This window comes from Aeromonas sp. EU05-FHT14A05, from assembly GCF_058791175.1.
In genome coordinates, this window is sequence record NZ_JBYTDH010000002.1 from 1 (window position 1) to 56,467 (window position 56,467).

Here is a 56,467-nt window from a genome sequence, read left to right on the forward strand (position 1 = left end):
GGGTATCCATGATGGAGGCCCTCAAGGTGATGGCTTGCTTCAAGGTTAGCCTTTCAACACATAACTGGGACAGCGCCATAAAAAACCCCGGCACTGGGCCGGGGTAATGAGAGAGGCATGAACGTCAGGGCTCAGATCAGGCTCAGCCTTCGGCCAGAAGCGCCAGGGCGGGCTGGGCATTGCCCAGCACCAGCCGGTAGGCCTTGTGGTGCTTGACCAGGGTGCTCTTCTTGTCACCCTGGCTCAGCAGCAGCCCCAGCTTGAAGGCCGCCTCGGCCAGCTGTTTTTCATCCCCGCGCACATAGAGGGTAAGAGGCTTCACCAGCTCTCCCCCCTCGATATGGCCCTGATACTCGCTGGCGGAGATGACCAGGCTGGACTGGCCCTGGCTCAGCAGCCGCTGCCTGGCGCTCAGTTCACTGTCGGTAAACACCAGCCAACCCGCGCTCTCCAGCTCGGCGACCAGGGTGGCGAGCCTGGCGCCCAACTGCCCGGGCTCGGCCATGGCCCGGCCATACTGGCAGACGATGCGCGACAGCAGTCCCTTGAGATCGGCCCCGGCCCCCAGGGTACGACCCAGCTGCACCCAGGCTTTCAAGTCCTCCATCACCAGGCGGGAGAAGCGTTTCTCCTTGAGGGAGTCCGCCATCCAGGTGCAGAGGAAGTGGCTCTCTTGCGCCGGGGTGCGCTTGCCCGCCTTCTGCTCTGCGGTGCGGGCCAGCTCGGCCAGGCTCTGGGTGGCCATGTCGAGCAGGGCCTCATTGTAATCTTGCGGGTTCTTGACTGGCGGGGTCATCGCACGTCCTCTGGGTGATCGGTAAACAGCATCAAGGCGCCAACGGCGCCTTGAGTCGGGAGCCAAGGCTCCCCTGCATCATCTTGTCCGCTTACTTCGACTGGCGAGGCTTCTTGGCGGCCGCCAGACGCTTGAGACGCTGGCCCTGCAGCTTGGCCTCGGCCATCACCTGGGCGGCGGCGTTGTCTTCCCGCTGCGGGCGCTTGCCGAAACGGCGGCGCTCCTGCAACTGCTTGATCAGCTCGTCACGGCTGCTCACCTCGTAGCCCGGCACCATGATGCGGCGGATCTTCTGGCCGATCAGCGCCTCGATCTCCAGCAGGGTGCGCTCCTCCTCGCGGCTGACGAAGGAGACGGCCATGCCGCTCTTGCCGGCGCGGCCGGTGCGGCCGATGCGGTGGACGTAGTCTTCCGCCAGGAAGGGCAGATCGTAGTTGACCACGTACTGCAGATCCGGGATGTCCAGACCACGGGCGGCCACTTCGGTGGCCACCAGCACCCGCACCTTGCCTTCCATAAACTCGCGCAGGGCGCGGCGACGGCTGCCCTGGGCCTTCTCGCCATGGACCACGGCGGACTTGATGCCGTCGAGGTTCAGCTCTTCCACCAGCACGTCACAGCTCTCGCGGGTACTGGCGAACACCAGCACCTGTTGCCAGTTCTGCTTGCCGATGAGCTCGGAGAGCAGCTCGCGCTTGCGCTTCTGCTCCACCGGATAGACGGTGTGGCTGACGGTGTCGGCGGTGGAGTTCTGCTTGTTGACGCTGATGATTTGCGGCCTGTCCAGCATCAGGTTGGCCAGCTTCTTCACGGCGTCGGAGAAGGTGGCGGAGAACAGCAGGTTCTGACGGGTCTTGCTCACAGCCTGCAGGATCTGCTGCACATCGGCGCTGAAGCCCATGTCGAGGATGCGATCCGCTTCGTCCAGCACCAGGGTCTCGACACCGGAGAGGCTGAGGTTGCAGGCGGTCAGGTGCTCGAGCAGGCGGCCCGGGGTCGCCACTATGATGTGCGCACCGGCCTTGAGTTTGCGGGCCTGCACATCCTGCTTGCCACCGCCGACCAGGGTCAGCACGCTGATGTCCAGATACTTGGCGAAGTCGTTGATGTTGCTCGCCACCTGGGCGGCCAGCTCGCGGGTCGGGGTCAGGATCAGCACCCGGGCGTTGGAAGGCTGGGCCGGGGCCGGGTTATCCACCAGACGTTGCAGTATGGGCAGCGCAAAGGCCGCCGTCTTGCCGGTCCCGGTCTGGGCGCTGGCCAGCACGTCGCTGCCACGGCGAATGGTCGGGATCGCCTGCTGCTGCACAGGGGTCATCTCCTGATAACCGCACTCTGAGACGGCACGCAAAATCTCGGGGGCAAAATCGAACGATTCAAATCTCATAATGGGTTCCTGTGTTCCAGCTGAGCTGTAGTTGGCTTAAGTGGCCTGGGCCGGCGTGTGGCACGGCCTCGGCGAGGCTTGGGGCCAAGGACGGCTGGGTCTGACATGACGTCAGAAGATGAGCCGGAAAATGGCGGGCGCGAAGTGTAACAGATAGGCATCAGGATTTCCGCCTCAAATGGCCTGTATTTTTACGCCACCGGGGCGAGCCGCCTGACGGCTCGGGGAGAAGGGACGGGCGGCAGGCCCGTCCCCCTCTCAACTCAGCGCGCTCTCTTGGCCGAGCGCCTGAACAGCCGCATGCCGATGGCGGCCACGGCGATGACGAAGAGGGCGAAGGAGGTCACCAGCAGGCACTTCGTCAACAGTTCATGGTGGTCAGCCAGCAGCGGCGTCGCCATCATGAACTTGCCGACCATGCTGAGGGCCAGGGCCCAGAGGAAGGCGCTGGCAAAGCTGCTCATGGCCACCCGCAGCAGGTTCAGGCGGGAGATCCCCATCAGCATGGGCGTCAGCACCCTGACGAAGGGGATGAAACGGGAGACGAACATGGCCCAGAAGCCATAGCGATCGAGCAGCCGGGAGGCCCGGGGCAGGCTGCCTTCCGGGATCACCCGCTCCACCTGTCCCATGAAGCGGGTGCCGTGGAGCGCATGGCCCTGCCAATACGCCATCACGCTGCCGATGCCGGCGGCCAGGGGCAGATAGAGGAACACCACTTCGGGCCCGAGCACTCCCATGCCCACCAGACCGCCGGCCAGCAGCACCAGGCTGTCCCCCGGCAGCGGCAAAAAGACGAAGCTCGATTCCAGAAAGAGGATCACCACCAGACAGGTGACGAGCAGACCGACCGCCTGCAGTTGTATTAATTGCTCAAAGTCCTGATGCCATATGGCAAGCAGCATGTCCTGCATCTGGTATGACTCCCATCATCGTAATGCGCATCCGTCATGACGGCCCAAAGGCCCGGTCTGGCCACCCCTCCCTGGTACCACCCCCATAAGTTCCTGCGGGAGGCCCGTTATACACCCGGGGAACTGAACAATAAATTAATGTCTGCCATTTATGTGGATACGCCGTCATCCGGCACCGGCAACCCGGTGCGCTGGCGGCAAGGTTGTCTCGCCACCAGATCCCCCTCGGGTCTGCGCCGTAAAATGGCAAAGAATATAGTCAGTTGGCACCAAGGCGGGCTGCCATGACGGTAGAAAAACCGTTACAGTGTAAGGACTCCTCAGTGGACGAGGAGGTCCATGGAGCTAGGTATGGCGCATCTCCCCTCTTCTCATCTTCATGCAGGCATGCTTCTGCTGAGCGGGCTCGGACTCTTCAGCCAGACCGCCCAGGCCAATGACGGGGCCCTCGTCCAGCAGCGGGCCAATGCGGTCGTCTCCCTGATGAGCTTCACTGTGGTGCCGGACATCACCGCCAGCAACCTGGACATAGGGGGCGGCACCAACGAAAGCTCGGCCCTGACCATCACCCAGCTCGGCGGCGGCGCCACCATGAGCGAGGGCTTCCCCATCTATCTGGAGGGCACCCTGGGCTACAGCCGCTACGATCCCCAGTTCGTGTTTACCGACGGTAACGAGAGCCGCACCATCCCCACCAAATGGAACAGCCTGAGCGCCACCGGCGGCATCGGCTGGGACTTCAGCCTGCACCGCGACCGCTTTGGCGGCAACCTGGTGCTGCGCCCCATCGCCAACTTCACCCTGGGCACGGTGGCGAGCGATCTGCGCATCGGTGCCGCCTTGCTCCAGTACAGGACGGGCAGGAACCTCGACTTCCTCGACGGCGGCCGGCTCAATGTGTATGGCCTGGGGGGATCCCTGATGCTCGACTACGAGCTCTTCTCCAAGCCACAGGACATCGATGTCGAGCTGCGCTACTCCTATCAGCATCTGCAGAGCTTCACCGGCACCGCCGACAGCATCACGGGGCAGGCCGAGGCGGAGAACCTCGGGCTCTACCTGCGGCGCCGGGCTCCACTCTTCACCTGGACCCTTCTGGATCGCCCGCTGCGCTATGTGCTGGAGGGCGCCAGAACCGAGTACCTGGGAGAGCAGCGCGGCCTGCTCGGCTTCAACAGCCTCAACTCCCTGGGCCTTGGCCTCGAGCTCGACAGCAGCAAGTACGACATCTTTATCACCCGCACCCGGCTGGTGGCCCGCTATATGTTCAGCCACAACACCAGCGGCTACTCCATCGGGCTGGCGATGAGTTTCTAGCGCGGTACGCCGACATGACCCGTCCCCATCACCAAATCTCTGACTGAACGCACATTTGGCTCAATTGCCGCTATCAGGCCCCACCTGTATCTCCTAGCATGGGGATACGGGACGCCGATGAAGTCGTGAAGCAGAACCACGCAGAGGATTGCGGTCAGGCTGACTGCCTACTGTGACCAGAGAACACATGACATTTCCAAGGATAGGGAGCTTGTTATGGCCAAATTTCTGAATACCAGCGCAACTAACTATTTCCTCGAAGAGCTGATAAAGGATGCCAAGGAGCGGTTAATTCTGATCAGCCCCTTTCTCAAGCTCAATGACAGGATCAAGGAGCTGCTGACCGACAAGAACCGGCTCAAGATCGATGTCCGTATCGTCTATGGCAAGAGTGAACTCCAGCCGGAAGAGATCAGCTGGCTCAAGGAGCTCACCTATATCCGCACCAGTTTTTGCAAGAACCTCCATGCCAAGTGCTACCTGAATGAAGAGATGTGCATCATTGCCAGTCTGAATCTCTACGAGTTCAGTCAGGTGAACAACAACGAGATGGGAGTCCTGATCCGGCGCTCGGACGACGGAGAGCTCTACCGCGATGCCTATGATGAAGCCCAGCGGATCATCCGGATCAGTGAAGAGGTTCGCATATCGCTGGAAAGAATCGCCAACAACAGTGACGAAAGCGAAGCCGAGGTGGTCAATGCTGGGCCAGCACCAGCCTGCCCCAAATGCGGTACCACAATGGTATTGCGAACCAGCAAGCGGGGAGATACCAAAGGCAACTCATTTTGGGGTTGTCCGGGATACCCCAAGTGCCGCAGCCTGATTTCTATCGAGGGTTAACCCTCATGAAGGAAGAGTGAAATGGACGTCACTGCCGTTGTTTACCCCTTGCTCGGCCAGCTCTGGTATCTGCTGCCACTGCTGTTGCTGGCGACGCTGGTCAAAAGCCCCTGGTTCAAGGGCATGATCGGGGAGTGGTTTATCAACGTCAGCATCCGGCTCTTTCTCGACCAGCGGGACTATCACCTGCTCAAGGACGTGACCCTGCCCATCCCCCAGGGCAGCACCCAGATCGACCATGTGATCGTCTCCCGCTTCGGGATATTCGTGATTGAGACCAAGAACATGAAAGGCTGGATATTCGGCAACCCGGCCCATAAAAGCTGGACCCAGCAGATCTATCGCCGCAAGCACAGCTTCCAGAATCCCCTGCACCAGAACCATCTGCACATGATCACCCTCAAATCCCTGCTGGGGGTGGCGGATCATCAGCTCCACTCCGTCATCTACTTCATTGGCGACTGCACCTTCAAGACCCCCATGCCGGACAACGTGATGAACCGCGGGCTGATCCGCCATATCAAAGGAAAAACCACCCAGGTATTGACCCCTGCCGAGGTCACGCAAGTGGTCGAGACCATCCAGCAAGGGCGGCTGGCGGCCAACTGGCAGACCCACAGGCAGCATGTGGCCCAGCTGAAGGCGCGTCACGACGAATCGCCCCGCAAGCCGTTATCCGCCCCGACAGTGTCTGCCGAAAAGAGGGCGGCGCCCTCCCCTGTCACCACCCAACCGCTCGGTGACCCGAGTCCGACTTGCCCCAGATGTGGCAATGCCATGGTCTTGCGTACCGCCAAACGGGGGGATAACAAAGGCAATCAGTTTTGGGGATGCAGTAGATACCCAAAGTGCAGGGAAATTAAGACCTTATTGAACACAGTCTCTCAATAGAATTTTGATGTTCACAATAATCAGGCTCATTAAAAGCACTGATAGCATTAACCAATCTCAACGGAGCAGTGATATGCAAGCATTCCTAGACCTACTAATCGAACATATACATGAACGATATGCACACATATTCACCAACTATTACCCAGCTCACGGATCTACTGGTTTCACAGAACGAAACCTCACCAATAACTTTGTATCCGCAATGGAGCGCGTCTACCCCGGCACCAGTTTCTCTTGGTTTGAAGCTCCAATCTGTACAACAGACAATAAACATCTAGATGCTGTAGTTTTTACTGAAACAGATGTGTTTTTTATTGAGGCAAAGCGATTTACCGCCCCGCAGTCAAAAACTCATAGTGTCAGAAATGATCTTGAACGTATGCAATCTGCTGAGTCCCAAAAATTAATTGAACAGGGACTGTTGAAGCCAATCAAACGTCAACGCTATGCCGTGGTGTTGGCTGATGTCTGGACAGAAACAAAAGGTAAACGGGAGATATTTGAAACTTGGCCTGCTTGTCTGGGGAACGAGTCGTTTTTTTATGCCAAAACGATTGAGTTTTCTGAGTTACCCATTGAGGGGGAATGGAAGAATAATTACAAAATCTTAGTCGCCATCAAAGCATTACCTTAAATAATTACTCATCAGCATCAAGGGCGGCCAATTGGCCGCCCTTGATGCTTTTTAGCGAATAGTCGCCATCTGCCGCACACAACGTTGCTCCCTGCCATCCACCCGCTTGGCGAACCAGGCGGTGGTGAGGTTACGGGTGATCTTGGGGCTTTTCAGCTGGATGCCGGGCAGCACGGCGCGGGGTTGGCGCTTGCCCGCCTGCTTGTCGGCCAGGGTGAAGACCCTGTGATAGAGGTCGGTCTGGGCAAAGTCGGCACTGTCCCCCTTGAGCAGGCTCTGGTGGATGGCCTGCTTGCTCATGTTGACGCGGCTGGCGATGCTGTGCACCGCAAGCTCGGTCTTGCCGGGCAGGTCGGAGTCGTAGCGGACCAGATCCCCGTCCAGGGCCAGGGGCTTGCCGCTGACCCGGCTCACCGCGGCCTGGAAGGCGGCGTTGCGGCTCGCATACCAACCCGCATTGAAGTCGGCAAAACGGTAGAGGGTGTCCGGGTAGTCGGCGGGATAACCGAAGATGTGTTTGGTGCCAAACCAGATGCCGCCGCGACGGGTGAACACCTCGTGTCGGATGGACTCCTTGACCGGATAGGGGTAGCTGCGGGCATTGGCCTCGGCGAAGGCGATGCTCACCTGCATGGGGCCGCCGGTGCGCACCGGATTGAGGTTGCCAAAGAGCTGCCTGCCCATGGGCACGGCCCCTATCATGTCCTCGAAGATCTCGCTCATCTCCCGCTCGGTGCGAAGGGCATCGATGCGCGCGGCGTAGGATTTGCCTGTAGGGGACTTGATGGAGAGGGCGGTGCGTACCACGAACTCGGGGATCAGCAGCTTGGCCGCCCGGGCATTGATCTCCTTCCAGGCTATCTTGCCAAGGCCGGGCACCACGGGATCCGCCTGATAGGTGGCCTCCTGCTCCGCCACCGCCAGCACCGAGCAGACATTGTGATCGCTCACCGTCAGACCCTGGATGCTGAGCGCCGTCACCACGTCGTTGGCCCAGCCCGGCTTATCTTGTACCTGGCGCGGCAGGAAGCGCACTATGCGGCTCTTCATGTCCGCAGGCTTGCGCGGCTGCATAGCCTTGGGTTGCTTGGCGATGACGGCGGCCTCCTCGGCTGTAGGAGCGGTCGGTTCACTGGCACAGCCCGCCAGCACGGCGGCAGCCAGCAGTGCACAGAGGCGCCAGGGGGCGAAGGATAAGGGGTGAGAGGGGATCATGAGGGCTTCCGATAAAGTGCGGGGGCGGGCCCCTCATCCCGGATGAGGGGCCCCGAATGCAAACAGGTGGTCATTGTAGTGGATGGCGCGGGCAATCTGAAGGCAGCAGGACGGCCGGGGCCCAGCGCTGCGGCACCCCCTGGCGTCATCACGCCAGCTCGACCCGGTTGCGCCCCAGGTGCTTGGCCCGGTAGAGCGCGAGATCGGTGCGCTTGACCAGTGTCTCGACCGTCTCCCCCGCCTGACCGATACCGACGGCGATGCTCACGGTGAACCTCACCTCCTCGCAGGCGATCAGGGCCTCGGTGGCGGCTCTTATCTGCTCCGCCAGCGCCCGGGCCTTGTCGCTCAGCATGCCGGGCAGCCAGATGGCGAACTCCTCGCCTCCCAGGCGCGCCACCACCCCATCGGGCGGGCAGTGCTGACACAGCAAGGCGCTGAACTCCTGCAGCACATTGTCACCTATGCCGTGACCGTAGCGATCGTTGATCTGCTTGAAGTGATCGAGATCCAGCAGCAGCAGCGGCGTCCCCTGACCCAGATGGGCCTCCAGCACGGCGCGAAACGCGCGGCGATTGGAGAGACCCGTCAGTTCGTCGGACATGGCGAGCGAGGCCAGCCGGGTCTGGACGCCATACATCTGTTGCACCATCAGCAGCACGCCCCAGGCCGTGGCCAGCATGCCGAGGGTGCGCAGGCTGTCCTCGACCGTGGAGAGCCACCAGGTCTGGAAGTAGGCCTCGTCCACCAGATCTATGGTCCCCGACACCAGCCAGCCCCCCAGACCGGCGCAGAGAAACAGGTAGGTGCGGTTCGAGATCTGGGCACACTGCACCACCCAGAACATGAACAGCAGGGTCAGTACGTTGATGGCCTCGGCCAGGGCGCCGATGGTGTAGAGGTTATGCTCGGGCAGGCGCGCGAAGCTCGCGGCATCCAGGCCCCCCGTCAGCAGCAGCAGGCAGGGCAGGATCAGCAGGGCGAGGCGGCGGCCAGGGGAGAGCGAGAAGAACCGGGCGGGGTGTACGGATAACCTGAGGGGAGTCTTCATCATTGTTATGGCTCCAAACCTGCACTTCCTCTGTCCCAGACGGCTGCACCCAGCCGCCAGCTCCCGATGAACCGCAAGGCCAATCCTGGTTGCGCGGCGCTCGTATTGTGAACCGACTTTTCCATAAAAAACAATCCCCTCACCACATTGGTGAAGGGATCAAGATATCAATTTGCGCTGTGCGCCGCTGGCTAACTCCCGGCACAGGCTGCGTGGAGGGCGTCCTTCACGGGGCAGACCTCATCCTAGTCCCGCCCGCCCCTCAGGCACTCTGGCGCAGGGCGCGGATCTGGGCTGCGCCATTGATCACCGCCTGCAAGGAGGCGTTGACCACGTCACGGCCTATGGCCACCCCGCACATCCGGGTACCGTCGACGCTCAGCAGCACATAGGCGGCGGCGCGGGATTCGGTGCCGGCGCTTAAGGCATGTTCGGAGTAGTCCAGCACGTCTATGTGCATGCCGGTCTGGCGCTCCCAGCCGTTGACCAGGGCCGTGATGGCCCCCTCCCCCTCACCGCAGAGCTGCAAGCTGCCGTCCGGGGTCTGCAGCTCGAGGCGCAGGGTCTCCTGGCTGTCGTGGCCGAGCTGGAAGCGGCCGATGCGATAACCGTGCAGCGGCTCGAGGTAGTGCTGCTCGAACAGGGCGCGGATCTGCTCCGGGCTGATTTCGCTGCTGCTCGCCTCTGCCTGGGCCTGAACCCGGCGGCTGAAGTCAATCTGCAACCAGCGCGGCAGTTGCAGGCCGAGGTCGCGCTCCAGCAGATAGGTGACCCCTCCCTTGCCGGACTGGCTGTTGATGCGGATCACCGCCTCGTAGCTGCGGCCAAGATCGGCAGGATCGATCGGCAGATAGGCCACATCCCAGTAGGCATCGGGCTTCTCGGCCGCCAGGGACTTGCGGATGGCGTCCTGGTGGCTGCCGGAGAACGCCGTGTAGACCAGCTCGCCGGCATAGGGGTGGCGCGGGTGCAGGGCAATCTGGGTGCAGGCCCCCACGGTCGCGACGATGGCGTCCATGTCAGAGAGATCCAGCTCGGGATCGATGCCCTGGCTGTAGAGGTTCATGGCCATGGTGACTATGTCCATGTTGCCGGTGCGCTCGCCGTTGCCAAGCAGGGTGCCCTCGATGCGATCGGCCCCCGCCAGCACCGCCAGCTCGGCGGCGGCCACCCCGCAGCCCCGATCGTTGTGGGTGTGGATGGAGATGCTCACCTCGGGGCGCGCCTTGAGGTGGCGGCAGAACCACTCCACCTGATCCGCAAACACGTTGGGGGTGCTCACCTCCACGGTGGCGGGGAGGTTCAGGATCATGGGGCGGCAGGCCGATCGCCACTCGTCGATGACGGCGTCGCACACCTCCACCGCAAACTCCACCTCTGTGCTGCTGAAGCTCTCGGGGGAGTACTGGAAGCTCCACTCGGTGCCGGGGTTGCGGGCCGCATACTCCCGCACCCAGCGAGCCCCCTGCACGGCGATCGCCTTGACCCCTTCCCTTCCTGAGTTGAACACATAGTTGCGCTGGGTCGGGTTGACCGAGTTGTAGACGTGGACGATGGCCCGTTTCGCCCCCTTAAGGGATTCGAAGGTGCGGGCGATGAGATCTTCCCGGGCCTGCACCAGCACCTGGATGGTGACGTCGTCGGGAATGAGATTGCGCTCGATGAGTTCGCGCACGAAGTCGAAGTCCGGCTGGGAGGCGGCGGGGAAGCCCACCTCGATGTGCTTGAAGCCGATGTGCACCATCAGCGCCCACATCTGCAGCTTCTGGGCCACCGTCATGGGCTCGACCAGCGCCTGGTTGCCGTCCCGCAGATCCACGGCGCACCAGAGCGGCGCACGCTCAAGCACCCGGTTGGGCCATTGACGGTCCGTCAACGCGATGATGGGGGCCGGGCGGTATTTGCGATGATCGAAGCTCATATTCAGATTCCCTTGGCAGATATGCTGAGGCGCCAGGCGACCGGGCAGGTAACAGAGGGGGCAAGGAGGGGGGAGCGGGCTGGCGCGATAACGCTGACCCTGACTGGCGGTGCGGCGGTTACCCCACAGCCGGTTTCCATTGATCCCTATCGGTGGAAGGGGCCTGCCAGGCTGGCGCGATAACGCCGGCCCTGATCCTCTCGCAACCCTCTGACACTGAATGCTTGCCGGTGCGGACGACCTTGTTTGCTCACGCATGTGATGAGAAATCAGTATAGGGAGGCGCTCAGGGTGAGTGATTGCGAAGATTGTTGCCAATGGCACAAAATAGGCAATTTATGATTTCATTCAGCCGATTTAAGGGGGTTAATCACCCTTCCTTCTCGCTGTTTACGCCACCCCGTGCATGAGGTGGTGATGCGCCGGGGATCCGCCGCCCCCGCCAAAAGAAACACCCCGCCATCGCTGGCGGGGTGTTGTCAGGCTTGCATCCAGGGCTGGAAGCCGCCCTGGCCGCGCGCACCTTAGCGGTGCTTGACCCTGTGGTGCAGCTCCTGCACCGAGTTCACGTTGGCGGTGGCATCGACGCTGATGGCCATGCAGGTGGCGAAGGCCGCGTGCAGCGTGGTGGTGTAGGCCACCTTGTGCTGCAGGGCGCCGCGGCGCAGCTGCTTGGAGTCCTGAATCGCCTGACGGCCCTCGGCGGTGTTGACGATGTAGGTGTACTCGCCATTCTTGATGCGATCCAGAATGTGCGGACGGCCTTCATGCACCTTGTTCACCAGACGCGGGTTGATGCTCGCTTCACCTAAGGTCACGGCGGTGCCGTGGGTGGCGTCGAGGTCATAACCCAGCTCCAGCAGCTTGGCGGCCAGGTTGACCACCCGCTCCTTGTCGCCGTGGCGCACGGAGAGCAGGGCGCGGCCTTCGCTCGGCACCTGGTGGCCGGCACCCAGCTGCGCCTTGGCATAGGCCTCGGCGAAGCTGCTGCCCACCCCCATCACCTCGCCGGTGGAGCGCATTTCCGGCCCCAGCAGCGGGTCGACACCCGGGAACTTGGCAAAGGGCAGCACCACCTCTTTGACCGAGTAGTAGGGCGGGATGATCTCGGTGGTGAAACCTTGATCCTGCAGGCTCTGACCGGCCATGACCCGGGCGGCGATCTTCGCCAGCGGCGCGCCGGTGGCCTTGGAGACGAAGGGCACGGTCCGGGCGGCACGGGGGTTCACCTCGATGAGGTAGATCTCGTTGTCCTTGACCGCGAACTGCACGTTCATCAGGCCGACCACGCCGAGCTCCAGGGCCAGCTTGCGCACCTGCTCGCGCATCTCGTCCTGGATGGCCTTGGACAGGGTGTAGGGCGGCAGGGAGCAGGCGGAGTCACCGGAGTGGATACCGGCCTGCTCGATGTGCTCCATGATGCCGCCGATGACCACGTCCACGCCGTCACAGATGGCGTCCACGTCCACCTCGGTGGCGTCGTCCAGGAAGCGGTCCAGCAGCACCGGCGACTCGTTGGAGACGCTCACGGCTTCCGCGAAGTAGCGGCGCAGATCCTGCTCGTCATAGACGATTTCCATGGCGCGGCCACCCAGCACGTAGGAGGGGCGAACCACCAGCGGGTAGGTGATGCGGGCGGCGACCTGCACCGCCTGCTCCAGGGCAGTGACGGTGCCATTTTCCGGCTGCTTGAGGCCGAGGCGCTCGACGGCGGACTGGAAGCGCTCGCGGTCTTCGGCACGGTCGATGGCGTCCGGGCTGGTGCCGATGACAGGCACGCCGTTCGCTTCCAGGGCACGGGCAAGCTTGAGCGGGGTCTGGCCGCCGTACTGGACGATGACGCCCTTGGGCTGCTCGACCCGTACGATTTCCAGCACGTCTTCCAGGGTCACCGGCTCGAAGTAGAGACGGTCGGAGGTGTCGTAGTCGGTGGAGACGGTCTCCGGGTTGCAGTTGACCATGATGGTCTCGTAACCGTCTTCGCGCAGGGCCAGGGCCGCGTGCACGCAGCAGTAGTCGAACTCGATGCCCTGACCGATGCGGTTCGGGCCGCCGCCGATGATCATGATCTTGTCGCGATTGGTCGGCGCCGCTTCGCACTCCTCGTCATAGCTGGAGTACATGTAGGCGGTGTTGGTGGCGAACTCGGCGGCGCAGGTATCGACCCGCTTGTAGACCGGGAAGATGTTGTGGCGGGCACGGGCCTTGCGCACCTCGCCCTCGGCCACGCCGAGGATCTTGGCCAGACGGGCGTCGGCGAACCCCTTGCGCTTCAGGGTGCGCAGGAAGTCGGCGTCCAGGCCAGCCATGCCGCGCTCTTTCACCTGCTCTTCCAGCTTCACCAGCTCTTCAATCTGCACCAGGAACCAGGGGTCAATCTTGGTCAGCTTGAAGATGCCGTCCATGGAGAGACCGGCGCGGAACGCATCGGCGATGTACCAGATCCGGTCACAACCGGCATCCTGCAGCTCGTGGCGGATGCGGGTCAGGGAGTCGGGGGTATTGAGATCCACCATGGGGTCGAAGCCGGTCTTGCCGGTCTCGAGGCTGCGCAGCGCCTTGTGCAGGGACTCCTGGAAGTTGCGGCCAATGGCCATCACTTCACCCACGGACTTCATCTGGGTGGTGAGACGGTCGTTTGCACCGGCAAACTTCTCGAAGTTGAAGCGCGGGATCTTGGTAACCACGTAGTCGATGGCCGGCTCGAAGGAGGCCGGGGTACGACCGCCGGTGATGTCGTTCATCAGCTCGTCCAGGGTGTAACCGATGGCGAGCTTGGCGGCGATCTTGGCGATGGGGAAACCGGTCGCCTTGGAGGCCAGCGCGGAGGAGCGGGACACCCGCGGGTTCATCTCGATGATGACCATGCGGCCATCTTTGGGATTGATGCCGAACTGGACGTTGGAGCCGCCGGTCTCGACGCCGATTTCGCGCAGCACCGCCATGGAGGCGTTACGCATCAGCTGGTACTCCTTGTCGGTCAGCGTCTGGGCTGGCGCGACCGTGATGGAGTCACCGGTGTGGATGCCCATGGGGTCGAAGTTTTCGATGGCGCAGACGATGATGCAGTTGTCGTTGCGATCCCGCACCACTTCCATCTCGTACTCTTTCCAGCCGATCAGGGACTCGTCGATGAGCAGCTCCTTGGTCGGGGAGAGATCCAGGCCGCGCTCGCAGATCTCGACGAACTCTTCGGTGTTGTAGGCGATGCCGCCACCTGAGCCACCCATGGTGAAGGAGGGACGGATGATGCAGGGGAAGCCGACCATCTGCTGCACCTTCCACGCCTCTTCCATGTTGTGGGCGATGCCGGCGCGCGGGCACTCCAGGCCGATGCTCTTCATGGCGATGTCGAAGCGACGACGATCTTCCGCCTTGTCGATGGCATCGGCGGTGGCACCTATCATCTCCACACCGAACTCGGCCAGCACGCCGTGCTTCTCCAGATCCAGCGCGCAGTTGAGCGCGGTCTGGCCACCCATGGTGGGCAGCACGGCATCCGGACGCTCTTTCTTGATGATCTCGCGCACCACTTCCCAGGTGATGGGCTCGATGTAGGTGGCGTCCGCCATCTCGGGGTCGGTCATGATGGTGGCCGGGTTGGAGTTCACCAGGATGACGCGGTATCCCTCCTCGCGCAGAGCCTTGCAGGCCTGGGCGCCGGAGTAGTCGAATTCGCAGGCCTGACCGATGACGATGGGGCCGGCGCCGAGGATCAGGATGCTCTGTAGGTCGTTACGTTTTGGCATGGCTCTCTTTATCCTCTTAGGCGCGATACTGCTTAATCAATTCAATAAAGTGGTCGAACAGACCGGCACAATCGTGGGGGCCCGGGCTCGCTTCGGGGTGACCCTGGAAGCTGAAGGCCGGACGATCGGTGCGGTGGATGCCCTGGAGGGACCCGTCGAACAGGGAGACGTGAGTGGCACGCAGGCACTCCGGCAGGCTGTTCTCGTCCACCGCAAACCCGTGGTTCTGGGCGGTGATCATGACGGTGTTGTCGTCCAGGCTCTTAACCGGGTGGTTGGCACCGTGGTGACCGAACTTCATCTTGACCGTCTTGGCGCCGGAGGCCAGACCCAGCAGCTGGTGACCCAGGCAGATGCCGAACACCGGGGTATTGGTGCCGAGGAAGGTCTTGATGGCCTCGATGGCGTAGTCGCACGGCTCGGGGTCACCGGGGCCGTTGGAGAGGAAGATGCCATCCGGGTTCATCGCCAGCACCTCGGCGGCCGGGGTCTTGGCCGGCACCACGGTCAGGCGGCAGCCACGGTCCACCAGCATGCGCAGGATGTTGCGCTTGACGCCGAAGTCGTAGGCCACCACGTGGTACTTGAGCTCGTCGGCCGCCGGGGTGACGTGCCCCTTGCCGAGCTGCCAGCTCCCTTCGGTCCAGTTGTAAGACTCGGAAACGGTCACTTCCTTGGCCAGGTCCATCCCCTTCAGACCGGGGAAGGCGCGGGCCTGGCTCAGGGCATGGGCTTCATCGAGTTGCTTGCCGGCCAGGATGCAACCGGCCTGGGCACCCTTCTCCCGCAGGATGCGGGTCAGTTTGCGGGTGTCGATGTCGGCGATGCCAACGATGTTGTGGGACTTGAGGTAATCGGAGAGGGATTGCTGATTGCGGAAATTGGAGGCAAGTATCGGAAGGTCCCGGATGATCAATCCCTGCGCGTGGATTTGACTGGACTCTTCATCTTCGCTGTTGGTGCCGGTGTTGCCTATATGGGGGTAAGTGAGGGTGACTATCTGACGGGAATAAGAGGGATCGGTGAGGATTTCCTGATAGCCCGTCATCGACGTATTGAAAACCACTTCACCAACGGAACATCCCTCGGCGCCTATCGACACGCCTTTGAACACAGTTCCATCTTCCAGCACTAGCAATGCAGTGTGATTCAAGACAACCTCCAGTTATTTAGCTTTAAATTCAGCAATTTACCTGGGTGTTGCGGGTCCGGACGCTGTTTGAAACAGGGCTCAAACCCGGCAGATTTCTGGCAAATTGGGCGCATTCTACTTAAAAACGATCTCATTTCAACGTCTTTTCTCGTTTGAAATGCATCTAAATTCAATAAAAAAGCAACATTACCCATTATCTATGCACTAAGGCGCTTTGCAACCCCCTCCCCAAAAAGAAAAGCCAAAACCCGAAACAAAAGCACCCACCCATGCCACCTCACAGACAAAAATCGATATTTTATCTTTAATAAACAGACAAATATGAATTTAAAAAACAAACAACGAAAGCCAAAAAGTGCCATTTGGCGATAGAAAACTGACCCAGAAAAATAGAAAACGTTTTTCTTTGATTGCATTTTTAGTCTGTTTGACCTGGTATGAAAAAAGCGGGCTACAGGGAAGATTGAGACCCGTTCCCGTTACCCTCTGATGACATTTTTGTCGCAGGAGTGTGGCGAAGAAATGGGAAGGGGGCGATTTAGGCAGGTTCACCACAAAAGCGATGCTTAACGCTTGTTTTTACAAAAACCATAAACAAAACCCCGGCGAGCCGGGGTCTGACAACCAGATCGGGGAGAGGAGAGCCCTGGTCGGGCTCCCGCTGTGCCCTATTTGAGGTCGAGTACGTCCTGCATGTTGTAGAGACCCGCCCCCTGCTGGCCTAGCCACTTGCCCGCCCGCACGGCGCCATTGGCAAACGTCAGGCGGCTCGAGGCCTTGTGGCTTATCTCCACCCGCTCGCCGATGTCGGCAAACATGACGGTGTGCTCCCCCACCAGATCCCCGGCGCGGATGGTGGCAAAGCCGATGGTGTTGCGATCCCGCTCCCCGGTGATCCCCTCGCGGCCATAGACGGCGCACTCCTTGAGATCCCGGCCCAGGGTTTTCGCCACCACTTCCCCCATGGAGAGCGCGGTACCGGACGGCGCATCCACCTTGTGTCTATGGTGCCCCTCGATGATCTCGATGTCGGTGTACTCCCCCATCACCTTGGCGGCCTGCTCCAGCAGCTTGAACACCAGGTTGACGCCGACCGAGTAGTTGGACGCGAAGACGATGCCGATCTGCTTGCCCGCCTCGTGCAGCGCGGCCTTGCCTGCGTCATCAAAGCCGGTGGTGCCTATCACCATCTGCTTGCCATGGGCCAGGGCGAAGGCCAGGTTGGCCAGGGTCACCTCGGGGCGGGTAAAATCGATGATGAGATCAAACTCGTCCCGCACCTTGTCCAGGCTGTCGCTGATGCTGACCCCAAGCCGGCCCAGGCCATTGAGTTCACCCGCATCCAGGCCTATCACGGCAGAGCCGGGTCGCTCCAGCGCCGCACCGACCACCACGCCCTCGGCGTTGGTAATGGCCTCCAGCAGCACCTTGCCCATACGACCATTACAGCCCATCACGGCCACACGGATCGGATTGTCCATCTCCACCCTCTCATCTCTTTATTATGGAAGGAGACCGTTTTACCAGCCCGCGCCGGCTTTGAAAAGCCCTCCGTGGCCGTCGGCTCGGCGCCGCCATATCAACAACAAATTATGATTAATTCCGAATATTTGACGGATTTAATCAGTGCATCAGAATCACAAAAGAAAAAGGCCTATCCATCTGGACGTCTATCTTGACCAGATGCCCCCGACTCACTACTGTAAGCCCCCCATAGCGGCAGGATGCCTACCCTGTGTCCGAACATATCCGGGCCAACACAGGCTGCGACAGGAGGTCATTGTTCAAGTTTCGAGGAACACATGATCCAGACCCAACCCAGTGCCAGAGCCCTGCTGCCCCTTCTGGTCTTTCTTGCTCTCTTCATCGGTACCGGCACCTGGCTGACCCTGCAGGGGGTCGAGTTCGCCTTCTACCAGCTGCCCGCCCCCGTGGCCGCCCTGCCCGCCGTCATGCTGGCGCTGATGCTGGGCAAGGAGGGCTTCAACAAGAACCTTGAGACCTTCTTCAAGGGGGTGGGTGACAGCAACATCATGGCCATGTGCCTCATCTATCTGCTGGCGGGCGCCTTCGCCACCGTGGCCAAGGCCACCGGCGGGGTGGATGCCACCGTCGCCCTCGGCCTCTCCCTGATCCCGGGCTGGTTCCTGCTGCCGGGGCTGTTCCTCATCTCCGCCTTCATTGCCACCGCCATGGGCACCTCCATGGGCACCATAGGGGCAGTGGCCCCCGTGGCGCTGGGCGTCGCCCAGGCCACCGGCATCGATCCCGTGCTGATGGCGGGCACCATTCTCTCCGGCGCCATGTTCGGCGACAACCTCTCCATCATCTCGGACACCACCATAGCGGCGACCCGCAGCCAGGGCTGCGAGATGAAGGACAAGTTCCGCGAGAACGTCAAGATTGCCGCCCCCGCCGCCGTGCTGGTGATCCTGCTCTACCTGCTGCTGGGCTCCACCGGTGAGGCCCCCGCCGCCAACGCCAGCGCTGATCTGCTCAAGGTGATGCCCTACCTGCTGATCCTGGTGCTGGCACTCGGTGGCATGAACGTCTTCGTGGTGCTCGGTCTTGGCATCCTGGCCGCCGGTGGCGTTGGCATGATCGGAGGCTATCCCCTCGGCCAGTTCAGCAAGGACATCTACCAGGGCTTCACCAGCATGCAGGAGATCTTCCTGCTCTCCATGCTCATCGGCGGCCTCGGCGCCCTGATGGAGCGCCAGGGAGGCCTTGCCTGGATCAGCGCCCGCATCGCCGCCCTCATCGCCCGCTTCACCCGTGCCCACGACGGCGAGCAAAACGAGAAGGCGGCCGAGCTCGGCATCGCCGGCGTGGTGGGGCTGACCAACCTCTGCACCGCCAACAACACGGTCGCCATCATAGTGGCGAGCAAGGTGGCCAGGGATCTGGCGGATCATCACGGGGTCACCCCGCGCCGCGCCGCCTCCATGCTGGACATCTTCTCCTGCGTGGTGCAGGGCCTGATCCCCTGGGGCGCCCAGGCGCTGCTGCTGGGCTCCATCTTCGCCCTCTCGCCGCTGGCCGTGGTGAGCATGAGCTTCTACCCCATGGCGCTGGCCCTGGCCGCCATCGTGGCCGTCTTCCTCAAGCACCAGACGGGCGCTGTGGCCCCCGCCGCCCAGCGCGTCTGACATCTGACCTACGGGGCCGCCTCGCCGGCGGCCCTGCCATCGACTTTTCATCCCGTCAGCCCCTTGCTAAGGTAGCCCCAGCCCATCCTCGCCAAGGAGTCCCCATGCCGGATACCCAACCCGAACGCCAAAGCTTGCGCCAGCTCATACGCCAGCGCAGAAAGAGCCTGAGTCAGGCCGAGCAGCAGGCGGCGGCCCAGCAGCTGGTCCTTCGCTTCCAGCAGCATACCGAGATCCTGGCGGCCAGACGCATCGCCCTCTATCTGGCCAATGACGGCGAGCTCGATCCCCTGCCCGCCATTCACTGGCTCTGGAGCCAGCGCAAGGAGGTCTACCTGCCGGTGCTGCACCCCTTCACCCCGGGTCACCTGCTCTTCTTGCGCTACACCGCCACCAGCCCCATGACCCGCAACCGCTATGGCATCGCCGAGCCCGAACTCGATGTGCAGCAGGTGCTGCCCCACAGCATGCTGGATCTCATCTGCACCCCGCTGGTGGCCTTCGATGCCGAGGGCAACCGGCTCGGCATGGGGGGCGGCTATTACGATCGCACCCTGGCCTGCTGGCACGAACACGGGCTGGGCCCAAGGCCCCTGGGGCTCGCCCACGACTGCCAGCAGGTGGACGCCGTGCCCCAGGCGCAGTGGGACGTGCCGCTGCCCCAGATCATCACCCCCAGCCGCAGCTGGCACTTTGGATGACCCTGACGGGGAGCACAGCCCCCCTCGGTTCAATAAACAGGCAAACGATTTACATCTTGGGGCTTTTTGCCCCGGAACGTGACCGCCATGGTCGCTCTGGGCAGGATGCTTGGATATAATGCGCCCGCTTTTTCCATAAGGATCCATCATGACTCAAGATGAAATGAAGAAGGCGGCCGGTTGGGCTGCGCTCAAATACGTGGTACCCGGCACCATAGTCGGGGTGGGCACCGGCTCTACCGTCAATCACTTCATCGACGCACTGGCGACCATGAAGGACGAGATCAAGGGCGCAGTATCGAGCTCCATCGCCTCCACCGAGCGCCTCAAGGGGTTCGGCATCCCGGTGTTTGATCTCAACGACATCGATGCCCTCTCCGTCTACGTGGATGGCGCCGACGAGATCAACGAGACCCGTGACATGATCAAGGGGGGCGGCGCCGCCCTGACCCGCGAGAAGATAGTCGCGGCCGTGGCCGACCAGTTCATCTGCATCATCGACAACACCAAGACAGTCGAGGTGCTGGGCCAGTTCCCGCTGCCGGTGGAGGTGATCCCCATGGCCCGCGAATACGTGGCCCGCGAGATCAGGAAACTGGGTGGCAACCCGGTGTGGCGTGAGGGTGTGGTGACCGACAACGGCAACATCATTCTGGACGTCAAGGGCATGGCCATCACCGACGCCAAAGGGCTGGAAGTGCAGCTCAACGCCATCGTGGGCGTGGTCACCAACGGCCTGTTCGCCCATCGTGGCGCCGACGTGGTACTGATCGGTACTCCGGATGGGGTCGTCACCCAATAAGGCATCTGCCATGGTCGGCGTGGTATTGATTGGCACGCCAGAGGGCGTGGTCACGCAATAAGGCTGACAGCGGGAGGGCTCGCGGGGTCACCAGACCCCCATTATTGTCCCCACGAATGGACAACGGCGCCTGATGGCGCCGTTTCTATTTATGGCTCAATGGGTTGCACCAGGCAGGCTGCAAAAAACGTTGATAACTTCAAAGAATTTGACTTTCGTCACAAATATTCCCTCTCCCAAACGTTTTTGCTACTTTACGGTTTTCTTCACACCGCAAGCCTGAACGCATTTTTCAAACAATAGAGGGAACGTCATGACAGCCAAGTTTTCGCTGGACAAGGATAAGATCAAAGTACTGCTGCTGGAGGGGGTGCATCCCAACACGGTAGAGACCTTTCGGGCAGCCGGCTACACCAATGTCGAGTATCTGAAGACCTCACTGTCGGAAGAGGATCTGATCGAGCGCATTCGTGACGTGCATTTCGTGGGCCTGCGTTCACGCACCCAGATCACCGAGAAGGTGCTGGATGCCGCCGGCAAGCTGGTCGCCATCGGCTGCTTCTGCATCGGCACCAACCAGGTCTCCCTGGATGCCGCCCACGTGCGCGGCATTCCCGTCTTCAACGCCCCCTTCTCCAACACCCGCTCCGTGGCCGAACTGGTGCTGGGGGAGATACTGCTGCTGCTGCGCGGCATCCCCGAGAAGAACGCCAAGTGCCATCGCGGCGTCTGGGAGAAGCTCGCCAACCGCTCGGTGGAAGCCCGCGGCAAGAAGCTCGGCATCATAGGCTACGGCCACATCGGTACCCAGCTTGGCATCATCGCCGAGATGATCGGCATGAAGGTCTACTACTACGACATCGAGAACAAGCTCTCGCTGGGCAACGCCATCCAGGTGCCAAACCTGGTGGAGCTGCTCAACATGTCTGACGTCATCAGCCTGCACGTACCGGAGACCGCCTCCACCAAGGATCTCATCGGCGCCGAGCAGCTGCGCATGATGAAACCGGGCGCCATCTTCATCAACGCCTCCCGCGGTACTGTGGTGGACATCGATGCCCTGGCCGACGTCATCAAGAGCGGTCACCTCTCCGGCGCCGCCATCGACGTCTTCCCGAGCGAGCCCAAGTCCAACGACGAGGAGTTCCTGACCCCGCTGCGCGGCCTGGACAACGTGATCCTGACCCCCCATATCGGCGGCTCCACCCAGGAGGCCCAGGAGAACATAGGTCTGGAAGTGGCCAACAAGCTGGTCAAGTACTCAGACAACGGCTCCACCCTCTCCGCCGTCAACTTCCCGGAAGTCTCCCTGCCGGGCCACAAGGGCTCCAGCCGCCTGCTGCACATCCACCGCAACCAGCCCGGCGTGATGAACCAGATCAACCAGATCTTCGCCGACGAGGGGATCAACATCGCCGGCCAGTACCTGCAGACCAGCAGCGAGATCGGCTATGTGGTGATCGACGTGGAAACCGAGCACAGCGAGAAGGCGCTCTCCCGTCTCAAGGAGATCAACGGCACCATACGTGCCCGGATCCTGCACTGATGTCCTGAGCCCGGCGCCAGGCCAGCAAAAAGCCCGTCTCGATGACGGGCTTTTTTATGTCAGGAGAAAGGTTGCTCTCGCAAGCTACCACCAGCCCAGCAGATTGCGGCCAATCAAGGCGCCCCACACCAGGGCATTGAGGGCCAGGGCGATGAAGACGGCGGCGGAGCCGAGATCCTTGGCGCGCCCCGACAGCTCGTGATGCTCGGAGCCGATGCGATCCACCACCGCCTCTATGGCGGAGTTGAGCACCTCGACGATCACCACCAGCCAGCTGATGCAGATGAGCAGCAGGATCTCGTTGAGGGAGTTGCCGAGCCAGCCGGCCAGCGGCATCAGCAGCAGAACAAGCACCAGCTCCTGACGGAAGGCCGCCTCGTTAATCCAGGCCGATTTGAGACCCTTCATGCTGTAACCGGTTGCGTTGATGATGCGGGTAACCCCGGTCGCGCCTGGCTTTGCCACGATAACTACCTCATTTGAAATGGCTTTTAGGCTCACATCCTATCAGAGCCTCCCAAGGTTTCCATCGGGGGATTTTTGCTTTATTTTATCCCCTTGCATTTTGGCATCCCGCCCCCCTTATTCACTCGAGAATAGAGTCGTATGTCCATTCACACCGATGAATTGCGCACCCGTCGCCTGGAGTCCCTGATCACTCCGAGCGAGCTGGCGCACGCCTTCCCGTTAAACGACACCGTCGCCCAGAATCTGCTGGATGCCCGCCACGATGTAGAAGCCATTCTGGCCGGTGAGGATCAGCGCCTGCTGGTCATCGTCGGCCCCTGCTCCATCCACGATCCCGCCGCCGCCCGCGAATACGCCCAGCGCCTCAACACCCTGCGCGAGCAATACAAGGAGAGCCTGTGCATAGTGATGCGCACCTACTTCGAGAAGCCGCGCACTATCGTCGGCTGGAAGGGGCTGATCAACGATCCCCGCCTCGACGGCAGCTTCGACGTGAATGAAGGGCTGAAGCTGGCCCGCCAGCTGCTGGTGGACATCAACGAGATGGGCATGCCCACCGCCACCGAATTCCTCGACATGGTGACCGGCCAGTACATCAGCGACCTCATCACCTGGGGCGCCATAGGCGCGCGCACCACCGAATCCCAGGTGCACCGCGAGATGGCCTCCGCCCTCTCCTGCCCGGTGGGCTTCAAGAACGGCACCGACGGCAACACCCGCATCGCCATCGATGCGGTGCGCGCCGCCCGCCACAGCCACATCTTCTACTCCCCGGACAAGGACGGCAAGATGACCATCTACCGCACCGCCGGCAACCCCTATGGCCACGTGATCCTGCGTGGCGGCCACAGGCCCAACTACGACACCGCCAGTATCGACGAGGCCTGTGAAGCCCTGGCCGACGTGGGCCTGCCCGAGCGCCTGGTGGTGGACTTCAGCCACGGCAACAGCATGAAGGATCACCGTCGCCAGCTGCTGGTGGCGCAGGATATCTGCGATCAGCTGCGCCGCGGCCGCACCGGCATCGCCGGCATCATGGCCGAGAGCTTCCTGGTGGAAGGGCGTCAGGACGTGGAGAACGGCTGCGCCGTCACCTTCGGCCAGAGCATCACGGATGCCTGCCTGTCGTGGGAAGACACCGAGACCCTGCTGGCCATGCTGGCCGAAGCGGCGGCTGTGCGTCTGAGCAAACAGCTGGTTTGAACAACTAAACGTTCTGCTCAGCGATACAAAGGGCCAGACATCCCGGATGTCTGGCCCTTTGATTTTCCCGGTAAACGTTGAGTCTCAGGGCTTGTTAGCCGCTTCGCGCTATCCAGCCCGGGCACTCCTTCTCCCTTCTCCCCTCGCGGGAGAAGGGTCGGGGATGAGGGGGCAGCCTCACAGGCTCGGCATAAACCAGGTGCGGCCGGCCGCCTCGACGCGATCCGTCTTGATCTGGAACACCCGCTCCAGCAAGGCTTCGTCGATGACCTCCACGCCCCCCTCGCTCACCACCCGACCCTGTTGCAGGCAGAGGATGCGATCCGCCCAGTCGATGGCCAGGTTGATGTCGTGGATGGCGATCACCACCAGCAACCCCTGCCCGGCCAGCTGCTTGAGCAGCCGCAGCAGGGCCAGCTGATGGTGCAGATCCAGTCCCGCCAGGGGCTCGTCCAGCAGCAGCACCCGCCCATCTGTGTTGAGGCCTGGCCACAGTTGCAGCAGGGTGCGGGCGATCAGCACCCGCTGCTGCTCCCCGCCGGAGAGACGGCTGAAATCCCGCGCCAGCAGGGCATCCAGCTCCAGCGCGGCGCAGATCTCGGCCACCGCCCTGCCCTGTGCCTCGGGCAACCCCTCCTCATCCAGTCCCAGGCTCAGCACCTGGAACACCGGAATATGGAACAGCTGGGGCTGACGCTGGGGCAGCATGGCGCGGCGCCTGGCAAGCTCCGGCCAGCTCAGGTCAGTGAGCACTTCCCCTCCCAGCAGCACGGCCCCTTCGGCGGGCAGAATACCCGCCAGGGCGCCGAGCAGGGTCGACTTGCCGCTGCCGTTGGGGCCAAGCAGGGCCACCAGCTGGCCCCCCGCCCAGGCCAGATCCAGGGGGGCGAGCCGCGCGGGGATCCCGAGGGCCCGCGCCTCCAGCAGCCAGAGGGGATCGGGGGAGGTGTTAACGGGAGACATCGGCATCTTGCCTCAGCAGCAGGTAGATAAAGAGCGGCGCCCCGACCGAGGCGGTGATGACGCCTATGGGCAGCTCACCAGCATGAAGGGCCGAGCGCGCCACCAGATCGGCGCCGAGCAGCAGGGCGCCGCCCCCCAGCGCCGAGGCGGGCAGCAGGAAGCGCTGATCGCTGCCGCCGCACAGCCGCAGCAGGTGAGGCACCACCAGGCCGACGAAGCCGATGACACCGCACAGGGACACCGCCACCCCGGTGAGCAGGCAGACCGCCAGCACCAGCCGCACCCGCATGCGGTCCACGTTCATCCCCATCAGCCTGGCCTGGGTCTCCCCCAGCAGCAGCTGTTGCAGCGCCCGGCCCTGCCAGCAGAGCCAGCCGAGGGTCAGCGGCAGCACCAGCCACCACCAGGCGAGCTGCTGGCTGCCATAGGAGAGGCTGCCCATCATCCAGAACATGAATTCCCGCAGGGAGCCGTCGTCGGCAAAGTACATCAGCCAGGTCATGGCCGCATTGGTGAGGATGCCGATGGCCACCCCGAACAGCAGCAACCGGGTGTGGCCGAGCCGGGCCCGGCGCGCCAGGTGGATGAGCAGCATGGTCACCACCAGGGCGCCGCCGAAGGCCGCGAGGGACAGCCCCCAGCCCGGCAGGTAGACCCCGAGGGACCTGGCCACCGCCATCGCCACCATGGCGGCGAGGCCAGCCCCGCTCGAGACGCCGAGCAGGCCGGGTTCGGCCACAGGGTTGTGCAGCATCACCTGCAGCACGGCGCCGCCACAGGCGAGTGCCGCCCCCGCCAGCAGGGCCAGCAGGGCGCGCGGCAGCCGCAGCTCCAGCAGGATGCGCAGCTCCAGCTCCCCCAGGGGTTGCCAGGGCAGCAGCACGAACTCCCCCAGGGCAAGGGAGAGCAGGAAGAGAGAGAGCACGAGCAGCGACAGGGCGAGCAGCCAGTGGCGCTGCCAGCGCTGCTGGCGGTGGATGAGAGCGAGATACACGCGGGATCCCCGAAATGAGACAGGTGCCGCCCCCGAACCGGGGGCCAGCAGGAAAGCTGCATGATAACAGCGCGTTACCACCCAAGGTCAAGGCTGGTAAGGCTTGGCCAGCGTCGCTATCTCGCCGCTCTCCACCATGGTCTGCAACGCCTGCGCCAGTGCAGGCCCGAGCGCATGGTGGGGTGAGTGCTTGCTCATGCCCAGGTAGAGCACCACGGGGTGGGGCGGGCGGTAGTTCGCCTTGATGAGGCCGGCGTCGTTGCGCTGGCTCAGGGCGTAATCCACCTGGCAGTCGGTGCCTATCATCAGGGGCAGATGACCCCGCTCCACCATGCGCTGCAACTGATCCTCGGTTGGCACCCCGTGCTTGTCGAGCTGGCCGTCGTCGTCGAAGGGGGCGAAATAGGCGGAGTTGAGCACATAGCCTATCTCCCTGCCGCGCAGATCCTCGTAGGTTTTCAGGGTGGCCACCGCCGCCGCCTTGCCGTAGAAGGCAGGCCTGCACTGGTAATAGGCCGGTTGCAGGTAATCGATGAAGGCCGCCCGCTCTTGCGTGTGGGCCAACCCTATCATCAAGTCCGCCTGACCTGTCTGCATCTGCTTGAGTGCCCGTCCCCAGGGCACCCGCTTGAGGGTGAGCACTATGCCGCTGCGAGCCTGCAGCTGGCGCAGAATGTCGATATCCAGACCATGGAACTCGTCGTTCTGCGCGAGCATGCGAAACGGGGGCCAGACATCGGTCACCACCGTCAGAGTTGGCGCTCCGTTCGCCATCGCGGTAACGGGCGTCATACAGGCAAACAACAGACCAAGCACTCCCCAGCTTGTCTTGCCCATCCAGTTTCAACCTTCTGTTGCCACATCCTTGTGGGTTAAAAATACCCTCAAGCCCCACTTATGGAAACCCGTGGAGTCGAGATAAAATGCATTGATTTCAAAGGAGAACCTAATGAACCCTATCATCACCAGTATCGGTCTGCTGATCTGCAGCAACGTCTTCATGACCTTCGCCTGGTATGCCCATCTCAAGAGCATGAACCACAAACCCTGGATCATCGCCGCCCTGGTGAGCTGGGGGATCGCCCTGTTCGAGTACCTGCTGCAGGTGCCCGCCAACCGCATCGGCCACACCGTGCTGACCGTCGGTCAGCTCAAGATCCTGCAGGAGGTGATCACCCTCACCGTGTTCGTCCCCTTCTCCATCTTCTATCTGAAGGAGGACCTGAAGTGGGACTACCTCTGGGCCGGCCTGTGCATCCTGGGCGCGGTGTTTTTTGTGTTTCGCGAGAAACTGACCGGTGCCTGAGGCTGTACACTCAAGCACATTGCTCCCCCTATTTCTTTGAGTGACGAGGCAACACATGGAATTGCGAGACATGCTACAGATCCTGGCCAAGCAGGATGGCTCCGACCTCTATCTCTCCACCGGCGCCCCCCCCTGCGCCAAGTTCAACGGCGCCCTGCGCCCCCTGAACGAGGTGCCGCTCGAGCCGGGCGAGGTGGCCAGGATAGCCGCCGAGCTCATGGACTCGGAGCAGAAGCAGCAGTTCGAGAAGGAGCTGGAGATGAACCTCGCCATCTCCCTGCCCCAGATAGGCCGCTTTCGGGTCAACATCTTCAAGCAGCGCAACGAGGTCTCCCTGGTGGCGCGCAACATCAAGACCGAGATCCCCCGCTTCGAGGACTTGAAGCTCCCCCCCGTGCTGCTCGACACCATCATGGAGAAGCGCGGCCTGGTGCTCTTCGTCGGCGGCACCGGCTCTGGCAAGTCCACCTCGCTCGCGGCCCTCATCGACCATCGCAACCGCAACAGCGGCGGCCACATCATCACCATCGAGGATCCGGTGGAGTTCGTCCATCGCCACCGCAAGAGCATCATCAACCAGCGGGAGGTGGGGGTGGATACCCGCAGCTTCCACGCGGCCCTGAAGAACACCCTGCGCCAGGCGCCGGACGTCATCCTTATCGGTGAAATTCGTGACCGCGAGACCATGGAACATGCCCTGGCCTTCTCCGAGACCGGCCACCTTGCCATCTCCACCCTGCACGCCAACAACGCCAACCAGGCGCTGGACCGCATCATCAACTTCTTCCCCGAGGAGCGCAGGCCCCAGCTGCTCAATGATCTTGGCAACAACCTCAAGGCCTTCGTCTCCCAGCGGCTGGTGAAGACCACGGACGGCGGGCGCCGGGCGGCGGTGGAGGTGATGCTCGGCACCCACACCATTCGCGATCTCATCAAGCGCGGCGAGTTTGGCGGCCTCAAGGAGATCATGGAGAAATCCAGGGCCCTTGGCATGGTCACCTTCGACAGCACCCTGTTCGATCTGGTGGTGGAGGGGGTGATAGACGAAGAAGAGGCGGTCAAGAACGCAGACTCCCAGAACAACCTGCGCCTCAAGATAAAACTCTGGCGCGAGAAGGGGCAGATAGGCAACAGTGCGGCGGCCAGCGGCTGGAGCCTGGAGCCCACCAAGGATGATAACAACGATCTCTTCTAGTCAGGCGCGCCCCCTCCCCCGCCATACCCGGCCGCCGTCGCGGCCGGGTGTTCAACAAGAGCACGGCGGGTCCCTCTCCCTTCGCGCTGCGCTCTGCCCTTTATTCGACCACACCGAGCCCTCCCCTGATGGGCAATGGCGCGCGCTCACATAAATGACAAAAAAATCAGTTTGAATCCCCACCCGGGTTGAAAACCCTTTCAAGAAGGCCTCAAAGGAGGCACCATTGAGGAGGTATATCAATAAAGGGGTATTCAATGTTGTTACAACCAGCCAACACAGCAAGGTCCAGACAGTTATTGAACGAGACCATGGCGTTGGTGTTAGCCGGGGGGCGAGGCAGTCGGCTCCAGCAGTTGACGGACAACAGGGCAAAACCGGCCGTTCATTTTGGCGGCAAGTTCCGCATCATCGACTTCGTCCTCTCCAATTGCATCAACTCCGGGATCCGCCGGATCGGCGTGGTCACCCAGTACAAGTCCCACAGTCTGCTGCGTCACCTGCAATCGGGCTGGTCCTTCCTGCGCTACCAGATGAACGAATTCATCGAGCTGCTGCCGGCCCAGCAGCGCATTGACGAGGTCAGCTGGTATCGCGGCACCGCCGATGCGGTCTACCAGAACATGGACATCATTCGCGAGCACGGCCCCAAATATGTGGTGGTGCTGGCGGGGGATCACATCTACAAGATGGATTACGCCGCCATGCTGCTCGATCACGTCAACCTGGGCAGCCGGGTGACGGTGGCCTGCATCGAAGTGCCGCGCCAGGAGGCCAGCGCCTTCGGCGTGATGGCGGTGGACGAGAGCCGCAGGATCAACGCCTTCGTCGAGAAGCCCGCCGACCCGCCCGCCATGCCGGGCAAACCCGACACAGCGCTGGCCTCCATGGGGGTCTATATCTTCGACGCCGACTACCTCTATCAGCTGCTGGAAGAGGATCTCGCCAACCCGCAGTCCCACCACGATTTTGGCATGGACGTGATCCCGCGGGTGGTCAAGGAGGGCACCGCCTATGCCCATCCGTTCAGCCTCTCCTGCGTCGGCTGCTGCCCGCAGAAACGCCCCTACTGGCGCGATGTGGGCACGGTGGACTCCTTCTGGGAGGCGAACATGGATCTCGCCTCGGTGACCCCCGAGCTCGACATCTACGATCAGGACTGGCCCATCTGGACCAGCCAGAAGATGACGGCCCCCGCCAAGTTCGTGCAGGATCAGAACGGCCAGCACGGCATGACCATCAACTCCCTGTTCGCCGGCGGCACCATAGTCAGCGGCTCCTTCATCGTGAGCTCTGTGCTGTTCAACAACGTGCGGGTCGACTCCTTCTGCACCCTGGATCAGGCGGTGATCTTCCCCGGGGTCGAGATAGGGGCCGGTTGCCGGTTGCGCCGGGTGGTGATCGACAAGGGTTGCCGGTTGCCGGAAGGGCTGGTGGTGGGGGAGAACGCCTGCGAGGATGCCCGCCGCTTCTATCGCTCCGAGCAGGGCATAGTGCTGGTCACCCAGGCGATGCTGGCCAGGCTGTGATGGCCCAGCAACCCTCCCGCCATGTCGGCAACAGACAAAAAAAAGAGACCCGCCAGTGGCGGGTCTCTTGTTGTCAGCCGACACTCTCTGGCGGCAATGCGCTCAGCGCTGCTGTACCAGGCCGATCCGGCCGGGTTCGCACCACTCGAACATCACCTCCTCGCTCTTGCCGCAGCAACTGCCGCCGCACACCCGGGTCTCCCGCTTGGTGACGCGGCCCTTGCGCATCCAGACGCCAAGCATGGCCTCCACCGCATCCTCCGAGGTGTGGAAGTGGCGGGCCAGCTCCCGCCGGCTCACCCTCTGCTGCGCCGCCAGATAATCACCCAGCTCTCGCAATATCATGGCGTGACCTCCTCTTGATGGGAACATCCCCTCGCTTGCGCCCTCACAGAGTCACCACCTTGCGGGCGACTATGTCCCCGTGGCGGCGACCGAACCACCACAGCAGCGCCAGGGAGAGCCCGTAGCTCAGGGTCCAGAGCAGGCTCTGCTCGGGGTGAGCGGCAAAGGTCGCCAGCTGGTAGAAGAGGGTGGCGCACATGAAGGCCATGTAGTTGCACCAGGCGGCGGTGAACAGGGCCCACTGACGACCGGTCTCCCGCACCAGGGCGCCCATGGCGGCGGCACAGGGCATGTAGAGCAGCACGAACAGCAGGTAGGCGAAGGCACCGGCCGCCCCGTCGAAGTGGGTCTGCATGTTGCCATAGGTGGAGGTATCCACCTCCTGGGCCTCGGCGGCCGCCTGCTGATCGGCCAGCTCCCCGACCTTGAGCCCCATGGGATCGGCGGGGTCGATGTCCGCCAGGTTGGCGGGAATGGTGGCCAGCGCCTCCTTCAGGCTGCCGAGCAGGGAGTATTCACTCTCCTCCTCGTCACCGGCGCTACCGGCATAGAGGCTGTTGAGGGTGGCGACCACCGCCTCCTTGGCGAAGATGCCGGTGAGGATGCCGACCGTGGCCTGCCAGTTCTCCTCCCGTATCCCGATGGGGTGCAGTACCGGGGTCACCGACTGGCTGCTCTTGCTCAGCACCGAGTCTTCCTGATCCTGGTTGCCGAAGCTGCCGTCGGTGCCCAGCGAATTGAGCACGCTCAGCACCGCCACCATCAGCACTATGGTCTTGCCCGCGCCGAAGATGAAGCCCTTGAGTTTTTGCCAGGTACGCAGCCCCACGTCCACCGGACGGGGCCACTCGTAGTCCGGCATCTCCATCACCATGGAGTCGCTCTTGCCCGGCAGCAGGGTGCTGCGCAGGAAGAGGCCGGTGAGCACCGCCACCAGTATGCCGAGCAGGTAGAGGCCGAACACCAGGTTCTGGCCCGATGCGGGGAAGAAGGCCACCGCGAACAGGGCATAGACCGGCAGCCGGGCGCCGCAGGACATGAAGGGCGCCATGGCCGAGGTCATCAGCCGCTCGCGCTCCGACCCCAGAGTGCGGGTCGCCATCACCGCGGGCACGGTGCAGCCAAAGCCCATCAGCATGGGGACGAAGGCCTTGCCGGGCAGCCCGAGGCGGCGCATCAGGGCATCCACCACGAAGGCGGCGCGGGCCAGATAGCCCGAGCTCTCCAGCACGGCGAGGAACAGGAAGAGGCAGCCCACCACGGGGATGAAGGTCGCCACCGTCTGCAGACCGGCGCCGACCCCGTCAGCCAGCACGGCCCCCAGCCAGTCGGGGGCCGACGCCAGCCCCAGCAGGTGGTGCACTCCGTCCACGAACAGGGCGCCCCCCAGGATGTCGAAGAAATCGATGAAGGCGCTGCCCACCTTGATGGCGAACATGAACATCAGGTACATCACCAGCAGGAAGAAGGGGATGCCCACCCAGCGGTTGAGCAGCACCCTGTCCAGCCGTTCGCTCTGGGCGACGGTGAGCTTGTCCTGATGGCGGCACGCCTGCTGGCACCAGTGGTGGATGTGGCCGTAGCGCAGATCTGCCAGTTGCAGATCGATGTCCTGGGCGTGGTGGGCGCGGCTCACCACGTTGTCGGCCGCCGCCTGCTGACCCGCCGCCAGCGTCTCCTGCATGGCAAAGTCCTCCTCCAGCAGGCGCAGGGCTCGGCCGCGGTCACTGAGGTGGTGAGGGGCGAGCAGGGTCTCGAGCTCGGCGATGTCGGCTTCCAGCGGCTGACCGTAATCGAGCACCAGGGCGGGCTGGGGCTGGCCGATGAACTGGTGGATCTGCTCCTTGAAGGCCGCCACCTGCTGGCGATTGTGGGCCGAGAGCGACACCACCGGGCAACCGAGCGCCTGGCCGAGCAGCCCCTCGTCTATGGTGATGCGGCGCTTTTGCAGCAGATCCATCTTGTTGAGCACCACCACCATGGGCAGGCCCAGCTCCCGCAGTTGCAGGGTGAGATAGAGGGAGCGCTCCAGGTTGGCGGCATCGATGACGTTGAGCAGCAGATCCGGCTGCTGGCCCTGCACGAAGCGACTGGCGATCTGTTCGTCCAGGCTCGCCTCCTGATTGGCCAGGGAGTAGATACCGGGCAAGTCCATCAGGGTGTAATCCTGCCCCTTGGCGGAAAACTCGCCCATCTTCTTGTCGACGGTGACCCCGCTCCAGTTGCCCACCTGCTGGCGGGCACCGGTCAGGGCATTGAACAGCGAGGTCTTGCCGCTGTTGGGGTTGCCTACGGTTACCAGGGAGTAGTTCATACCGGTTCGACCTCGATTTGCTGGGCCAGGCTCTTTTGCATGGAGAGGCAGATGCCCTGGCACTGGATCTGGAGCGGATCCCCCAGGGGGGCCGCCCGCAGATAGAGGATCTCGGTCTGGGGCAGGAGCCCCATCACCATCAGCTTGCGTCGCAAGGCACGGCCAAGCTGGTTCATGTTCTTGATACGAGCACGCTGCCCCGGCGACAACTCTGTGAGTACCATGACGGGCTCCTGAAGTTAAACAAGAATAATTCGCTTTTAGTGGGGAGGATTATAAGCTGTGCCCTCAACATTTATTTGCGTAAAATCAAACTCCGCTTAGCTAACCGACAAAGTATTGCCATGAGTCACGACAACAACAGCCGCCTGGTCTACAGCACGGACGGCGGCATCATCAAGGAATCCGCCCCCACCCAGAGCGCCTCCCCCTTCCCCGCCGACGGGGTCGTGCGCATCCGCCGCGAGACCAAGGGACGCAAGGGCGCTGGTGTCATCACCATCCACGGCGTGCCGGCCGAACAGCAGAAAACCATCGCCACCCTGCTCAAGAAGAAGTGCGGCACCGGCGGCGGCCTCAAGGAGGGGATCATCGAGATCCAGGGGGACAAACGGGACCTTATCAAGGCCGAGCTGGAGAAGGCCGGCTTTCAGGTCAAGCTGGTGGGCGGCTGATCCCCCTGCCACACGCCTTGCTTCGGAGGACGTTTTTCCCTAGAATGCCGGCTCCCATCGAGGGGGAGTAGTCTCGCCACGGGTGCCAACCCGGTGCGCGATCCTGATCAACATACTTGGTGCCAACTCACCATGGTCAGGGTGATCCGGGCAATGCCGGATTTGACAAGACCTTTGACGGGCCAGTGCCAATACCGGGGACGGATGGCGCAGGCTTGTCTCTGGTTTATAACAATTCCGTCCCCCGGTCATTTTTATGGAAGCCTTGTTAACCTCAACCCTGAGCGTGGCCATCGCCGAGATCGGCGACAAGACCCAGCTCCTGGCGTTGCTGCTCATCTGTCGTTTTCGCAAACCCTGGCCCATCATCGCCGGCATGCTGGTCGCCACCCTGCTCAACCATGCGGGGGCCGCCTGGATAGGGGAGTTCATCAGTCGCTGGATGGATCCCAAGGTGATGACCTGGCTGGTCGCCGGCGCCTTCATCGCCATGGCGGTCTGGATCCTGGTGCCGGACAAGATGGAAGATGAAGAGAGCTCGCTCGACAAATACGGCCCCTTCATGGCCACCTTCGTGCTCTTCTTCATCGCCGAAATCGGCGACAAGACCCAGATAGCCACAGTGCTGCTGGCGGCCAAGTACGACTCCCTGACCCAGGTCATCGCCGGCACCACCCTCGGCATGATGCTGGCCAACGTGCCCGTGGTGCTGCTTGGCAAGCTGGGAGCCGACAAGCTGCCCCTCCAGGGGATCCGCATCGCCTGCGCCATCCTCTTCGTGGGCCTGGGCGCCAGCACCCTGATCTTCGTCTGACCCACCAGCAACGAGGGGACGGGATGGGCGTGAGCACCCATCCATATCCCCGTCTGCCCGTCATCAGAGCCCCCTCCTCCCGGTCGGGGCTTTTTTGTTACTCATGCCCTGCCCCTGTCGCATCAGCGCCACCGGGGTCTGCCCCGGGACGCGGCGCCGTGCCATAATGCCTTATCTCTCAGGCACGACGGCTTCAGGAGCCTCGCCATGCACCTCACCTCAAGACAGACCCTGCTCGACTGGGTCAGACGCGGTCGTCTCCCCCGGGAGTCATTGCCCGCCGCCCTCGCCCTGTGCGATCTCCCCCCGACCTCGGTGCGCTGGCAGTGGCTGTTCGACAGGCTGCTGCTCTGGCTCGGCTGCCTCTGCCTGGGGGCGGGCCTGGTGTTCTTCGTCGCCTTCAACTGGCAGGCCCTGGGCCGTCTCTCCCGCCTCGCCCTGCTGGAGCTGCCCCTGCTCGCCATGCTGCTGGTGCTCTGGCGCAAGCCCCTGGCCGACACCCCGCGCCAGGCCCTGCTGCTGGCCCTGGCCCTCAACATAGGCGCCCTGCTGGCCCTGGTGGGTCAGACCTACCAGACAGGTGCCGATCCCTGGCAGCTCTTCGCCACCTGGGCCCTGTTGCTGCTGCCCCTGGCGGCGCTCGGCAGGAGCCCCCTGCTCTGGACCCTCGCCTGGCTGCTCGGCCAGCTGGCGCTGGTGCTCTACTGGCGCCTCGGCCTCATCGACCTCTTCTTCTCCTTCGATGAGGAGGCCCTCGGCTGGTGCCTGACCCTGCTCAACGCCGCCCTCTGGGGGGCGCTCATCCTGGCCCCCGCCCGGCTCGCGCTCATGCCCTCCTGGCTCCCGGGGCTGGCCGCCGGGCTCGGGGTCACCCTGCTGGCCCTGCTGGCGCTGTTCGATGCCGCCTCCCCCTGGGTCTGGCCCGCCTGGCTCGCCTGGCTGGGCGCCGCCTACCTGCGCTGGCACCACAGATTCATCGCCGGGCTCGCCATGGGGTGCCTGAGCCTTATCGCCGTCACCCTTGCGGCGCTGGGCAAGTGGATGGAGCCGGACATGAACGGCTTTTTGCTGCTATCCCTCATTGCCATAGGTCTCTCCGTGATGGCCAGCCGCTGGCTGCAACAACAACGGAGGCAGCATGTCTGATCTGAGCCCTTGGGAGAGGCTGCGGGCCGCCCATCTGGTGGAGGGCGACGCCCCCCGGGACGAGCAACCGCACTGGTCGAGCCGTTTCCTGCTCGGCATGGTGGGCTGGCTGGCCGCCCTCTTCCTGCTGTTCTTCCTGTTCATGGCCTTCGAGAGCCTGGTCCGCGAGCCAAACCACGCCCTCGTCATGGGCACCCTGCTGATGGCCGCCGCCCTCGGCCTCAACCGTCTGGCCCGGCGCAGCGATCTCTGGGATCAGTTCGTGCTGGCACTCGCGCTCGCGGCCGATGCCTGGCTGCTCTATGGCCTCATCGACCAGATTGACCCCCACTCGGCCCCGCTCTGGCTGGGACTGGCCCTGCTGTCGCTGGCCATCGCCGCCCTGTTCGAGCACTGGCTGGTTCGCCTCTTCCACAGCTTCGCCGCCGCCATCCTGCTGACCATGGGGCTCGCCTGCCTCGGCCTGCAACTGCTGGCCCTGCCGCTGGTGATGGCCGCCCTCACCTTCTGCTGGCTGCAGGCCGAGCGCGACCCAGAACGCCATTCGCTCTATGAATCCCTCACCCTGGGGCTGGCACTCTCCCTGCTGGTGCTGGGGCGACTGCACCACCCCCTCTGGGATGGCGGCACCAGCGCGCTCGACGAGCTCGGGCTCTCCCGCCTGCCACTCTGGCTCAATCCCCTGCTCTGCGCCGCCCTGCTGCTCGCCGTCATGGTGAAACTGAAACTGCCGTTGCTCTACGGCCTGCCCCTGGTGGTGATCAGCGCCATCATCCCCGGCATGGGGGCCGGCGCCCTGGTGCTGGTGCTCGGCTTCTATGCCGGCAGTCTCGGGCTCATGACCCTGGCCGGCCTGCTGCTGCTCGGCTTTGGCTCCCTCTATTACTACGATCTCGGGCTGACCCTGATGACCAAATCCTGGCTGCTGCTGGGCTCGGGGGCCCTGCTGCTCGGCACCCGCCAGCTGTTGAAAATCCTCGGCAAGGAGATCGCCTCATGAGACGCTTTGCCCTATTGCTGACCGGCCTCGCCATCCTGGTGGGCATCAATGTCACCGTCTGGCGCTTCGAGCACGCCATCAGCAGCGGCGAAACCGTGCTGCTGGAGCTGGCCCCGGTCGACCCCCGCTCCCTGATGCAGGGGGATTACATGCGCCTGAGCTATGCCCTCGCCCGCCAGCTGGGGAGCCCGCACCAGGAGGGCGCCGCCACCCAGACCCTGGTCATCCGCCTCGATGAACAGCAGGTGGCGCAGCGCGTTGAGGGGCGCGCCCCCGACGCCCTGGCACCGGACCAGCGCCTGCTGCAGGCCCGCTGGCAGCAGGGCCAGTGGTGGATAGGGCCGGATGCCTTCTTCTTCGAGGAGGGGACGGCCGCCCAGTACGAGCAGGCGCGCTATGGCGAATTCAGGCTACAACCGGACGGCGCAACCCTGCTGGTCGGCCTGTGCGATCAGGCCCTCAAGCCCATAGGCCATACCCGTCCGGCCTGGTGATGGCGCGCGCTGTCGCCCCCCCCCTGTTGCGCCACGCCCTGGCACGACAACGGCGATGGCTCGCCCCTTCGGGTGGCGAAACCCCGTGGCTTGGCAACACTTGAAGCTGGGCACTCGGCAGCAGGACGGTCAGGATGAGAACAGGGATAGGAAGGATCAAGGGCAGGAGAGCCCTCTTGGCCACACTTTTAGCCACACTCTGGGGCGGGCCGGGGGAGATGGGGCAGGCCAGCGCCAGCCCGGCCCTTGGCAAGCTTCACTACCTCACCGAAGAGTACAAACCCTATAACTTCACCGGGGAAGATGGCACCCCCAGCGGCTTTGCCATCGAGCTGCTGCACCAGGTGTGGCAGAAGACCGGCACCCCGCCCCAGGCGATCAGCATCCTCCCCTGGGCCCGGGGCTACTACCTGCTGACCCAGAAGCCCAACGTGGTGCTCTTCACCACCGCCCGCACCGAGGCGCGGGACCCCCTGTTCAAGTGGGCCTGCCCCATCGGCTATGCCGAAATCGTGCTGATGGGGCTGGCCAGCCATCCCCTCAAGCTCACCCGGCTGGAGGATGCCCAGCAGCACACCATAGGGGCCGTACGCGCCGACGTAGGGGAGCAGCTGCTGCTCAACAGCGGCTTCGACGAGCAGAAGATAATGACCGCCAACCGCCTCTCCCAGGCGCTGCGGATGCTTACCTCGGGCCGGGTCGACCTCATCTCCAGCAACAAGGCCACCCTGATGGATCTCATCCAGGCCCAGCAGCTGGATCCCGCCCTGTTCGAGGTGCGCTGGGTGCTGAGTTCGGAGCAGTTCTGCTTCGCCTTCAGCCATCCAGTGGACGATGCCCTGGTCAAGGAGTTCCAGCACGGCCTGACCCAGGTGCTGGCCAGCAGCGAGTTCCAGCGGATCCAGCACAAGTACTTCCCGGCGCCCTAGTGCCCTTCGATGCCAGCAGAGAGGCCCGCATGGGCCTCTCGCTTACTGGGCCGGGCTCCCCTTGCTCAGCCCCTCCCTTGCCCGCCAGCCGCTTGAACTCCCTCACAAACACCATTGAATATCAGGTACTTGTCACCACAAGGGGTGACGTGGAGCGCCCCGGGCCCGTAAAATGGCGCCGGGAGTCTGTTGGCCCTCTTGTCGGGCAAGGGGCTCTCTCCCAACGCCCCGGCGCCCATGGCACCGGCATCTCGTTTGAACAGCTCAGGATTAAACATGCAAGGCACAGCGAAGTGGTTGATGAGTATCTCGGTTTGCGCCCTGCTGATGGCGTGCGGCGGCGACAAGACCACGGGCAAGGCCTGTCTTGGCGCCAACAATGACTCTCTGGTGGAGGGGATGCAGGACAAATGCAAGGCGGGTGACACGGTTGCCACCAAGCACCCGGCCTATTTCTGCGACTTCAACTACGCCGTCGCCTACAACAGTTACAACTCCGCCATCTGCGTCTACTCGGGGGCATTGAAACCGGAGCGCACCACCGAGAAGTCATGACCCGGGCAACCCCGCCTGGGGTTGCCATTAGGCAGCGGGGTGAGTGGCCCGAATCTTGTGGCTCTGACCATTCGGGCCAAAATCGGGACTTTGGCCCGCTATTTGACCCGCATCAGACGGTGGCGCTGCCCACCGAGCTCCAGCTGGACCACCTGGGAGCGGGCCATGGCATCGACCCGGGCCATCTATTTGACCCGCATCAGGCGGTGACACTGCCCACCGAGCTCCAGCTGGACCACCTGGGAGCGGGCCATGGCATCGACCCGGGCCAGCATCTCGGCGCTGTAGCCCTTGCGGTGCATCCACTGCATGGGCTCCTCGAAACTGCCTTCGTTGACGATGAAGGTGTCGGTGTAGGCATCCTTGATGATGCTGACCACCCAGATGCGCTGCTGAAACTCACAGATCTCCGCAAAGAGGGTGGCCACTTTCGCCGCCAGGGCGCGGTAATGGCCGATAACAGGGTTTGCCATGGTAGAGAGTGCCTGTGTTGAGGGAGACGCATCCTAGCATCCCCGGCGCGGGGGCAACAATGCGCGGCATCAAGGGCGCGGCGCCTGGCCTCACTCCCATGGGTCGGGGCGCCCGGGATGCCAGGTGCCCCTCACCCCAGCGCGCGGCGCTGGCGCTTGACTTCATACATGCGCGCATCGGCCTGGCGCAGGGCCTCGTCGACGCTGGTGTGCGCAGGGTCGACCGCCACCACTCCCACGCTGGCCCCTGGGTAGTGCAGCACCCGGGACTGGATCGGCAACTGCAGCACGCTCTGCTCGAACAGCCGACGCCCGAAGCGCCGCACCGCCCCCTCGACCGTCTCCTCCCCCGGGATAGGGCCCATGCCCACGGCGACGAACTCATCGCCCCCCATCCGCGCCAGCATGTCGCCACTGCGCAGGGCCGAGCCCAGCTGACGCGCCATGGTGGTGAGCAGCCGATCCCCCGCCTCGTGACCGTGGATGTCGTTGATCTGCTTGAAGCCATCGAGATCGATAAAGGCGATGAGCACAGGGTGCCCGGCCCGATCCGAGAGGGAGAACAACCGGGTCAGCTCCTGCATCAGGGCCCGGCGGTTCGGCAACCCGGTCAGGGGGTCGCAGAGGGCCTGGCGCGACAGCTCGTCGTTGGCCCGCTGCAACTGCTGTAGCAACTGCTCCCGCTCCACATGCTCGGCGATCAGCCGGGCGAAGAAGCCGATGAGCTGCTCAGAGCCCGCCACCATGGGCTTGCGCTCGGCGCTGGCGGCACACAGGGTGCCATAGAGGGAGCCGGACGAGGTGCGCACCGGGCTGCTCAGATAGGTGCGAATGCCCATGATCCTGGCCGCATCCGAATCGCCCCAGCACTCGGCCACGTTGTCGGTAAACAGGCGTCCCTCGTCGATGGCCCGCCGGCACAGGGTATCGCTCCAGTCCACCGCCGCCCCCTCCGGGATCTGCAGCCCGGCCACGTTGCGGGCATAGCGAATATGCTGGGTGCTCTGCCCCTCATCGATCTCGGTGAGATAGGTCGACTCCAGCCCGGTCACCGCCTCCAGCATCTCCAGCAGGGGCCGGGTCAGGCTCTCCAGATCCCGCGCCTGGGTGACCCGCTCCGACAGGGTCTGCAATATCTTGTCCATGCCGCTCTCCACTACCTGCATGTGATGGGCGACCACCTTAGCCAACTCGGGGCACGCCAGACAAGTGCGAGAAAGGGGTAGGCCGGGGAAATACCACCCCGTTCACACTTTGGCGCGCCCCCCGCCAGGGCCTGTGGCCCCGCCCCACCCCGGGCGTGGGGCCATAACTTTGAACCAGCGCAAAAAACCTGTCGATTCTGACACTTGAGTCAGCAATATCCATGGATCGGGCCCCCTCGGCTCCGTAGGATGGGGGTGGGTGCCCGTTGGCCCCTTTTTATATGCCAGGGTCAGCGGCGCATTGTGGTAGCGACAGCCAGGGGCGGCAGCGACGGAATTTGGCCGGCTTCCCGGGTCTCGGCGGATGCCAGACCGGCATCCCGCGCCTCGGCAAGGGGCGAGGATTCCATCCTCGACGGGGTTTCCGACGGCCCCGGGACAAACAGGGTCGAGTAGCGAAGCGTAATCGTCCGCGGTAACAGTTCCCCTCTCCCCATGCGGGAGAGGCGTAGGGTGCAATAAGCGGAGCGCATTGCACCACGGTAACAATCCCCTCCCCCCAACGGGAGAGGCGTAGGGTGCAATAAGCAGAGCGCATTGCACCACGGTAACCGTTCCCTCGCCCCTTGGGGGAGAGGGCTAGGGTGAGGGGTCGAGTAACGTCATTACCTTGAGGGATGTCGTTGGCCGTAGCATCGGCAAGGCTTCGCCATGCAGGACGCGAGGACTCCGTCCTCGACGGGGTTTCGCCGCCGCTGCGCGGCTTGGCGAGTGACTTTTCTTTGCGTGGCCAAAGAAAAGTCACCAAAAGAAAGGCCACCCCCACTTGTTCGCCCTCCTGCGTCGGGTTCCCTCGGTTCACCCGCTTGTCCCACTGCACACGCCGATGGGCTTTGACCTCCACCATCCCTGGCGTCGGTCAAAGTCCGCTGCGGACATCCTTGTCCTTGCGCCAAACCGGGCCGAGCGCTGCTCGCCCAATTCCGGTTTGGCCCATGGCCCAGCGGCGCTCGCTCGGCGTCCTGCCTCGCGGCCTGGACAAACGGGCTCACCTCGGCGAACAACAAGGGGCAACCGCGAACCTTCAGCACCGAGGCAAGTTAAAAGTACCCTGTGCTATTCGGGGCAACGATCTGGAGAGTTGTTATCTCTGATCCGGCCCTTGCCAGCCCTATTGCGAGACCAAATTGTCACCCCTATGCAACAAACGCCATCGACATGGTTTCATAGAAAAAATCATTATGAGTACAACGGCAAGCGGTACATATCCCTATCGGGGAGCGGTTTTATATTGAAGGACCGATAGTGAATGCTTTGTAGTGATAACCACCTTATTTCTCGAACGTCCGATTACGCTTCACTAATCTAATCTCTAGCCCGTTTATTGAAACACTGAAAAGGATAACGAATAAATGGCAGTTCCAGATAAATACAGACATCGTAATGCATATCACTTTACATCTATAGAGAATCTTGAATCCATTATTGATAACGGACTTTATTCAACAAATCAGAAGAATGCTCGGAACATAAACCATGTAAACGTTGCAGAGGAAGGTATACAGAGGCGTCGGGCACAGATGCAAGTGCCCGGTGCGGGGGGGCGTGTCGTACATGATTATGTGCCATTTTATTTTGCTAAGAAAACACCAATGCAGTTGGCTGTTCTTCATAAAAAAAATGTGGATCAGCAGTTCATTATCTACTTTTCAGTTCCTCTATTTCTGCTTGAAACAAGACTAGGCGCATATTTTACCAACGCATCAGCGAACACAGTGATTCCGCCGACCTTCCATTCTGGAAATAATAATGCGGAGCAGCTTGACACATTGGATTGGCAAACTATCGACTGCAATGGATGGAGTTATATTGACGAGAATCAGAAACATCGAAAGATGGCAGAACTTTTGCTACCAGACCATGTGCATCTGAATGAAGTCAATCAGATTATAACATGGAACAAATATATATCAGAACAGGTAAGACTGATTTTTAGAAATAAAGGCGTTGCCGCACCAAATGTTGTAGAGGGTGGTGGAGAACATTATTATTGTCAGCCAGGAAACTGGAGTTGCTCTTTGGTGACAGGTCCTATTGTCCTCAAGAGTTTATTCGAACAGGTCGTTACTGATGTAGATTCTCATCCAAGACAAGGGATACCTAAATTCCAGAGTTTAGGGCATACCTTGCATGCTGTTCGAACCAACTTCGGAGCAATAAAGGAACTAGAGGATATTAATGGTTTGATTGCAAACTACGGTCCTCATCGTGGAGATGTTGGCGCTCATAGTAGGCGTGTTGCCGATCTTATTACGAACTCTCATGAGTACCACCAGTTAGATGCTACTCATCGTGAGATCTTGGAGCTGGCCGCCTACCTACATGATATAGGCAAAGGGCCAAAAACTCGCTGGCCCAATAACATTATGAATAAGGCTGATGAGGAACATCCTAGAAAGTCCCTGCCCATGTTGAAACGAATTTTAACGGAGGATTTACCCGTATTGCCTACCGATCTAGTTCGGAAGATTGTGATGCTGGTTACCTATGATGACTTATTGGGTGAAATCGTGGCTAAAGGGAGGAACAAAAGCCAATTATTCGATATAGTAACCTCTCCAGAAGACATCAATATGTTGGTGGCTCTGAGCAAGGCTGACATTGGTTCTTTTAATAATATTTGGTTGATGCAAGTCTCTGGTGAAATTGATAACCTGAGGAATGAAGCGCTCCAAAATTTGCAAGGTAACGGTTCATGATTGAATTTGTATCAGGAGATTTTTTCGAATTTGATGCCGACATTATGGTCAACACCGTTAACTGTGTAGGCGTAATGGGCGCGGGTGTCGCGCTTGCATTTAAGAAACGATTCCCCGAAATGTTCAATGACTACGTAGTACAATGCAGCTCAGGAATTATTCGACCAGGTTCGCCTTCAGTCTGGATTCAAAAAGACATGATCTCGAAGGAAATAGAGATAATAAACTTCCCTACAAAGGATCACTGGAAGAAACCATCTGAATATCATTACATTGATGATGGGTTGAAATGGCTTTCCACTTACCTAGAAAATAAAAGTGGAAAAGTGGTTACACTCCCAGCATTAGGCTGTGGTCATGGAGGATTAGATTGGAATAGAGTACGAGACATGATTAGTGACAGGTTGGAAAATTCACCTGCACACATATACGTATTTGAGCCTTATGATTCTATTAAGGCTGGTCTTGTCGAAACAACATTATCTGATTACGAGAGACTTCTTAATCCAGTGGAAGCAGGCGTTATAAAAAATTCGACCGATGAATATCCGAAAAACTTGCAACACTATACAAAAAAAGATTTATATTACTATCCCAAAAATAAAAGAAAATTTACGTACGACTTTTCCATTATCTGTAGTACTAAGCCAAAGGAAAGTGAAATTAACACTGTACGTAATTTCATTGAATTTTGTGTTCAGGAAAAACACAGTGTTTTGTTAGGTGGAACTGCTTTTGAGAAAAAATTAGCTTTTGAATTTTCTGCTAAAGGCTTAGTCTGTGGATGTTTCCTGCCATCTGGATTCTATGAATCTGTAAAAAAAATATCGTCAGCAAAGCAACAGAAAAAACCAAACTTGCTTTCAATTGGCAATCCTGTAGTAGGTTTTGATAAAAAGGAATTCCTGCCTTCTGTTTTTGCGAGAATGCATATTTCTAATAAAATTATATTTTTCTCCAGCAAGATTGATTGGTTACAAAAGCATAAAAGAAAAATCACTTGGTCATCACTAGATACATATTATTATGTATCCGAAAACAGCTCTCCCGAAGATGAAGCTGCTGCATTAGAAATTGGAGCAAAGCGATTTAACTTTTATCTTCAGCTACGTAACTATTTTGAATGAAATCAATCATGACATGTAAAATCTTTATAAAATCCATCACGAACCACAAATAAAAACTGCAGCCCTGAGCTGCTGTTTTTATTTCTATTTCCCTGACACATTTTAACTCAAGCCAAAACCCTATTTCCCCACCCCCTTGCTCTACCCTCCCCTTTCAGCGAAAAAGGCAGTCAACATGCAAGCTAAAGCCACGGGCGGGCACAGTATTGGTTCCCCCTACAAACCGCCGAGTACGAGTTCAACGGGTCAGGAGCGCCATCAGGGATGATGGCGCAGCCGCAGCCGGCATATGGGCCAAATCGGATCAGGGCGAGCACAGCTCGACCCCGATTTGGCGCGAGAACAGGGAGGTTCGAAGCGGGCTTTGGCCGAAGCCAGGGATGGCGTAGGCCAAAGTGCCGTCTGCGGCGCTCCGTCCGACCCGTTGAGCGAGACGAGGGAACCCGCGAAGCGGGCGGTTTGCCGGGGGAGAAGACTTTTGGTGACTTTTGGTCTTTCAAAAGTCACTCGCCCCGGCCCGAAGGGCGGGCGAAACCCCTTCGAGGGCAAAGCCCTCGCACAAACAAAAACCGCAGCCCTAGGGCTGCGGTTTTTTTATTGGCTTAACCTGTTGGCGCGAGCAGCGCCACCGGCCTTAGGCACGGCGCCAGCTGGTCTTGCCGGCGCTGTCTTCCAGCACGATCCCCATCTCGGTGAGACGGGCTCTAGCGGCGTCCGCCGCGGCCCAGTTCTTGTCGGCGCGGGCCTGATTGCGCTGGGCAATCAGTTGCTCGATCTCCGCCACTTCATCGTCCGCTTCGTTGCCCTTGAGGAAGGCGTCCGGGTCTTGTTGCAGTATGCCGAGCACGGCGCCCAATTCACGCAGGCGAGCACCTAGGCCAGCGGCGACCTGGATGTCTTCGGCCTTCTGGCGGTTGATCTCGCGCACCAGGTCGAACAGGGCGGAGTAGGCTTCCGGGGTGTTGAAGTCGTCGTCCATGGCATCGACAAAGCGGGCCACCTGCTCGTCGCCACCGGCGGCGGCAGCCACCGGCAGGTCGCGCAGGGCGGTGTACATCCGCTCCAGGGCGGCGCGGGCCTGCTTCAGGTTCTCTTCCGAGTAGTTGAGCTGGCTGCGGTAGTGGCCGGACATCAGGAAGTAGCGCACGGTTTCGGCGTCAAAATGGGCCAGGACGTCGCGAATGGTGAAGAAGTTGCCAAGGGACTTGGACATCTTCTCCTTGTCCACCATCACCATGCCGCTGTGCATCCAGGTGTTGACGTAGTCGCCACCGTGGGCGCAGCAGGACTGGGCGATCTCGTTCTCGTGGTGGGGGAACTGCAGATCCGAGCCGCCGCCGTGGATGTCGAAGTGGTTGCCAAGGTGCTTGGAGTTCATGGCGGAGCACTCGATGTGCCAGCCGGGACGGCCCGGGCCCCAGGGGCTGTTCCAGGTCGGCTCGCCGGGCTTGGACATCTTCCACAGCACGAAGTCCAGGGGGTTGCGCTTGGCTTCGACCACGTCGACCCGGGCGCCGGCCTGCAGCTGCTCCAGATCCTGGCCCGAGAGCTTGCCGTAGTCGGCGAAGGACTCGACGATGAACATGACGTCGCCGTTGTCCGCCACGTAGGCGTGCTCTTTCTCCAGCAGGGTTTCGACCAGGGCGATGATTTCATGGATGTGCTGGGTGGCGCGGGGTTCGATGTCCGGGCGCAGCATGCCGAGGGCGTCGAAGTCCTGGTGCATGTCGCCGATCAGGCGCTCGGTGAGGTCGTCACAGGTCACCCGGGTCTCGGCAGCGCGCTTGATGATCTTGTCATCCACGTCGGTGATGTTGCGCACATAGGTGAGATCGTAACCGGCGTAACGCAGGTAACGGGCCACCACGTCGAAGGAGACGAAGGTGCGGCCGTGGCCGATATGACAGTGATCGTAGATGGTGACGCCACACACATACATGCCCACCTTGCCCGGGTGGATAGGTTTGAATTCTTCTTTTTGACGAGTGAGTGTGTTGTATATCTTCAGCATCTTATGACCACTGCCTGTGAGTAAAATGGCCTGACATTCTAACCGCATCCGGTGGAGAAAACGAGGCAGAAAAAGCGCCGGATCCCCCATGCCATCTATGCCGCAGCCCCTCGATGGGCTAGAATTGCCACCACTTTAGGCCATAGCCCATGCAACAGCCGCGAGCCGGCTTCGTGCTCGCGCAACATTTGAAAGGACATATCATGGTTACTCTGCACACCAACCACGGCGACATCACTCTGACCCTGAACGCGGAAAAAGCCCCCGAGACCGTGGCCAACTTCCTGCAATACTGCCGTGACGGTCACTACGACAACACCATCTTCCACCGCGTCATCGACGGCTTCATGATCCAGGGCGGCGGCTATGCTCCTGGCTTTGAAGAGAAAGAGACCCGTGCCTCCATCAAGAACGAGGCGGCCAACGGCCTGTCCAACAAGATTGGCACCATCGCCATGGCCCGCACCAGCGAGCCGCACTCCGCCAGCGCCCAGTTCTTCATCAACGTGAACAACAACGACTTCCTGGACTTCAAGTCCCCCACCACCCAGGGCTTCGGCTACTGCGTGTTCGGTGAAGTCACCGCCGGCATGGACGTGGTCAACAAGATCAAGGGCGTCAAGACCGGCAACTACGGCCGCATGCATCAGGACGTGCCGACCGAAGACGTGGTGATCACCAAGGTGACCCTTGCTGAGTGATTGTCGCCTCCTCGGCACTGACACAACTGCGGCCCCGGCCGCAGTTTTTCCATCTGCGCAGGGCACCCCGGCCAACTGGCGCCGCCTCGACTACCTGGCCCGGGGCAATCCCCGCCAGCGCTCCGCCCACGCCCTGCTAAGCAGTGGTGTGTGGGATGCACTTGAGCGCCTGTGCCAGGACCTGGCCCTGGTGAGCACGGTTGCCATCGGGCTCGATCGGCCCGGCAGCGATCTCGATGTGCTCTGCCAGCACCCTGAGCCCGCGCGCCTCGCCGCCCTCTTGCGCGAGCAGGGCTGGACGGCCAGCGACAAGGGGCACCAGGTGTGGCTGATGGAGCAGACCCTGACAGGGCCGGACCAGGCGCGCTGGCCGGTGGAGCTCTATGTCACCCCGGCGCGGCTCGAGACGCTCAACGGCTGGCGTCACCTCAGCCTGATGGCCGCCCTGCTGGGGTACTTTGGCCACGACTTCTATCAGGCCGTGCTGCGCCTTCGTCTCGGGGCAGGGCTCAAGGGAGAGGCCGCCATCTGCCGTCTGCTTGGCCTTGGTGGCGATCCTTACGCCGCGCTGCTGACCCTGGAGGGGCGCGACCTTGCCGCGCTCCACTGGCAGGCCCCATCCCAGTGCGACTCGCCCACGCCGGCAGGCTCCCCTGCCCCCCTCAGCCCGGACCCCATCAAGAGCACTCATCCCACATCATGAGCACCCTTTTTATCAGTGACCTTCACCTGTGCGCCCAGCGGCCCGACATGACAGCCGCACTGGTGCGTTTTCTCGAGCGCGACGCCCCCAAGGCCGATGCCCTCTATGTGCTGGGTGATCTGTTCGAATTCTGGATTGGCGACGACGATCCCAACCCGCTCCACCGCCAGGTGGCCGAGGCCTTCCTCGCACTGAGCCGACAGGACGTGCCCATCTACTTCATCCACGGCAACCGCGACTTCCTGCTGGGCAAGGCCTTTGCCGAACGGGCGGGCATGACGCTGCTCGGCGACCCCTGCGTCATCGATCTCTACGGGGAGCGGGTGCTGCTGAGCCACGGGGACCTGCTCTGCACCCTGGATGAGGGTTATCAGAAGTTTCGCCGCATCACCCAGCTCAAATGGCTGCGCTGGCTCTTCCTGCGCCTGCCCCTCAGCCGCCGCCAGATCATCGCCTGCAGGATGCGGGGCCAGAGCCAGATGGAAAATGCCGGCAAGCCACAGACCATCATGGATGTGACCCCGGCGGCGGTCGATGCCCTGCTGCGCCAGCATGGCTGCCGGCTGCTTATCCATGGCCACACCCACAGGCCCGCCGTCCATGACTTCGTGCTGGACGGCAAACCGGCACGGCGCATCGTGCTGGGAGACTGGTTCGAGCAGGGATCCGTGCTGAGCTGCTCCCCGCAGGGCCAGCGGCTCGAGAGTCGCCCCCTCCCCGAGTGACGCTCGCCCTCAGGATGAGGGATGCCCATATGACAATGTCTGTCCCCTCCCCGGGCAGGATGCAACGCCGAACCCTGCATATACTCTGTGTCTGTGCACACAAATGAGGACGAAATGATGGGATTTCTGACCTGGGTTGTATTGGGATTGATCGTCGGCATCCTGGCCAAATGGATCATGCCGGGCAAGGATGGGGGCGGTTTCTTCATGACGGTGATCCTGGGGGTCATCGGCGCCATGGTGGGTGGCTATGTGAGCACCCTGCTGGGCATGGGGACGGTCACCGGCTTCAACCTGCCGAGCATCCTTATCGCCACCGTGGGTGCCTTGATAGTGCTGTTTGTCTACAACAAGATCCGCAGCTAAGCGGCTGAGTCCGCTTCTTTCAGCACGCTATGTGTATGCCCCCGGGCCAGGATCCGAAACCTTGGGTTTCGGATTTTTTTATGGGCGAGCCGCGCCTTTCGCCCCAGGCGCTCGCTAACAGAGCAAGCCGCCCTGCCAGGCGCCGGGGTTCTGGTGCGAGGCGCTGACCAATCGAGGTCGGCAGGTGCGGCACTGCGGCCGATCTCGCGCTGCCGCCTATGGCGTTCCGTTATTGCCATGCAGACAGAAACCGGGGCGCTCGCTCAAGCGCGCGTAGTAATCGCTCACCGCCGCGAGTGGCGGGCGATCGAAGGGCGTATGGAACCAGCGATTCACCGACAGGCCGATGGGAATGTCCGCCAGCGAGAAGCGGCTCCCGGCCACATAGCCGCCGGTGGCCTCGAGCTGCCTGTCCAGGATCTGCATGTACCTGGACCACTCGGTACAACTCGCCGCCATCGCCTGACTGTCCTGATGGGCGGGGGAGAGCCTCACCAGCGACATGAAGGCGTAGCTCCAGGCGCGGTTCAAGTCCGACGACTGCCAATCCATCCATTGATCGACCCTGGCCCTCGCCCGCGCCTCGGCGGGATAGAGCGAGCCGTCGCCGTAGCGCGTCGCCAGATATCGAATGATGCTGTTGGACTCCCACAGGGTGAAGTCCCCATCCCTCATGACCGGCACCATACCGTTGGGATTCAACGCCAGGAACTCGGCGCTCCGGGTGGACTGAAAACCGCTCCCCCACTCCTCCCGCTCGAAAGTGAGATCCAGCTCGGCGCAGCTCCACAGCACCTTGCGCACATTGATTGACGACGCCTTGCCCAGGATCCGTACCATATCTTCGTCCTTGTGTGAGAAGGGCCCAGCTTCCATCAGGGGGACTGCGCCGGTCAAGGGGCAGAGCCATGACCACGGCAGCCCCATGGAACTAACCCGTGGAACTAACCAATAGGGCCGCACGGGAACCTGGCCCGAGAGGGGTGAGCCACGGATGAAAAAGAGGCGGTGGACTAAACTCATGCTTGCGTGTCCGGTTTGACCGACGCCTTCAGAGCGGCCGCGGGACAGGCGAAGCAGTAAAGGACAACATCATGAAAATATGGAAAATCTGCCTGATAGCAGCGCAGCTCATGCTGGTTGCGTGCGCCTCCTCCAACGGCGCAGGCCCTCCCCCGACCGGGGACGATGGCAGCAATGCCGGCGGCAGCAGCAGTGGTGGCAGCAGCTACCTGACCGATTAGCCGGGCCATCTCCTGCAAGCCAAGGCTCAGTCAAGCCCCTACGTCGAATACGACAAGACCAGAAAGCGCCGGCAACCCGCCGGCGCTTTTCGTCTCGCCAATCGGTGATGCCCTGCCTGCCGACCACGGGCACAGTGACCTAGGAAGGGGGTGCAACAGCGCCATCTGGATCAGAGTGGACACGGAGGAAAAACAAAAAGGCCACTATCGCTAGTGGCCTTGGTAACTCTTTGATTGCTTTTCTTCAATAACTGGTGCCCGAGGCCGGAATCGAACCGGCACGACGCGAACGTCGAGGGATTTTAAATCCCTTGTGTCTACCGATTTCACCACTCGGGCACCGCAATCGGTATCAAGTCCGCGCCGCGGGCTTGTCAATATGGAGGCACGTTCCGGAGTCGAACCGGACTAAACGGATTTGCAATCCGCTGCATAACCGCTTTGCTAACGCGCCATGCAAAAGAGAGTTGGCTCTCTAATGTCTGAATTTGGAGCGGGAAACGAGACTCGAACTCGCGACCCCGACCTTGGCAAGGTCGTGCTCTACCAACTGAGCTATTCCCGCATCGGTCTGGCTGACTGCCTGACTACGAGAACGCATTCTAGCGATGTTCATCGTCCAGTCAACCAAAAACATTTAATACGCTGATCGTTCGGGCATTTTTTGCCCTTCTACCACACTTTTGCCACTCATGGCCGTTTCTCTGCCCCAACGGCAAGGAAACGGCCATTTGCCCATGGATGGACTAGAAGCGGGAGTGGTAGGTCAGATCGCCCCAGGCGGCCTTCATGTACTGGAACATGGACCAGAAGGTGAGCACTGTGGCCACATAGAGCAGCACGTAGGCGAGCCACACCATCCAGATGTCGTATTGCCAGATGAGGCCGGTGAGCGACACCATCTGGATCATGGTCTTCCACTTGCCGATCCAGCTGACCGCCACCGAGGAGCGCTTGCCGAGCTCTGCCATCCACTCCCGCAGGGCGGAGATGATGATCTCGCGGCCAATCATGGTCATGGCCGGTATGGTGACCCAGATGGTGTTGTAGTGTTCGACGATGACCACCAGGGCGGCCGCCACCATGATCTTGTCGGCAACGGGATCGAGGAAGGCACCGAAGGCGGTGGACTGGTTCAGCTTGCGGGCGAGATAGCCATCAAACCAGTCGGTCGCGGCCGCCAGGATGAAGACAAGCGCAGCCGCCAGGTAGGACCACTGATAGGGAAGGTAGAACAGGATGACGAAGACGGGGATGAGCAAAATCCGAAAAAACGTCAGCAGGTTAGGAATATTTGTCATTATTTTCAGCCACTTCTTGTATGCCGCTAGATGGTAGCCCCAAGCCGATCACCGTTGCAACCGGACAGGCGCCCGCCTTGGTCCATTAATCCATCAATAACCTCAGGATGCATGCCATTATGGCATTTGCGGGCCCCCTGCGTCACGGCTCTTGTGCTGCCGGGGCTGGTTTGCGGGATCCACATCAAATGCCACCCACTCAAGGTGGCCCGGGTCAGACCCGCTCCTGACGGGTACCAGGCATCCCCTGTCCTGAACAACAACGCCAACCCAGGGGGGAGCGAATGCAAGGCCCCTGAATGGTATGAACCCGCCGGCTCCTGGGTATATCCCCCAGAACAGCAACGTTTATCCAGGGTCAGAGCGAGTGCAGGGCGTCGTGGATGGATTGGGCCAGTTCTAGGCTGATGCCGGGCACCTTGGCGAGCTCATCCACCCCCGCCTTCTTCACCTCCTGCAGGCCCCCCAGGTACTTGAGCAGGGCCTGCCGCCGCTTGGGCCCCACCCCCGGGATGTCCTCCAGGGTACTGGTGGTACGGGCTTTCGCCCGTCTCGCGCGGTGGCCTGTGATGGCAAAACGGTGGGATTCATCGCGAATGTGCTGAATAAGGTGCAAAGCGGGCATATCTGCTGGCAAGTGCAACTCTTCGTGGCTCTCCCCCATGATCAGGGTCTCCAGCCCGGCCTTGCGGGTCACCCCCTTGGCGATGCCCACCAGCAGCGGGTATTTGCCCCCCAGAAACTCCAGCTGACGGGCCAGGATCTCCTCGGCGCGGCGCAACTGGCCGAGGCCGCCATCGATGAAGAGCACGTCCGGCACCTTGTCCGGCTCCTGCTGCTTGCCAAAGCGCCGCTCCAGCGCCTGCTCCATGGCGGCGTAGTCATCGCCCCCCGTGATGCAGTCGATGTTGAAGCGCCTGTATTCCGATGAGAGCGGCCCCTCCCGGTTGAACACCACGCAGGAGGCAACGGTGCGCTCCCCCATGGTGTGGGAGATGTCGAAGCACTCCATGCGGGCGATGGGGCGCTCGAGCTCCAGCAGCTCCTCCAGCTGGTCGTAGCGGGCGGTAATGGTGCTCTTGTGGGCCAGCCGCGAGCGCAGCGCCGTCTGGGCGTTGATGGAGGCTAGCTTGATGAAGCGGGCCCGCTCGGCCCGGGTGCGGCTCTGCACCCGCACCTTGTAGCCGGCGGTCTGGCTCAGGGTCTCGGCGATCACCGCCTCGTCTTCCAGCGCCACGTCCAGCAGCACCTCGCTCGGGATCTGCCGTCCCCCCTGCCCCGACAGGTAGAACTGCAGCAGGAAGGATTGCACCACCTCGTCCAGGGGGGTATCGGCCGGCACTTTCGGGAAGTAGCTGCGCGAGCCCAGCACCTTGCCCTGACGGATGAAGAGCACGTGGATGCAGGCCGCCCCCTGATCGAAGGCCACCCCCACCACGTCCAGCTCGTCCAGCACGTTGCCGCTCACCGACTGCTGCTCGGTAACCCGGCGCAGGGCCTGGATCTGATCCCGGTAGCGGGCCGCCTCCTCGAAGCGCAGATCGCCGCTGGCGGACTCCATCTTGCCCACCAGCTCGCCTATCACCTGCTGGTTCTTGCCCGCCAGGAACAGCTTGGCCAGCTCCACCTGCTGGGCATACTCGGCCTCGCTCACCAGCCCGGCCACGCAGGGGCCGGCGCAGCGCTTGAGCTGATAGAGCAGGCAGGGACGGGTGCGGTTGGCATAGACGGCGTCCTCGCACTGGCGCACCGGGAAGATCTTCTGCATCAGGTGCAGGCTCTCGCGCACGGCGCCGCCGGAGGGGTAAGGGCCGAAGTACTCCCCCTTCACCTTGCGGGCGCCGCGATGGACGCCGATGCGCGGGTGCTGGTGCGCCGTGATGATGATCCAGGGGTAGGACTTGTCATCCCGCAGCAGCACGTTGTAGCGCGGCTGGTACTGCTTGATGAGGTTGTGCTCGAGGATCAGCGCCTCTGTCTCTGTATGGGTGACAGTGACCTGGATGTCGGCGATCTGGCGCACCAGGGTGCGGGTCTTGATGCTGTCCACATTGGTGCGAAAGTAGGAGGCGAGCCGCTTTTTCAGATCCTTGGCCTTGCCCACGTAGATGACGGTGCCGCCGCCGTCATACATGCGGTAGACACCGCTCTGGTGGGTGACGGCGCTCAAAAATGCCTTGCTGTCAAAATGGGGCTCGGGAGAGAGGGTCATCGGCAACTCGACTCAACGGATGAATGCAAAAAGACGGGGAGAGCATACTGCGCCTGGCCTGCGAAAAGCAAAAAGGCGGCACTCGCCGCCTTGGGTGGGCACAGGCATCCCTTACAGGGTGTCGGCATCCAGCATGCCATAGCGAATGGCCAGATGGGTCAGCTCCACGTCGCCATTGATCCCCAGCTTGCTGAACAGGCGGTAGCGATAGCTGTTGACCGTCTTCGGGCTCAGGTTGAGCTGCTCCGAGATGTCGGTCACCTTCTGTCCCTTGGTGATCATCATCATGATCTGCAGCTCGCGCTCGGATAGGGACTTGAAGGGGTTCTCGTCCGCCGAGGCAAACTGGCTCAGGGCCATCTGCTGGGCGATCTCGGGGGAGATGTAACGCTGGCCGGAGTGCACCAGGCGAATGGCGTGGATCATCTCGTCCGGCGCGGCCCCCTTGGTGAGGTATCCGGCGGCCCCCGCCTGCATCACCTTGGTGGGGAACGGATTCTCGGAATGAATGGTCAGCACTATGATGCGCACATCGGGGCGCAGCCGCAGGATCTTGCGGGTCGCTTCCAGACCGCCGATACCCGGCATGTTCATGTCCATCAAAATCACGTCGGGGTGATGCTGCCGACAGAAGGCCACGGCGGTTTCCCCGCTCTGCGCCTCGCCCACCACCTTGATCCCGCGGACATCTTCCAAAATGCGTCTTATCCCTGTACGCACCAACTCATGATCATCGACCAGGAATACATTAATCACCCAAACACCCCGTTTTTTATCTCGTTATATGCCAGTTAGGGTTAACACGGCGTCTTGCATCATAACCAAACTCGATGATTTGGCAAACCATGGCCGGGAAAAGTTTGAAAGTGCTCGTAAAAGCCGTTTTAAATCAAATTATTATATAAATAATCAACGAAAAAACGGCGCCTGAAGGCGCCGTATCGGTCAACTTTCGTGCCGCCAGCCTCAGTTGGCCAGCAGGGCACGCACCTTGTCCAGATCGGACTGGGTATCCACCCCGACCGGGGGGGCCTCCAGCGCCTGGGCCACGTGGATCTTCTCCCCGTACCAGAGCACCCGCAGCTGCTCCAGCGCCTCAATCTGCTCGAGCGCGCTCGGCGCCCAGTCCACATAACGTTGAATGAAGCCGGCGCGATAGGCGTAGATGCCGATGTGGCGCTGGTAATGATCGCCAATCTGCTCGTGACTCTTGGCAAAGCGGTCCCGATCCCAGGGGATGCTGGCGCGGCTGAAGTAGAGGGCGTAGCCATCCTTGTCAGTCACAACCTTGACCGCATTGGGGTTGAACGCCTCTTCGGCATCCTTGATCGGCACCGACAGGGTCGCCATCGGCGCCGTAGCGGCGGCCAGGTTGTCCGCCACCTGACGGATGATGGCGGGCGGAATGAGCGGCTCATCCCCCTGCACGTTGACGATGATGGTATCGGCGGCAAAGCCGTAGTGACGGCACACCTCGGCCAGACGCTCGGTGCCGGACTGGTGATCTGGTGAGGTCATGCACACCTCGACGCCGGTTGCCTGCAGCGCCTGCTGCACCCGCTCATCGTCGGTGGCGACTATCACCCGATCGGCGCCCGATTGCAGGGCCTTCTCCACCACGTGCTGCACCATGGGCTTGCCATGGATGTCCGCCAGCGGCTTGCCCGGCAAGCGGGTCGAGGCGTAACGGGCCGGAATGACGACGACGAAACTCATGGCTTCAGCTCTTCCAGGGGCAGATGACGCGCCCGGTTCTCCAGGAGAACGGGGATCCCCTCCTCCAGCGGATAGGCCAGTCTGTCGAAGCGGCAGATGAGCTCATGGGCGGCCTTGTCCGATTGCGGTTGATAGTGCAGCTTCCCCTTGCAAACCGGGCAGGCGATGATGTCGAGCAATTTGATATCCAGTGCCAAAACGAAACTCCTTCAACGATGTCGAGCAAGCGACGATCTCGGGCGGGCTAGGCTGCCGAGCAGTTTAATGGTCCATCGCCGGAGCCGGCACCCGGCTCCTTGCAACGGCGCCGCACGGGCTATGCCGTGCAGGCGATGATCTTGCACCATTCAATGTACATGGTCAGGGCCGGACGCCTGCGGCGGGGTCAACCGCTGCAGCAGGGTATCGAGCAGGGAGACGGGCAACTCGGCGCTCACCGGCAGATACCACCAGTGCGCTGGCGCGAAGGCCCGGCACTTGACCGCATCCTTCTCCGTCATCAGCAGGGGGCGCGCGCCGAAGCGGGCGAGCAGCTCATCCCGATCAAAGGCCTGATGATCCGCATAACCGACACGCTCTGCCAGCTCATAGCCGAGTCCGGCCAGGGTGGCAAAGAAGCGGGGAGGATGGCCGATGCCCGCCAGTGCATCTACAGGTCCGGCAAGGGGAGCCTCGAGGGGCGCATCGTCGCACACGCGGCGCGGCGCGGCCGCCACCAGCGCCATGGGGTATTCCCCCTGGGCCGGGGTGCCGCCGTTGCAGATGATGGCATCGACCCGCTTGAGGCGGGTCATGGGTTCCCGCAGCGGCCCCATGGGCAGCAGGCAGCCATTGCCGAAGCGCCGGGCCCCATCCACCACCACCAGCTCTATGTCCCGGTCCAGGGCGTAGTGCTGCAGGCCGTCGTCGGTGATGACGATGTCCACCTCGCCGCTTTGCTCCAGCAGACGCACCGCATCGGCGCGCCTGGGGGCCACCACCACGGGGCAGCCGCAGCGCCTGGCGATGAGCACAGGCTCATCCCCCGCCTGGGCCGTGGTGCTGGTGGTACCCAGCCGGTAAGGGTAATGGGGTGCTTTGCCGCCGTAACCCCGGCTGACCACGCCGGGGCGATAGCCACGGGCTTGCAGCTGTTCCACCAGCCAGACCACCACAGGGGTCTTGCCGTTGCCACCGACCGAGATATTGCCCACCACTATCACCGGCAGGCTGGCACGATAGGCGCTGAACCAGCCGCGCCGGTAGGCGAAACGGCGCCCACCGCTGACGAGGGCAAACAGCAGGGCCAAGGGGGCCAGCCACCAGCGCCAGCCACTCTTGCCGTACCAGAGACGCTCCAGCATCAGGCCGAATGACTCACGGAGCCGCCGAACTGGATGGCCCGCAGCTGGGCATAGGTGCCCTGCTGGCTCATCAGCTCGCTATGGTTGCCGCGCTCGACGATATGACCCTCGTCGATCACCAGGATCTCGTCCGCCTTCTCTATGGTGGAGAGACGGTGGGCGATCACCAGGGAGGTGCGCGCCTTGCACAGCTCGTCGATGGCCGCCTGGATGTGGCGCTCGGACTCGGTATCCAGGGCCGAGGTGGCCTCGTCCAGCAGCAGGACCGGGGAGTCCCGCAGCAGGGCGCGGGCGATGGCGATGCGCTGGCGCTGGCCACCGGACAAGGAGGCGCCATTCTCGCCGATGACGGTGTCATAGCCCTCCGGCATCTTGCGCACGAACTCGTCGGCATGGGCGATGCGGGCGGCATGCTGGATCTCTTCCCGGCTGTACTTGTCTTCTGCCGCGTAGGCGATGTTGTTGGCCACGGAGTCGTTGAACAGGTGGACGTGCTGGGAGACCAGGGCGTACTGCTTGCGCAGCTCGCTTAAGCGATATTCGCGGATGTTGACGCCGTCCAGCAGGATCTCCCCCTGCTCTATGTCATAGAAGCGGGTCAAGAGGCTCGCGATGGTGCTCTTGCCGGAGCCGGAGCGAC

General features: G+C 61.8%; 53 protein-coding genes and 3 tRNA genes (1 of these 56 cut by a window edge). 26 read left to right on the forward strand and 30 right to left on the reverse strand.

Going from position 1 to position 56,467, the window contains the following annotated elements:
- Positions 1-142: 142 nt before the first annotated feature.
- The 3 genes from AC3WR3_RS03270 to AC3WR3_RS03280 form a co-directional block, all read right to left on the reverse strand.
- A complete protein-coding gene (locus AC3WR3_RS03270) occupies positions 143-796 on the reverse strand; it encodes a DUF2913 family protein (RefSeq protein ID WP_492291165.1) in 654 nt (217 codons plus the stop codon).
- A 91-nt stretch (positions 797-887) separates the two neighbouring features.
- Positions 888-2,183 (reverse strand): DEAD/DEAH box helicase, encoded by a 1,296-nt coding sequence (locus AC3WR3_RS03275; RefSeq protein WP_162519212.1) that lies wholly within the window; start codon positions 2,181-2,183, stop codon positions 888-890.
- A gap of 263 nt (positions 2,184-2,446) precedes the next feature.
- A complete protein-coding gene (locus AC3WR3_RS03280; protein WP_139436690.1) occupies positions 2,447-3,097 on the reverse strand; it encodes a DedA family protein in 651 nt (216 codons plus the stop codon).
- Between the two features lie 351 nt (positions 3,098-3,448).
- Here AC3WR3_RS03280 and AC3WR3_RS03285 point away from each other — a divergent pair, with 351 nt between their 5' ends.
- From AC3WR3_RS03285 to AC3WR3_RS03300, 4 genes are all read left to right on the forward strand, one after another.
- A complete protein-coding gene (locus tag AC3WR3_RS03285; protein ID WP_454009382.1) occupies positions 3,449-4,414 on the forward strand; it encodes a hypothetical protein in 966 nt (321 codons plus the stop codon).
- Positions 4,415-4,630: 216 nt separating this feature from the next.
- Complete coding sequence (locus tag AC3WR3_RS03290; protein ID WP_492291166.1) at positions 4,631-5,257, forward strand: topoisomerase DNA-binding C4 zinc finger domain-containing protein; 627 nt, start codon at positions 4,631-4,633, stop codon at positions 5,255-5,257.
- A 21-nt stretch (positions 5,258-5,278) separates the two neighbouring features.
- The gene (locus tag AC3WR3_RS03295; protein WP_492291167.1) at positions 5,279-6,148 is read left to right on the forward strand and encodes a nuclease-related domain-containing protein; all 870 of its coding nucleotides are present in this window, start codon (positions 5,279-5,281) and stop codon (positions 6,146-6,148) included.
- Between the two features lie 73 nt (positions 6,149-6,221).
- Entirely contained in the window at positions 6,222-6,785 is a 564-nt protein-coding gene (locus tag AC3WR3_RS03300) for a hypothetical protein (protein WP_492291168.1), read from the forward strand.
- Between the two features lie 51 nt (positions 6,786-6,836).
- Here AC3WR3_RS03300 and AC3WR3_RS03305 read toward each other — a convergent pair whose 3' ends face one another.
- The 6 genes from AC3WR3_RS03305 to dapB all read right to left on the reverse strand — a co-directional run bounded on the left by AC3WR3_RS03305 (position 6,837) and on the right by dapB (position 17,355).
- A complete protein-coding gene (locus tag AC3WR3_RS03305; protein ID WP_492291169.1) occupies positions 6,837-8,000 on the reverse strand; it encodes a DUF1615 domain-containing protein in 1,164 nt (387 codons plus the stop codon).
- A 148-nt stretch (positions 8,001-8,148) separates the two neighbouring features.
- On the reverse strand, positions 8,149-9,054 hold the full coding sequence (locus tag AC3WR3_RS03310) for a GGDEF domain-containing protein (protein ID WP_492291170.1): 906 nt from the start codon (positions 9,052-9,054) through the stop codon (positions 8,149-8,151).
- A 259-nt stretch (positions 9,055-9,313) separates the two neighbouring features.
- Positions 9,314-10,972 (reverse strand): 2-isopropylmalate synthase, encoded by a 1,659-nt coding sequence (gene leuA, locus AC3WR3_RS03315; RefSeq protein WP_492291171.1) that lies wholly within the window; start codon positions 10,970-10,972, stop codon positions 9,314-9,316.
- 524 nt (positions 10,973-11,496) lie between these two features.
- Complete coding sequence (gene carB / locus AC3WR3_RS03320) at positions 11,497-14,721, reverse strand: carbamoyl-phosphate synthase large subunit (protein ID WP_427257934.1); 3,225 nt, start codon at positions 14,719-14,721, stop codon at positions 11,497-11,499.
- A 16-nt stretch (positions 14,722-14,737) separates the two neighbouring features.
- Positions 14,738-15,874 (reverse strand): glutamine-hydrolyzing carbamoyl-phosphate synthase small subunit, encoded by a 1,137-nt coding sequence (carA, locus tag AC3WR3_RS03325; protein ID WP_492291172.1) that lies wholly within the window; start codon positions 15,872-15,874, stop codon positions 14,738-14,740.
- A gap of 668 nt (positions 15,875-16,542) precedes the next feature.
- Positions 16,543-17,355, reverse strand: coding sequence for a 4-hydroxy-tetrahydrodipicolinate reductase (dapB, locus tag AC3WR3_RS03330; protein ID WP_429109615.1), 813 nt, complete (start codon positions 17,353-17,355; stop codon positions 16,543-16,545).
- A 321-nt stretch (positions 17,356-17,676) separates the two neighbouring features.
- Here dapB and AC3WR3_RS03335 point away from each other — a divergent pair, with 321 nt between their 5' ends.
- From AC3WR3_RS03335 to serA, 4 genes are all read left to right on the forward strand, one after another.
- On the forward strand, positions 17,677-19,023 hold the full coding sequence (locus AC3WR3_RS03335; protein ID WP_139436671.1) for a Na+/H+ antiporter NhaC family protein: 1,347 nt from the start codon (positions 17,677-17,679) through the stop codon (positions 19,021-19,023).
- Between the two features lie 104 nt (positions 19,024-19,127).
- A complete protein-coding gene (locus AC3WR3_RS03340) occupies positions 19,128-19,724 on the forward strand; it encodes a 5-formyltetrahydrofolate cyclo-ligase (protein ID WP_139436669.1) in 597 nt (198 codons plus the stop codon).
- A gap of 148 nt (positions 19,725-19,872) precedes the next feature.
- Positions 19,873-20,526: a ribose-5-phosphate isomerase RpiA gene (gene rpiA, locus AC3WR3_RS03345; protein ID WP_492291173.1), complete on the forward strand. Its 654-nt coding sequence runs from the start codon at positions 19,873-19,875 to the stop codon at positions 20,524-20,526.
- Between the two features lie 313 nt (positions 20,527-20,839).
- Positions 20,840-22,072 (forward strand): phosphoglycerate dehydrogenase, encoded by a 1,233-nt coding sequence (serA, locus tag AC3WR3_RS03350; RefSeq protein ID WP_139436667.1) that lies wholly within the window; start codon positions 20,840-20,842, stop codon positions 22,070-22,072.
- A gap of 84 nt (positions 22,073-22,156) precedes the next feature.
- Here the strand turns inward: serA and AC3WR3_RS03355 are convergent, their stop codons facing one another.
- On the reverse strand, positions 22,157-22,537 hold the full coding sequence (locus AC3WR3_RS03355) for a diacylglycerol kinase (protein WP_404836697.1): 381 nt from the start codon (positions 22,535-22,537) through the stop codon (positions 22,157-22,159).
- Between the two features lie 141 nt (positions 22,538-22,678).
- Here AC3WR3_RS03355 and AC3WR3_RS03360 point away from each other — a divergent pair, with 141 nt between their 5' ends.
- A complete protein-coding gene (locus AC3WR3_RS03360) occupies positions 22,679-23,743 on the forward strand; it encodes a 3-deoxy-7-phosphoheptulonate synthase (protein ID WP_268424530.1) in 1,065 nt (354 codons plus the stop codon).
- Between the two features lie 177 nt (positions 23,744-23,920).
- Here AC3WR3_RS03360 and AC3WR3_RS03365 read toward each other — a convergent pair whose 3' ends face one another.
- From AC3WR3_RS03365 to AC3WR3_RS03375, 3 genes are all read right to left on the reverse strand, one after another.
- Positions 23,921-24,706, reverse strand: a complete 786-nt coding sequence (locus tag AC3WR3_RS03365) for an ATP-binding cassette domain-containing protein (RefSeq protein ID WP_492291174.1) — start codon at positions 24,704-24,706, stop codon at positions 23,921-23,923.
- Complete coding sequence (btuC, locus tag AC3WR3_RS03370; protein WP_202046068.1) at positions 24,693-25,700, reverse strand: vitamin B12 ABC transporter permease BtuC; 1,008 nt, start codon at positions 25,698-25,700, stop codon at positions 24,693-24,695. Before btuC ends, AC3WR3_RS03365 begins: the two co-directional genes overlap by 14 nt.
- 87 nt (positions 25,701-25,787) lie before the next feature.
- Positions 25,788-26,537 (reverse strand): substrate-binding periplasmic protein, encoded by a 750-nt coding sequence (locus AC3WR3_RS03375; RefSeq protein WP_492291175.1) that lies wholly within the window; start codon positions 26,535-26,537, stop codon positions 25,788-25,790.
- A gap of 112 nt (positions 26,538-26,649) precedes the next feature.
- Here AC3WR3_RS03375 and AC3WR3_RS03380 point away from each other — a divergent pair, with 112 nt between their 5' ends.
- From AC3WR3_RS03380 to glgC, 3 genes are all read left to right on the forward strand, one after another.
- The gene (locus AC3WR3_RS03380) at positions 26,650-27,006 is read left to right on the forward strand and encodes a DMT family protein (protein ID WP_042654692.1); all 357 of its coding nucleotides are present in this window, start codon (positions 26,650-26,652) and stop codon (positions 27,004-27,006) included.
- A gap of 55 nt (positions 27,007-27,061) precedes the next feature.
- Positions 27,062-28,201, forward strand: coding sequence for a type IVa pilus ATPase TapW (gene tapW / locus AC3WR3_RS03385; RefSeq protein WP_106886444.1), 1,140 nt, complete (start codon positions 27,062-27,064; stop codon positions 28,199-28,201).
- A gap of 257 nt (positions 28,202-28,458) precedes the next feature.
- Entirely contained in the window at positions 28,459-29,730 is a 1,272-nt protein-coding gene (gene glgC / locus AC3WR3_RS03390) for a glucose-1-phosphate adenylyltransferase (protein WP_139436656.1), read from the forward strand.
- Between the two features lie 102 nt (positions 29,731-29,832).
- On the opposite strand, the gene AC3WR3_RS03395 is transcribed toward glgC, so the two are convergent.
- Genes AC3WR3_RS03395 through AC3WR3_RS03405 form a run of 3 tightly spaced genes read right to left on the reverse strand, consistent with a single transcriptional unit; the run spans position 29,833 to position 32,613 of the window.
- A complete protein-coding gene (locus AC3WR3_RS03395; RefSeq protein ID WP_139436654.1) occupies positions 29,833-30,075 on the reverse strand; it encodes a FeoC-like transcriptional regulator in 243 nt (80 codons plus the stop codon).
- A 43-nt stretch (positions 30,076-30,118) separates the two neighbouring features.
- The gene (feoB, locus tag AC3WR3_RS03400) at positions 30,119-32,389 is read right to left on the reverse strand and encodes a Fe(2+) transporter permease subunit FeoB (RefSeq protein WP_492291176.1); all 2,271 of its coding nucleotides are present in this window, start codon (positions 32,387-32,389) and stop codon (positions 30,119-30,121) included.
- Positions 32,386-32,613, reverse strand: coding sequence for a FeoA family protein (locus tag AC3WR3_RS03405; protein WP_171273620.1), 228 nt, complete (start codon positions 32,611-32,613; stop codon positions 32,386-32,388). Before AC3WR3_RS03405 ends, feoB begins: the two co-directional genes overlap by 4 nt.
- Before the next feature lie 120 nt (positions 32,614-32,733).
- On the opposite strand from AC3WR3_RS03405, the gene AC3WR3_RS03410 reads away from it, so the two are divergent.
- The 7 genes from AC3WR3_RS03410 to AC3WR3_RS03440 all read left to right on the forward strand — a co-directional run bounded on the left by AC3WR3_RS03410 (position 32,734) and on the right by AC3WR3_RS03440 (position 38,001).
- Positions 32,734-33,063: a translation initiation factor gene (locus tag AC3WR3_RS03410; RefSeq protein ID WP_454009392.1), complete on the forward strand. Its 330-nt coding sequence runs from the start codon at positions 32,734-32,736 to the stop codon at positions 33,061-33,063.
- A 256-nt stretch (positions 33,064-33,319) separates the two neighbouring features.
- Positions 33,320-33,877: a TMEM165/GDT1 family protein gene (locus AC3WR3_RS03415; RefSeq protein ID WP_247626520.1), complete on the forward strand. Its 558-nt coding sequence runs from the start codon at positions 33,320-33,322 to the stop codon at positions 33,875-33,877.
- Between the two features lie 207 nt (positions 33,878-34,084).
- On the forward strand, positions 34,085-35,023 hold the full coding sequence (locus AC3WR3_RS03420) for a DUF2157 domain-containing protein (protein WP_454009393.1): 939 nt from the start codon (positions 34,085-34,087) through the stop codon (positions 35,021-35,023).
- Positions 35,016-36,023 carry a DUF4401 domain-containing protein gene (locus tag AC3WR3_RS03425; RefSeq protein WP_319914223.1) on the forward strand — a complete coding sequence of 336 codons (1,008 nt, stop codon included), beginning with the start codon at positions 35,016-35,018 and terminating at the stop codon, positions 36,021-36,023. The genes AC3WR3_RS03420 and AC3WR3_RS03425 overlap by 8 nt, the downstream gene beginning before the upstream one ends.
- Positions 36,020-36,517, forward strand: coding sequence for a GDYXXLXY domain-containing protein (locus AC3WR3_RS03430; protein ID WP_492291177.1), 498 nt, complete (start codon positions 36,020-36,022; stop codon positions 36,515-36,517). The genes AC3WR3_RS03425 and AC3WR3_RS03430 overlap by 4 nt, the downstream gene beginning before the upstream one ends.
- A 218-nt stretch (positions 36,518-36,735) precedes the next feature.
- Entirely contained in the window at positions 36,736-37,446 is a 711-nt protein-coding gene (locus tag AC3WR3_RS03435) for a substrate-binding periplasmic protein (protein ID WP_265437570.1), read from the forward strand.
- Positions 37,447-37,746: 300 nt separating this feature from the next.
- Positions 37,747-38,001, forward strand: a complete 255-nt coding sequence (locus AC3WR3_RS03440) for a hypothetical protein (RefSeq protein ID WP_041204490.1) — start codon at positions 37,747-37,749, stop codon at positions 37,999-38,001.
- A gap of 185 nt (positions 38,002-38,186) precedes the next feature.
- On the opposite strand, the gene AC3WR3_RS03445 is transcribed toward AC3WR3_RS03440, so the two are convergent.
- Together AC3WR3_RS03445 and AC3WR3_RS03450 are read right to left on the reverse strand one after the other, a co-directional pair.
- On the reverse strand, positions 38,187-38,474 hold the full coding sequence (locus tag AC3WR3_RS03445) for a hypothetical protein (RefSeq protein ID WP_139437392.1): 288 nt from the start codon (positions 38,472-38,474) through the stop codon (positions 38,187-38,189).
- Between the two features lie 131 nt (positions 38,475-38,605).
- Positions 38,606-39,619 carry a sensor domain-containing diguanylate cyclase gene (locus tag AC3WR3_RS03450; protein ID WP_202046078.1) on the reverse strand — a complete coding sequence of 338 codons (1,014 nt, stop codon included), beginning with the start codon at positions 39,617-39,619 and terminating at the stop codon, positions 38,606-38,608.
- A 1,412-nt stretch (positions 39,620-41,031) separates the two neighbouring features.
- On the opposite strand from AC3WR3_RS03450, the gene AC3WR3_RS03455 reads away from it, so the two are divergent.
- Together AC3WR3_RS03455 and AC3WR3_RS03460 are read left to right on the forward strand one after the other, a co-directional pair.
- Positions 41,032-42,378, forward strand: coding sequence for a DarT ssDNA thymidine ADP-ribosyltransferase family protein (locus AC3WR3_RS03455; protein WP_492291178.1), 1,347 nt, complete (start codon positions 41,032-41,034; stop codon positions 42,376-42,378).
- Positions 42,375-43,505, forward strand: coding sequence for a macro domain-containing protein (locus tag AC3WR3_RS03460; protein WP_492291179.1), 1,131 nt, complete (start codon positions 42,375-42,377; stop codon positions 43,503-43,505). Before AC3WR3_RS03455 ends, AC3WR3_RS03460 begins: the two co-directional genes overlap by 4 nt.
- 634 nt (positions 43,506-44,139) lie before the next feature.
- Here the strand turns inward: AC3WR3_RS03460 and cysS are convergent.
- Positions 44,140-45,516, reverse strand: coding sequence for a cysteine--tRNA ligase (gene cysS / locus AC3WR3_RS03465; RefSeq protein WP_492291180.1), 1,377 nt, complete (start codon positions 45,514-45,516; stop codon positions 44,140-44,142).
- 203 nt (positions 45,517-45,719) lie between these two features.
- Here cysS and AC3WR3_RS03470 point away from each other — a divergent pair, with 203 nt between their 5' ends.
- From AC3WR3_RS03470 to AC3WR3_RS03485, 4 genes are all read left to right on the forward strand, one after another.
- Positions 45,720-46,217 carry a peptidylprolyl isomerase gene (locus tag AC3WR3_RS03470; RefSeq protein WP_025327420.1) on the forward strand — a complete coding sequence of 166 codons (498 nt, stop codon included), beginning with the start codon at positions 45,720-45,722 and terminating at the stop codon, positions 46,215-46,217.
- Entirely contained in the window at positions 46,207-46,920 is a 714-nt protein-coding gene (locus AC3WR3_RS03475) for a DUF4269 domain-containing protein (RefSeq protein WP_492291181.1), read from the forward strand. The genes AC3WR3_RS03470 and AC3WR3_RS03475 overlap by 11 nt, the downstream gene beginning before the upstream one ends.
- Positions 46,917-47,645 carry a UDP-2,3-diacylglucosamine diphosphatase gene (lpxH, locus tag AC3WR3_RS03480; protein ID WP_492291182.1) on the forward strand — a complete coding sequence of 243 codons (729 nt, stop codon included), beginning with the start codon at positions 46,917-46,919 and terminating at the stop codon, positions 47,643-47,645. The genes AC3WR3_RS03475 and lpxH overlap by 4 nt, the downstream gene beginning before the upstream one ends.
- 117 nt (positions 47,646-47,762) lie before the next feature.
- Entirely contained in the window at positions 47,763-48,011 is a 249-nt protein-coding gene (locus AC3WR3_RS03485) for a GlsB/YeaQ/YmgE family stress response membrane protein (protein WP_139437507.1), read from the forward strand.
- Between the two features lie 216 nt (positions 48,012-48,227).
- On the opposite strand, the gene AC3WR3_RS03490 is transcribed toward AC3WR3_RS03485, so the two are convergent.
- On the reverse strand, positions 48,228-48,851 hold the full coding sequence (locus AC3WR3_RS03490) for a glutathione S-transferase family protein (protein ID WP_492291183.1): 624 nt from the start codon (positions 48,849-48,851) through the stop codon (positions 48,228-48,230).
- A 254-nt stretch (positions 48,852-49,105) separates the two neighbouring features.
- Here AC3WR3_RS03490 and AC3WR3_RS03495 point away from each other — a divergent pair, with 254 nt between their 5' ends.
- The gene (locus tag AC3WR3_RS03495; RefSeq protein ID WP_492291184.1) at positions 49,106-49,255 is read left to right on the forward strand and encodes a hypothetical protein; all 150 of its coding nucleotides are present in this window, start codon (positions 49,106-49,108) and stop codon (positions 49,253-49,255) included.
- Positions 49,256-49,507: 252 nt separating this feature from the next.
- Here AC3WR3_RS03495 and AC3WR3_RS03500 read toward each other — a convergent pair.
- The 10 genes from AC3WR3_RS03500 to msbA form a co-directional block, all read right to left on the reverse strand.
- Positions 49,508-49,594 (reverse strand) — tRNA-Leu (locus AC3WR3_RS03500).
- 41 nt (positions 49,595-49,635) lie between these two features.
- A tRNA-Cys gene (locus AC3WR3_RS03505) sits at positions 49,636-49,709 on the reverse strand.
- A gap of 35 nt (positions 49,710-49,744) precedes the next feature.
- Positions 49,745-49,820: transfer RNA gene (locus AC3WR3_RS03510), tRNA-Gly, on the reverse strand.
- Positions 49,821-50,001: 181 nt separating this feature from the next.
- Positions 50,002-50,556: a CDP-diacylglycerol--glycerol-3-phosphate 3-phosphatidyltransferase gene (pgsA, locus tag AC3WR3_RS03515; protein ID WP_139436951.1), complete on the reverse strand. Its 555-nt coding sequence runs from the start codon at positions 50,554-50,556 to the stop codon at positions 50,002-50,004.
- A gap of 358 nt (positions 50,557-50,914) precedes the next feature.
- Positions 50,915-52,768 carry an excinuclease ABC subunit UvrC gene (uvrC, locus tag AC3WR3_RS03520; RefSeq protein ID WP_492291185.1) on the reverse strand — a complete coding sequence of 618 codons (1,854 nt, stop codon included), beginning with the start codon at positions 52,766-52,768 and terminating at the stop codon, positions 50,915-50,917.
- Between the two features lie 111 nt (positions 52,769-52,879).
- Complete coding sequence (uvrY, locus tag AC3WR3_RS03525; protein WP_025327477.1) at positions 52,880-53,524, reverse strand: UvrY/SirA/GacA family response regulator transcription factor; 645 nt, start codon at positions 53,522-53,524, stop codon at positions 52,880-52,882.
- A 210-nt stretch (positions 53,525-53,734) separates the two neighbouring features.
- Complete coding sequence (gene kdsB, locus AC3WR3_RS03530) at positions 53,735-54,484, reverse strand: 3-deoxy-manno-octulosonate cytidylyltransferase (RefSeq protein WP_319916661.1); 750 nt, start codon at positions 54,482-54,484, stop codon at positions 53,735-53,737.
- Positions 54,481-54,681 (reverse strand): Trm112 family protein, encoded by a 201-nt coding sequence (locus AC3WR3_RS03535; protein WP_005331987.1) that lies wholly within the window; start codon positions 54,679-54,681, stop codon positions 54,481-54,483. The genes kdsB and AC3WR3_RS03535 overlap by 4 nt, the downstream gene beginning before the upstream one ends.
- Positions 54,682-54,831: 150 nt before the next feature.
- The gene (lpxK, locus tag AC3WR3_RS03540; RefSeq protein ID WP_492291186.1) at positions 54,832-55,827 is read right to left on the reverse strand and encodes a tetraacyldisaccharide 4'-kinase; all 996 of its coding nucleotides are present in this window, start codon (positions 55,825-55,827) and stop codon (positions 54,832-54,834) included.
- On the reverse strand, positions 55,827-56,467 hold the 3' end of the coding sequence (msbA, locus tag AC3WR3_RS03545; RefSeq protein WP_492291187.1) for a lipid A ABC transporter ATP-binding protein/permease MsbA. It continues 1,126 nt past the right edge of the window; the window shows 641 of its 1,767 coding nt (coding positions 1,127-1,767); its start codon lies beyond the right edge, outside the window; its stop codon occupies positions 55,827-55,829. The genes lpxK and msbA overlap by 1 nt, the downstream gene beginning before the upstream one ends.

Bases quoted from the DNA above. Each gene is read 5' to 3' on its own strand.
- serA (WP_139436667.1), top strand. From the start codon at position 20,840: ATGACAGCCAAGTTTTCGCTGGACAAGGATAAGATCAAAGTACTGCTG.
- glgC (WP_139436656.1), top strand. From the start codon at position 28,459: ATGTTGTTACAACCAGCCAACACAGCAAGGTCCAGACAGTTATTGAAC.
- AC3WR3_RS03270 (WP_492291165.1), bottom strand. From the start codon at position 796: ATGACCCCGCCAGTCAAGAACCCGCAAGATTACAATGAGGCCCTGCTC.
- AC3WR3_RS03300 (WP_492291168.1), top strand. From the start codon at position 6,222: ATGCAAGCATTCCTAGACCTACTAATCGAACATATACATGAACGATAT.
- cysS (WP_492291180.1), bottom strand. From the start codon at position 45,516: ATGCTGAAGATATACAACACACTCACTCGTCAAAAAGAAGAATTCAAA.
- AC3WR3_RS03415 (WP_247626520.1), top strand. From the start codon at position 33,320: ATGGAAGCCTTGTTAACCTCAACCCTGAGCGTGGCCATCGCCGAGATC.
- AC3WR3_RS03450 (WP_202046078.1), bottom strand. From the start codon at position 39,619: ATGGACAAGATATTGCAGACCCTGTCGGAGCGGGTCACCCAGGCGCGG.
- AC3WR3_RS03435 (WP_265437570.1), top strand. From the start codon at position 36,736: ATGGGGCAGGCCAGCGCCAGCCCGGCCCTTGGCAAGCTTCACTACCTC.
- AC3WR3_RS03485 (WP_139437507.1), top strand. From the start codon at position 47,763: ATGGGATTTCTGACCTGGGTTGTATTGGGATTGATCGTCGGCATCCTG.
- AC3WR3_RS03365 (WP_492291174.1), bottom strand. From the start codon at position 24,706: ATGTCTCCCGTTAACACCTCCCCCGATCCCCTCTGGCTGCTGGAGGCG.
- lpxK (WP_492291186.1), bottom strand. From the start codon at position 55,827: ATGCTGGAGCGTCTCTGGTACGGCAAGAGTGGCTGGCGCTGGTGGCTG.
- AC3WR3_RS03395 (WP_139436654.1), bottom strand. From the start codon at position 30,075: ATGATATTGCGAGAGCTGGGTGATTATCTGGCGGCGCAGCAGAGGGTG.
- AC3WR3_RS03340 (WP_139436669.1), top strand. From the start codon at position 19,128: ATGCCGGATACCCAACCCGAACGCCAAAGCTTGCGCCAGCTCATACGC.
- AC3WR3_RS03490 (WP_492291183.1), bottom strand. From the start codon at position 48,851: ATGGTACGGATCCTGGGCAAGGCGTCGTCAATCAATGTGCGCAAGGTG.
- AC3WR3_RS03440 (WP_041204490.1), top strand. From the start codon at position 37,747: ATGAGTATCTCGGTTTGCGCCCTGCTGATGGCGTGCGGCGGCGACAAG.
- lpxH (WP_492291182.1), top strand. From the start codon at position 46,917: ATGAGCACCCTTTTTATCAGTGACCTTCACCTGTGCGCCCAGCGGCCC.
- AC3WR3_RS03445 (WP_139437392.1), bottom strand. From the start codon at position 38,474: ATGGCAAACCCTGTTATCGGCCATTACCGCGCCCTGGCGGCGAAAGTG.
- AC3WR3_RS03455 (WP_492291178.1), top strand. From the start codon at position 41,032: ATGGCAGTTCCAGATAAATACAGACATCGTAATGCATATCACTTTACA.
- AC3WR3_RS03295 (WP_492291167.1), top strand. From the start codon at position 5,279: ATGGACGTCACTGCCGTTGTTTACCCCTTGCTCGGCCAGCTCTGGTAT.
- AC3WR3_RS03310 (WP_492291170.1), bottom strand. From the start codon at position 9,054: ATGATGAAGACTCCCCTCAGGTTATCCGTACACCCCGCCCGGTTCTTC.
- AC3WR3_RS03405 (WP_171273620.1), bottom strand. From the start codon at position 32,613: ATGGTACTCACAGAGTTGTCGCCGGGGCAGCGTGCTCGTATCAAGAAC.
- rpiA (WP_492291173.1), top strand. From the start codon at position 19,873: ATGACTCAAGATGAAATGAAGAAGGCGGCCGGTTGGGCTGCGCTCAAA.
- AC3WR3_RS03430 (WP_492291177.1), top strand. From the start codon at position 36,020: ATGAGACGCTTTGCCCTATTGCTGACCGGCCTCGCCATCCTGGTGGGC.
- AC3WR3_RS03425 (WP_319914223.1), top strand. From the start codon at position 35,016: ATGTCTGATCTGAGCCCTTGGGAGAGGCTGCGGGCCGCCCATCTGGTG.
- uvrC (WP_492291185.1), bottom strand. From the start codon at position 52,768: ATGACCCTCTCTCCCGAGCCCCATTTTGACAGCAAGGCATTTTTGAGC.
- AC3WR3_RS03290 (WP_492291166.1), top strand. From the start codon at position 4,631: ATGGCCAAATTTCTGAATACCAGCGCAACTAACTATTTCCTCGAAGAG.
- AC3WR3_RS03380 (WP_042654692.1), top strand. From the start codon at position 26,650: ATGAACCCTATCATCACCAGTATCGGTCTGCTGATCTGCAGCAACGTC.
- carB (WP_427257934.1), bottom strand. From the start codon at position 14,721: ATGCCAAAACGTAACGACCTACAGAGCATCCTGATCCTCGGCGCCGGC.
- AC3WR3_RS03335 (WP_139436671.1), top strand. From the start codon at position 17,677: ATGATCCAGACCCAACCCAGTGCCAGAGCCCTGCTGCCCCTTCTGGTC.
- AC3WR3_RS03420 (WP_454009393.1), top strand. From the start codon at position 34,085: ATGCACCTCACCTCAAGACAGACCCTGCTCGACTGGGTCAGACGCGGT.
- AC3WR3_RS03280 (WP_139436690.1), bottom strand. From the start codon at position 3,097: ATGCAGGACATGCTGCTTGCCATATGGCATCAGGACTTTGAGCAATTA.
- leuA (WP_492291171.1), bottom strand. From the start codon at position 10,972: ATGAGCTTCGATCATCGCAAATACCGCCCGGCCCCCATCATCGCGTTG.
- AC3WR3_RS03360 (WP_268424530.1), top strand. From the start codon at position 22,679: ATGTCCATTCACACCGATGAATTGCGCACCCGTCGCCTGGAGTCCCTG.
- AC3WR3_RS03375 (WP_492291175.1), bottom strand. From the start codon at position 26,537: ATGGGCAAGACAAGCTGGGGAGTGCTTGGTCTGTTGTTTGCCTGTATG.
- AC3WR3_RS03495 (WP_492291184.1), top strand. From the start codon at position 49,106: ATGAAAATATGGAAAATCTGCCTGATAGCAGCGCAGCTCATGCTGGTT.
- AC3WR3_RS03410 (WP_454009392.1), top strand. From the start codon at position 32,734: ATGAGTCACGACAACAACAGCCGCCTGGTCTACAGCACGGACGGCGGC.
- tapW (WP_106886444.1), top strand. From the start codon at position 27,062: ATGGAATTGCGAGACATGCTACAGATCCTGGCCAAGCAGGATGGCTCC.
- AC3WR3_RS03285 (WP_454009382.1), top strand. From the start codon at position 3,449: ATGGCGCATCTCCCCTCTTCTCATCTTCATGCAGGCATGCTTCTGCTG.
- pgsA (WP_139436951.1), bottom strand. From the start codon at position 50,556: ATGACAAATATTCCTAACCTGCTGACGTTTTTTCGGATTTTGCTCATC.
- AC3WR3_RS03305 (WP_492291169.1), bottom strand. From the start codon at position 8,000: ATGATCCCCTCTCACCCCTTATCCTTCGCCCCCTGGCGCCTCTGTGCA.
- AC3WR3_RS03275 (WP_162519212.1), bottom strand. From the start codon at position 2,183: ATGAGATTTGAATCGTTCGATTTTGCCCCCGAGATTTTGCGTGCCGTC.
- feoB (WP_492291176.1), bottom strand. From the start codon at position 32,389: ATGAACTACTCCCTGGTAACCGTAGGCAACCCCAACAGCGGCAAGACC.
- dapB (WP_429109615.1), bottom strand. From the start codon at position 17,355: ATGGACAATCCGATCCGTGTGGCCGTGATGGGCTGTAATGGTCGTATG.
- kdsB (WP_319916661.1), bottom strand. From the start codon at position 54,484: ATGAGTTTCGTCGTCGTCATTCCGGCCCGTTACGCCTCGACCCGCTTG.
- AC3WR3_RS03470 (WP_025327420.1), top strand. From the start codon at position 45,720: ATGGTTACTCTGCACACCAACCACGGCGACATCACTCTGACCCTGAAC.
- AC3WR3_RS03460 (WP_492291179.1), top strand. From the start codon at position 42,375: ATGATTGAATTTGTATCAGGAGATTTTTTCGAATTTGATGCCGACATT.